The organism is Bradyrhizobium sp. HKCCYLRH3097 (genome assembly GCF_051167875.1).
Lineage (GTDB): Bacteria > Pseudomonadota > Alphaproteobacteria > Rhizobiales > Xanthobacteraceae > Bradyrhizobium.
Window position 1 is genome coordinate 1 of the sequence record NZ_JBNPTX010000002.1, and the last position, 57,671, is coordinate 57,671.

Consider the following 57,671-nt stretch of genomic DNA (forward strand, 5'->3'; position numbering starts at 1 on the left):
GAGCGCCATCCGTCGAGTGCCCGCTGGACATCGGGAAGATCACGGTAGCGCCTGAAGGCAAACACCTCGGCCTTCAGACTACGGTGGAAGCGTTCGTTCTTGCCGCGGCTCTGAGGATGGTAGGGCCGGCTGTGGATCGTTCGAACGCCGAGCTTCAGAAGCCAGACCGTCAACGCGGTCCAGGGGTCTTCGAGGGTAAATCCCCAGGGGCCACCATTGTCGACGAACATCGCATCCGGCAGTCCATAACGGCGGAACGTCGTCTCCAAATGTCCTTTGACCGTAGAGCCGCGCTCGTTGTCACAAGCCGCCAGGCACAACGAGAAGCGGGAGTGATCGTCCAACGCTGTCAGCGGATGACAGGACACACCGTTCTCCAGCGCACTGTGCCCCTTGAAGTCCATCTGCCACAGCTGATTGGGCGCATCCTTCTCGAACCGCGTGTAGGGCTGTCCGGGCGCGCCTGCAGGCTCGACCACTCGATCGTAGCGGCGCAGGATGGTGTGCACGGTGGATATCGCCGGGACAGCTTGACCATCACGCTCAAGACACCGTGCGAGCTTGCGCGCGCCCCAGGCCGGGTGAGCATCGCGCAATGCGACAATCTGCTGCTCGGTCGCAGCCGCGGTGCGCTCCGGACTTCGATGAGGCCGCCGCGACCGATCCGCCAGCGCCGTGTCCCCAGCGTCATGCCGCTGGATCCATTTGTAGCCCGTCTGAGGGCTGATGCCGAACCGCCGACACAGCTCCCGCCGGTTCGCCCCTTCCTGCTTGGCAAGCATCACAAACTCTCGTCGCTGGTCCATGACAGACACCTCTCGCCACGGCATCGCTCGCCCCTCTGCTTGACGAATCGAGCCGATTTTGAAGTATCAACCATCTCCCCGAACACCCGTCAGCTATGTCACCGGGCTGAACAGAAGCGAAGCAATCCAGGATCCCACGAGGACTCTGGATCGCTTCGTCGCTTTGCTCCTCGCGATGACGGAGAGACATGACTTCGCGTTCTCGCCGTGCCAGGTGCACCCGAGCTTTGACGTTCATTCCGCCCTCCTCAGTGAGAGGGCGCAGGGAAGGCCGGGTGCAGGCCGCACCCATGGCCCGCCTGCGAAAAAAAATGCAGGCGGCAGGAACCACAGGATTGGCCGAACAACCGGCCTTCCCTGCGCGACGGTTTCTACCGGCTTATACGCGCTCTCCTCGGTGCGCCGGGCCTTCTGGCCACCGTCATCGGCGCGACGCCTTGAAGGCATCGACACCCACTTGACCTCAGCGTCGGGAGGTCAGGACCACACGATTTCGCCGTCCGCCACAAAACCCGTCGTCTGCGCAAAAGCGCCGGGCCCGTGACGTCCATCGCATCCCGCCCTCCACGCCCGTGACGACCGCGAAGCGCCCCTCTCGTGAGGACAGGACGCATGCAGGAAAACAGAAATTCCGAAATGGCGAAACAGGAATATTTTTCACGGCAGGACTGGACAAGGGTGATGCCGCTGATCCCGTGCGCAAATTTAGGTTTTGCGCGCATGGCCGTTTTGGTGTCAAAACGGCCGCGTCGTGGCTCGGCCATGTGCGCGCCGTGCCCGTCGGGCGACTCGGAACGTGACAGGAGCGAAGGAAGAGGGGCTGCATGCCGGAGCAGATCGGTCGCCACGACAAGCTCGAACAGGCGCTCCTGGCCCTGGATGATCGCGCCATGGTGCTGGAGGAGCTCGACGGCTTCATCGCCGGCCTGCTCGTGCTCCCTGAGCCGATTCCGCCGGGCGAATGGTTCGCGGCGGCCTTCGGGCTCGGCAAGGGCCGTCGCTCCGTGTTCACCGGCATCGACCATGCCAACGAGGTGCTCGGGCTGGTCATGGACTATCACCGGGAGATCGCGCTGACGCTCGCGCATCATCCGGAGCAGTACCAGCCGCGCTTTCCGATCGACGGCTTCAACGGCGAGGTCGTCTGGGAGCTGTGGATCGACGGCTTCGCGGCGGCCACGAACCTGCGTCGTGACAGGTTCGATGCGTATGAGCGGGTGGGCGGCGAAGTCGCCATGGCTGCGGTCGGTCTGATGATGATGATCGGTGCAACTCTCGACGAGAACCCGGATCCCGTCGAATATCGAAATCTCAGTCGCAACGCGCCCCAGAATATCCGCGAGGCGGTGCTGACGCTGCATCAATACCGGCAGAGCGGGGCTCCGCTGCCCGCGTCCACCAGCTTCGCCCGGCAGCCCAATCCCTTCGCGTCGTTCGGCAAGGTCGGCCGCAACGACCCCTGTCCCTGCGGTTCCGGCCAGAAATACAAGCGCTGCTGCGGCGCGAATTGATCGGCCACGACACGGTCTTTTTTGTTGCAACAATCGGGAGCGGTGCAAAGATGCGCCGCCGTGCGCCGGATGCGCCGGCCAATGAGAGTGACTGAGGAAACGACATGAGGATGGTGTTCGGCAAGGCGCTGGCCGTGACGGCGGCGCTCGCGATCGCAACGACGGCCCTGACCACAGCGGATGCGCATGGTCCGACCCGGCGCAAGGTGCAGGAGCACGTCGAGATCAACGCCGCGCCCGCCAAGGTGTGGGCCGTGATCGGCAACTTCCAGGACATGAGCTGGCTCGGCGTGGTCGACAAGACCGCGGGCGACAAGGGCAACGAGATTGGCGCCACGCGCAAGCTGACCCTGAAGGGCGGCGCTACCGTCGACGAGGAGCTCTACAAATACGACGCCGAGAAGATGAGCTATTCGTACCGCATCACCGCCGTCGACGTGAAGGTGCTGCCGGTGACGAACTACTCGTCGACCATCGCGGTGACGCCGAGCGCGGACGGCAAGGGTAGCGTGGTCGAATGGACCGGCGCGTTCTACCGCGGCTTCCCCAACAACGATCCGCCACCGGAGCTGAACGACGAGGCCGCGGTCAATGCGGTGACCGGCCTGTACAAGGGCGGGCTCGAAGGACTGAAGAAGAAGGTGGAAAGCGGGAGCTGATTGGATACGACCATGTCGCCAAGTCAGCGCTGCGCTCCCTCTCTCCGTTCTTACGGGGAAAGGGTTGGGGTAAGGGGCTGCCGAACGGGTGGTGTGGGTGGTGGGACCTGTGCCCCCTCACCCGGATTGCATCTGGCGATGCAATCCGACCTCTCAGCGCGAGCGAAGCTCGTCGCGGCCCCGCATCCGCCTTCGCTCTGCGAGCTACGGCGGACAAGAGCGGGGCGAGGTGGGTACAAGGCAAGGCGCTGCACCACTCATCGTCTCCCAGATCCTATTCGAGCGTTTCTGCTCGCAGCCTTGCTCGTCTGCTGCGCCAGTGCCCATGCCGAGGAGGCCTTCGTCACCAACCAGCTCAGCGACGATCTGACGATCGTCGACCTCGCGACCTCGAAGCCGGTGGCGACGATCCCGATCGGCGGCAAGCCGGCCGGCGTCGCGGTGGCTGCCGACGGACGCTTCGCCTATGTGGCGAGCCCGGACGACAAGAGCGTGAGCGTCGTCGACGCTGTCGCGCGAAAGGTGGTTGGACGGGTCGAGGTCGGTGGCGGGCCGCTCGGCATTGCCGTGACGCCGGACGGTTCGACGGTCTACGTCGCAGACTGGTACAACGCCGCAATCCGCGTGATCGATGCGAAGACCCGGACCGTGACCGGCAGCATCGCGGTCGGCGCCTCGCCGTCGGGGCTTGCGGTGACACAAGACGGCAAGCTGCTGCTCTCCGCCGACCGCGATGACGACATGGTCTCGGTGATCGACACGGCGACGCGCCAGCGCCTTGCGACCATCAAGGTCGGCACGCGGCCGTTCGGTGTCACCATCGACGCCGAGGGCAAGCGCGCCTACACGGCAAATGTCGCCTCCAACGACGTCTCGGTGATCGACCTCGCCGAGCGCCGCGAGATCGGCCGGGTCAAGACCGGTTTGCGGCCCTATGCGGTGGCGCTGGCGCAGGGCAGGGGCTTCGCCACCGACCAGTATGACGGCACGGTCAGCGTGTTCGACCTGGCGAGCCTGCAGCCGCTCAAGCGCATTAGCGTCGGCGACTATCCGGAGGGCATCGAGGCGACCGCCGACGGCCAGCGCGTCATCGTCGCCAATTGGGAGAGCAACATTCTGAGCGTCATCGACGTGGCCGCGCTGAAGGTCACCGGAGAGATCAAGGTCGGCGACGGTCCGCGCGCATTCGGCGCGTTCCTGCGGCGGTGAGCAGGTCCGCCGGTGGCGGAAATGGAGTTGCATCTGCAGCCTCCGTCACTGCGAGCGCAGCGGCGCAGCGAAGCAATCGAGGCCGCGCGAAGACTCTGGACTGCTTCGCTGCGCTCGCAATGACGCGGTGAGGTTATCGAGGCTCGTCACTATCCCTGCATGTCGCCGGCGGCGCTGATGCAGGCTACGAATCTCGTCTGGCGGGCACCACCAACCGCTCCACGATCTCGTCCATCCGGGTGAACAGCATCTCCGGCTGGTGGTCGCGCAGCGCCTGCTCCGCGGCATAGCCCCATGTCACCGCGCCGAAGGCGATGCCGGCGGCACGCGCCGCCTCGATGTCGCGGGTCTCGTCGCCGATCGCGATGGCCTCTGCCGGGTCGACGCGCAGCCGCTTCAGCACCCGGCGAAACTTCCGTGCCTTGCCGAACACCGAGGCCGAGCAATCGAAATCGGCGAACAGCCCGGCGCGCGATCCGAGCTTCTGCCGCGCGTTGGCCTCGCTGTCCGACGAGACCAATGCGAGCATGGTGCCGTTCGCGGCAAGGGTGTCGAGCATGATGTCGACGCCTGCGAACAGCGGGATGCTCGCTGCATGCGCCGTCTTCAGTTGGCGCACGTGGCGCGCGATGAAGGGCAGCTTCCAGCGCGGCACCTGAAGGAAATCGAGGATCTCACGGGTCAAGGCATGGCGGAGCCCGTCGATGTCCTCGTCCTTCACCTGACGAAAGCCGAAGCGCTGCGCGACGACGTTCACGTGGGTGCGAAACCACGGGAAGCTGTCGGCGAGCGTGCCGTCGAGATCAAAGATGACGAGAGAGTAGGGCATCGCGCGAGGTGAGCGTGGCGAGGAGTTGATGATCGTCGAGGCGTGTCGTCCTGCGACAGCCCTGCGCCATAGCAATGGGAGGGGCGGCGCGCAATGAGATGCGATCATTGCGTGTCGCAGCTCCACGGTGACGTTCGATGATCAGGGGTTGAACATGTTGTGATGTGCACCTGGAGATAACGCGGTCTATCATCCCGGTGGGCCGGCGGATCATGGTCTGCCTGCCCGATTTGATCGAAATTGTTTTCATCATTCAAGCCAGAGAGATTTCACATGGCCCTCAACAAGGTTGCTGCAGCGTATCTGTCCTACTTCGCCTATATCGACGACGCGCTCGATGTGGTTCAGCCGAGCGATTTCGTGGCGATGCTGAAGTCCGTCCCGTCGGGTGCGGCGAACGGTCCGTGGTCGCTATGCTGGGGCCCGGCGGTCAACAACGGCGTGCTCGCCTATGTCGCGCAAGGCAGCGACGGCAGCTACGCGGTGGCGTTCCGCGGCACCGATGTCGATGGCTCGGTCGCCGGCGCGTTCGAGAACGTGCTCGCCGATGCCGATGCTGTCTTCCAGGTGCCGTGGCTCTATCCGCAGCAGGCCGGAGCGCCGCTGCAGATCAGCGCCGGAATCAACGACGCGCTGGCGCTGGTCATCGCGCTCACCGATCCCACGACGGACCTGTCGCTGCTGGACTATCTGCGCGGCCTTGCGTCCAAGCAGAACCTGCAACTGATGGTGACCGGGCACAGTCTCGGCGGCGCGCTCGCCGTGGTGGCGACGGCGTGGCTGCAGGACCAGTTGCCGAAGCTGAACTCGTCGCTGACGTTCACGCTGTGGCCGCACACCTTCGCGGCTCCGACGATGTGGAACGCGGGCTTCGCGACGACCTTCGCAAAGAGCTACACCTATTACGCGGCGGTCAACAGCAACGACATCGTGCCGATGGCCTGGGCCAACCTGAACGGAATTCTCGGTACCTATCCGCCGCCGGCGCCGGTCCTGAAGGACACCAACTACTACTCGATCTACAAACCGCTCGAGTGGCTCAGCGCAGCGATCCCGACCTATACGTCGATTGCGCCGAGCAATCCGGATCTGTTCACGATTACGCCGATCGTCGAGGCGAACGACTCCTGGACCGCGGAAGCCGGCTACATGCATTCCATGCAGCTGCAGTATTTCCCGCATGCGACCGGCACGAAGGCGCCGCTGCTGCCGGGAGTCACCAAGACCGGCGTGGCGCGGCCACGGGCGGTCGCCGTCGCGGCCTGAGCGCCGCAGGGCAGCTCTTGCAGGGCTGGGTTCGCTCAGTCCTGCAAGGGGGGCTCGGTGCGTCGGCCAATCAACCTTTCATCACGTTTTTTGTGAGTGTGCGCTGCAGGAACGCCTTGCGCCGTGCGGTGGTTGACCCGCACAGAAGCAAGGAGAGAGACATGCAACGCACGATCAAGATGGCCGCGCTGGCCGGAGCCACGCTGGTGATCGGCACCGCCGCGGCGTCCGCGCAGGGCTATGCCCGTTTCGGCGACTCGATGGCCTGGGTGCCGCCGGCGCAGACCTCCGATTCCGAGCCGGTGTATGGCGCCGCGCCGGCGCCGGCCTACGCGCCGGGTCCGGTGGCTGGCCCAGTGGCCTGGGGCCACGGCTACAACGGCACCAACCATCCGACCCCTGGCTCGACCCAGGGCGACGTCGGTCCGTCCGGCAACAACAACGGCACGCTGACCGGCGCCTACCGGCAGTGGTAGTTGCCATCTCGCGCTGAAGTGAGTCGATCAAGCCCGCCGCTCCGACAAGAGCGGCGGGTTTGTCGTCCGAGAGGGCGCCCAGTCGCTTGCGAGGTGATGCGACCAGCATTCCGGATCATCTGATCGCGGCAACGTGAGCGCCACGTTGTGTCGCACACATGTTGTGGCGGGTGGCGGAACTGCCGGGGCATGACGATGGTTTGTTCCTCGATGAATTGGGAACAACGGAGCAAGTTCATGACACGCACGTTTGGATTGGCAGCGCTCACCGCCGTCACGCTGGTCGCCGGCACGATCGGCGCCTCGGCCGGCGAATACGGGCCGGGCGGCTACGGCTATGGCGGCCAGGTCACCAGCACCTATGCCTACCGCGACTCCTTCGCCTGGGCGCCAGGGCCGGTCTATGAGGAAGGCTACGTCGCCGTCGCGCCGGGCCCGTATGACGGCCCGGGCTGGGGCGCCGGCTACAACGGCACCAACCACCCGACCCCGAGCTCGACCCAGGGCGACGTCGGCCCGCGCGGCAACAACAACGGCACGCGGAGCGGGTATTACCGTCAGTGGTAATCTGAGTTCGTTGCAGAAACATCGAGCCCGCCGCTCTGCAGGGCGCGGCGGGCTTTGCTGTGATGAACCGGTATCGACCACATGCGTCATTGCGAGGAGCGCAGCGACGAAGCAATCCAGAGTCGCGTACGCGGCCCTGGATTGCTTCGCTTCGCTCGCAATGACGATCGATACAAGGGAATTGAGGGCAACTACTCCGCAGCCTCGCTCGCCGCGCCGCGGCCGCGCTTCTTCGGCTTGGCCGACTTCTCCAGCACCGGCTTGAGGAACTGCCCGGTGTAGCTGCGCGGCGCCTTGACGATATCTTCCGGCGGGCCCCAGGCGACGATCTCGCCGCCGCCGTCGCCGCCTTCGGGGCCGAGGTCGATGACCCAGTCGGCGGTCTTGATGACCTCGAGATTGTGCTCGATCACGACCACCGTGTTGCCCTGCGCGACCAACTCGTGCAGCACCTCCAGCAGCTTCTTGACGTCGTGGAAGTGCAGGCCCGTCGTCGGCTCGTCCAGGATGTAGAGCGTGCGGCCGGTGGCGCGCTTGGACAGCTCCTTGGCGAGCTTGACGCGCTGGGCCTCACCACCGGACAGCGTGGTGGCCTGCTGGCCGACGTGGATGTAGTCGAGGCCGACGCGGCGCAGGGTCTCGAAGGTGTCGCGCACCCGCGGCACCGCCTTGAAGAACTCCGCGGCCTCCTCGACGGTCATGTCGAGCACGTCGGCGATCGACTTGCCCTTGAACAGGACGTCGAGCGTCTCGCGGTTGTAGCGCTTGCCCTTGCAGACGTCGCAGGTGACGTAGACGTCGGGCAAAAAGTGCATCTCGATCTTGATGACGCCGTCGCCCTGGCACGCCTCGCAGCGGCCGCCCTTGACGTTGAAGGAGAAGCGGCCGGGCTCGTAGCCGCGCGCCTTGGATTCGGGAAGGCCGGCGAACCATTCGCGGATCGGCGTGAACGCGCCGGTATAGGTCGCGGGGTTGGAGCGCGGCGTGCGGCCGATCGGCGACTGGTCGATGTCGATGATCTTGTCGATATGCTCCAGCCCCTCGATGCGGTCGTGCGGCGCGGCGGCCTCGTTGGCGCCGTTGAGCTTGCGTGCGATCGACTTGTAGAGCGTGTCGATGAGAAGCGTCGACTTGCCGCCGCCGGACACGCCTGTGATCGCGGTGAACAGGCCGAGCGGGATCTCGGCCGAGACGTTCTTCAGATTGTTGCCGCGGGCATTGACGACCTTGATGGTGCGGCGATGGTTCGGCGGCCGCCGCTCCGGCACCTCGACCTCGAGCTCGCCGGTGAGATATTTGCCGGTCAGCGACGCCGGATTGCGCATGATCTCGGTCGGCGTACCCTCGGCGACGATGTGGCCGCCATGGGTGCCGGCGCCGGGACCGATGTCGAGCACATAGTCGGCGAGCCGAATCGCGTCCTCGTCATGTTCGACGACGATGACGGTGTTGCCGAGGTCGCGCAGCCGCTTCAGCGTGTCGAGCAGGCGGGCATTGTCGCGCTGGTGCAGGCCGATCGACGGCTCGTCGAGCACGTAGAGCACGCCCGTCAGCCCCGAGCCGATCTGCGACGCCAGGCGGATGCGCTGGCTCTCGCCGCCGGACAGCGTGCCGGAGGAGCGCGCCAGGGTCAGGTAGTTCAGGCCGACGTCGAGCAGGAAGGTGAGGCGGTCGCGGATCTCCTTCAGGATGCGGGTGGCGATCTCGGTCTGCTGCGCATTGAGCTGCTTCGGCACCTCGGCGAACCACTCGCCGGCCGCCTTGACGGAGAGGTCGCTGATCTCGCCGATGTGCTTGCCGCCGACCTTGACGCACAGCGCCTCGGGCTTCAGCCGAAAACCCTTGCAGCCGGCGCAGGGCACGTCGTTGAAGTATTTGCCGAGCTCCTCGCGCGCCCATTCGCTCTCGGTCTCGCGGAAGCGGCGCTCGATGTTGGTGATGACGCCCTCGAACGGCTTCTTGGTGTCGTAGGCGCGGACGCCGTCCTCATAGGTGAACTTGATCTCGTCGTCGCCGGAGCCGTGCAGCAGCGCGTTCTGCGTCTTCTTCGGCAGATCCTTCCACTTGGTGTCCAGCGTGAACTTGTAGAACTTGCCGAGCGCGGTCAGGGTCTGCAGGTAATAGGGCGACGACGACTTGGCCCAGGGCGCGATCGCGCCCTTGCGCAGGGTGACGTCCTTGTCGGGAATGACGAGGTCGGCATCGACGTGCTGCTCGACCCCCAGGCCGCCGCATTCCGGGCAGGCGCCGTAGGGGTTGTTGAACGAGAACAGCCGCGGCTCGATCTCGGGGATCGTGAAGCCGGAGACCGGGCAGGCGAACTTCTCCGAGAACAGGATGCGCTCGGGCCCGCTCTTGTCGTGGATCTTTGCGGTTTTCTTTTTTTCCTTCTCCTCCGCCGGCGCGGCCGAGGCGGGAGCGTCTGCGAACTCGATGACGGCCAGGCCTTCGGCGAGCTTCAGCGCAGTCTCGAAGCTTTCTGCGAGACGCTGGCCGATGTCGGGGCGCACGACGATGCGGTCGACGACGACGTCGATATCGTGCGGGAACTTCTTGTCGAGCGTCGGCGCCTCGGCGAGCTCATGGAAGGTGCCGTCGATCTTGACGCGCTGAAAGCCCTTCTTGAGATATTCGGCGAGCTCCTTCTTGTACTCGCCCTTGCGGCCGCGCACGACCGGCGCCAGCAGATAGAGGCGGGTGCCCTCGGGCATCGCCAGCACGCGGTCGACCATCTGCGAGACGGTCTGGCTTTCGATCGGCAGGCCGGTCGCCGGGGAGTAGGGCACGCCGACGCGCGCCCACAGCAGGCGCATGTAGTCGTAGATCTCGGTGACGGTGCCGACTGTCGAGCGCGGGTTCTTCGAGGTCGTCTTCTGCTCGATCGAGATCGCCGGCGACAGGCCGTCGATCTGGTCGACGTCCGGCTTCTGCATCATCTCCAGGAACTGGCGGGCATAGGCCGACAGCGATTCGACGTAGCGGCGCTGACCCTCGGCGTAGATCGTATCGAAAGCGAGCGAGGACTTGCCGGAGCCGGACAGCCCGGTGAACACGACGAGCCTGTCGCGCGGGATCTCGACGTCGATGTTTTTCAGATTGTGCTCGCGGGCGCCGCGGATGGTGATGGCCCGCAGGCTCGACTGGTTGGCTTGCGCGCGCTGCTTGGCCTTGAGCACTTCATCCATGACGATCGTCCCACGGCGCAGAGTCGCGCCATCGTTGCAGGCGCGTTTCGCCGGAAGCCGGCCATCGGACGCCAGGGGGAAAAGGTATGGTCGGAACGTAGGAAGAACGGAGCTGGATTTCCAGTGCCGTCAGCGAATCATCAACAATGCGCTCAGGGAATGGCAGCGACTGGCAGGAGGCTGCCGGTTCCGTCCTGGTTTGTGCACGATCCCACAAAGAAAAAGCCTCCGCTCTGGCAGAGCGGAGGCTGTGTGCGTTGGCCCGGAGGCAAAAACTTAGAAGTGGTAGTTGATGCCGACCTGACCGGAATGCACGTTGAGGGTGCCGGTCGTGAGCGTGCCAAGGCCGGTGAAGGTGTAGTTCTCGCCACCGAAGCTCTTGTAGAGGTACTCGCCCTTCAGCGACCAGTTCGGGGCGAACATGTACTCGACGCCAGCGCCGACGGTCCAGCCGGAGTGGATCTTGCTGTCGGCAGCGGCGAAGCCGGGGGCCGTCAGCGAGATGCGGTTGTCGGCCCAGGCGTAACCACCGGTCGCGTACAGCAGGGTCGGGCCGAAGGCGTAGCCGATGCGGCCGCGGACAGTGCCCCAGTCGCGGATCTTGGACTCGGCGTTGACACCGAGCGCGCCGACGTTTGCGTTGATGTCGGCCCAAGCGGCGTCGGCCTCGAGGCCGAACACGACAGCACCCTGCTGCCAGTTGTAGCCGACGGTGCCGCCGGCGAAGCCGCCCTTCATAGCCGCGAAGTCAGCGTTCTCGTTGGCGTAGCCGCCCATGGCACCGATGTAGAAGCCGGTCCAGGTCAGCACCGGCGCAGCAACCGGGGCCTTGGTGTAGGTCGGGCGCGCGGCAAGATCAGCGGCGGCAGCGGGAGCGGCCAGGGCGGCCAAGGCCACGGTCGCGAGCAGGATCTTCTTCATTCCAGTCTCCAGTTTATTTTTATTCCTCGAAGTCCGCATCGCACCGATAAGCTTACGCACGAAACAGACTCACCCGTTCAAGTTGACGAGGTTCCTATAGCCCGGTTCCGTACGGATTACCGTCACCCTGAAGACACACTCGCGCCCAAACCGCGTTTTTACGGCCAAGTTCCAGAAAGCCTATGTCACTCAATTACTTGGTTCCGGGTGTGGCGAGCCGGCAAGGTGGCATCAGGGCAACAAAAAAGGCCGGCTTTCGCCGGCCCTTCTCGGAACCTGTCGGTTTGCAGGCATCAGTACTTTGCGATGACCGGGCCGCCGAAGTGGTAGCTGAGGCCGGCCTTGACCGTGTGAACGGTGTCCTTCCACTCGGAGCGGTTGAGCGCCGCAGCGCTGTACTGGATCGTGCTCTTGCCGAAGTCGAGATAGTTGTACTCGAGCTTGGCCGACCAGTTCGGCGCGAACATGTATTCGGCGCCGGCGCCGACCGTATAGCCCCAGCGGGTGGTGTTCTGGCTGAAGACGTTGCCGGGCACGCCGTCATAGCGATGCTGCAACTGGCCCACCGCGGCGCCGCCACTGACGAAGAACAGGGCGGGACCGGCGGCATAGCCGAGGCGGCCCTTGATGTCGCCGAAGCTGGTCAGCTTGGTGAAGAAAGTGTCGCCGACGCCGGCATTGACCACGGCGGAGCGGCCGTTGATGTCGGCCCAGTGATAGTCGCCTTCGAGGCCGAACACGACGTTGTCGACCTGCCAGTTGTAGCCGACCACGCCGCCGACGAAGCCGCCATTGGTGTTGTAGTTCTGGGTGCCCAGGAAGCCCGGCGCATTGAAGCGGCCGAGGAAGGTCTCCTTGCTGGTGCCCCAGCCGCCGCCGCCCTGGATGCCGGCGTAGAGGCCCGACCAGCTCAGGATCTGCGCGACCATCGGCGGCGCCTTGGTGTACGGGCGGGCCGCCATGTCGGCCGCCGACGCGGATGTGGCGGATGCGATGCCGACGAGCGCCGTCGTGATCACAAGCAACTTCTTCATCAAATTCTCCCCCGGGAGGTTGGAATGACAAGCGATGGGCAAGTCATACACAGGGCATCCCGGAGAGGCTGTAACGCGCCCGCCACAGAAATTAAAAAGCGTTATATATCATATATTTAGCACAAAAACGCCGCGACGCTGCCGGGCTGTTGACACGAAAAAGGCCGGCGCGACGGCCGGCCTTTCCGAATGCGTGCGAGCGGCGGCTTTTTTCAGTAGCGCGTGCCCATCGGCGCCCCGAATCGATAGTTCACGCGGACGGTCGCCATGTCGATGTCCTGCTTGATGGTATCGACGCGCGACAGCACGGTTGCGGTGGCCGGGAAGCTGATGTCGCGCGAGCCCATGAACAGGTGGTCGTACTCGACGGCGACCGACCAGTTCGGCGCGAAGCCGAACTCGACGCCGGTACCGACGGTGCCGCCCCAGCGGGTCTCACTGGCGGAATCCAGCAGCGTGCCGACCGGGAAGGGCGCGGCCGCATTCGCCGTGCCGGTGTATTTGTTGTGGGTGACGGCGGCGCCGCCCTTCACGTACCAGAGCACGTTGCCCCAGGCGTAGCCGACCTGGCCGGTGAACAGGCCGATCGCATCGGTCTTGGTGGTGTTGGTGATGCCCGCGGCCAGCGCAGCCGTGCTCGCATTGGACGACTTCAGGTCGGTCCAGTTGCCCTGGGCCTCGACGCCGAACACCCAGCTCGCCGCCTGCCAGCGATAGCCGACCTGGCCGCCGATGAGGCCGCTCGAGGCGTTGTGGCAGCCTTCGGACTGGGTCGGCACGACCGCCACGCCGCCGACGCGGTTGAGCGTCCAGCAATTGTGGCTCCAGTCGGCGCCGCCATTGACGCCGAGGTAGAACCCGGCCCAGCTCGGCAGCGGCGTGACATAGGCCGGCGGCGGCGCCTTGCTGTAAGGGCGCGTCGCGAAGTCGGCCGCCGAGGCCGGCGCCAGTCCCAGCGCCGCGGCGCTTGCGGTCAAGATCAAGGTCGTCTTCTGCATTCGTCTCTCCCCAGTCCCAATACACCACGCTCCGGATCCCTCCGATCCGGGCCCACGCGAAGGTGGCCTGTGGCTGGTTGTAAGGGAGACTGCTTTCCAAACTCGTGACCGGGACGAGCCGCGTGGCGGGATGTACCGATCGTGCTTAAGCGCGGGTAAAGACGGCGACTGCCAGTGCCGACGGGGGAGCTGTGTCACAGCGTGAGTGACGACAGGCCGGGCAAGCGCCGCCGCGTGAGATCCCGAGTGTCAGCCCTCGAGGGTCAGTGCTTGGAAACGACGGGACCGCCCCAGCGATAGTTCACGCGGACCGTCGCCATGTCGACGTCCTGGCCGACCGCATCGGTCCGGCCCGCGGCTCCAAGGGGAACACCCGAGAAGCCGAGGGTGCGGTTGCCCATGAACAGGTGCTCGTATTCGGCTGCGACCGACCAGTTCTTGGCGAAGCCGACCTCGACACCAGTCCCGACCGCAGCCCCCCAGCGCGTGGCGCTGGACACGTCGAGCACCACGCCCGTGGCCGTGGAGAGGCCGTTGTACTTCTCACCCGCGACCGCGGCGCCACCCTTCACGTACCAGAGCACGTTGTTCCAGGAATAGCCGATCTGGCCGGTGAACACGCCGATGCCGTTGATCTTGGTCTGGTTGGTCACGGCCGGGGCGAACTGGCTGGTGTTGCTGCCCTTGAGGTTGGCCCAGTTGCCTTGACCTTCGATGCCGAACACCCAGCCGCCAGCCTGCCAGCGATAGCCGATCTGGCCGCCCGCCAGCGCGCCGGTCGCATCATGGCAGCCTTCCGCGTTGGTTGCGGCCACGCCGGCAAAGCTGACCTTGTTGGTCCAGCAGGTGCGGGCCGCTGCGCCACCGGCATTCAGGCCGATATAGAAGCCACTCCAATCATAGATCGTCGTGATCATCGCAGGCGCTTTGGTGAAGGTGCGCGCGGGCAGATCGGCAGCGATGGCCGGCGCAATCCCCAGCGCCAGCGAAGTTGTCGCCCCCAGCAACAGCCTTCTCATCGCATTCCCCAAACCACGTCCGACGCCCGCACGCACGCTCTCACCAACGCCCACCCGCCGGACGTTGATAGCTCCTTCCGCCGTAAAAAGCCGTCACCCAAAGGACACAACGGCTCGGCAAGTGCCGGTTCTGGCACACAAAAAAGGCCGGCGCGAGGCCGGCCTTTCGACATATTCGCTTTTTGCGTGCAATCAGTAGCGCGACACGATCGGGCCGCCGAAGTGATAGGAGACGCCCGCCTTGACGGTGTGCACGGTGTCGCTCCACTCGGAGCGATTGGCCGGAACCGCGCTGTACTGAATCGAGCTCTTGCCGAAGTCGAGATAGTTGTATTCGACCTTGGCCGACCAGTTCGGCGCGAACATGTACTCGGCGCCGGCGCCGATCGTCCAACCCCAGCGCCAGTTGTTCTGAGCGAAGCTATTCGCCGCGCCACCATTGAGCGCTGCGTCGTAGCGGTGTTGGAGATCGCCGACGGCAGCGCCGCCGCTGACAAAGAACAGCGCCGGACCCGCAGCCCAGCCGAGGCGGCCCTTGATGTCGCCGAAGCCGCGCAGCCTGGTGAAGTAGGTATCGCCGAGACCGGCGTTGACGACGCCCGACCGGCCGTTGATGTCGGCCCAGTGATAGTCGCCCTCGAGACCGAACACGATGTTGTCGACCTGCCAGTTGTAGCCGACCACACCGCCGACGAAGCCGCCGCTGGTGTCATAGTTCTGGGTGCCGGCAAAGATCGCCGTATTCGGCGCCCCGAAGAAGGTCTCGTTGCTGCGGCCCCAGCCGCCGCCGCCCTGCAGGCCGAGGTAGAAGCCGGCCCAGGTCGGAAGCGGCGCCGGCGCCATCACCGGGGCCTTCGTGTACGGGCGGGCGGCGAGATCGGCGGCTCCCGCCGGCGTCAGCGCCCCCAAAACCATCAAGCTGACAGCTCCGAGAAAAATTCGTTTCATCCCAAGTCTCCCGCGTTGGGCGTCTCCAAAATGGTCCCCGGAGACGCTCGTCTGTGAAGTTGGTGCGACCACGCTTGCGGCCCCAATCCATCCTCAAATATACGCGATTCAACCCTGGATACCGTCTCCCAAAAGCCACAGCCGAGGAGGAAGTGAGGCCGGCTAACTTAATGAAAGTTAATCCCTTTTTCGTGAATAAGGGAACTTTTTCCGGGTTCCATTGCGAGAACTTGCGGTTCCATCGAGTTCCGTGGAACTCGACGCACGGTTGTAGACATATGCGCGCGAACAAAACTGGAACAATGGCCTTCCGCCTGCTATATGTGGATAAGCAATGGACAGGGCGGGTGGACCGCGCGGCAACCGTATAGGGTCCGCCGCGAGAGGAAGGGTTAGCCACCGGACGCCGTGAGGCCGGTGTGGACGGCCGGTCCGATGATCGAGAACCGCGGGAGAGTGGTGATGGCGGGTAGTGTGAACAAGGTGATTCTGGTCGGCAACCTCGGCAAGGACCCCGAGATCCGGCGCACGCAGGATGGGCGGCCGATCGCCAATCTGAGCATTGCGACGTCGGAAACGTGGCGCGACAAGGCGACAGGCGAGCGCAAGGAAAAGACCGAGTGGCACCGCGTGGTGATCTTCAACGAGGGTCTTTGCAAGGTCGCCGAGCAGTATTTGAAGAAGGGCGCCAAGGTTTACATCGAGGGCGCGCTGCAGACCCGCAAATGGACCGATCAGAGCGGTGTCGAGAAGTACTCGACCGAGGTCGTGCTGCAGGGCTTCAACTCCACCCTGACGATGCTCGATGGCCGGGGCGGTGGTGGCGGCAGCTTCTCCGATGACATGGGTGGCGGTGATTTCGGCAGCAGCGGTCCGTCGATGGCGCCGCCGCGCCGCGCGGTTGCTTCGGCGGGCGGTGGCGGACGCAACAGCGACATGGACGACGACATTCCGTTCTGAGGCGCGCGCGGACGCTGCTGATGCGAGCCGGCTTGCCCGTGTCTGGACGGCAGGCCGGCGGTCATCCGAGGGGGCCGGCCGGGGTGCTGCAAGCGATCGTGCGAGGTTGGTACGATGATGGAGGCTGTGGCAAGGACCCTCGACTTCTATTGGCTCGCCGAGGGCCTGAAGCGCGAGTTGCGCCACAGCTGGCTGTCTGACGGGCGCCGCGAGAGCGTGGCCGAGCATAGCTGGAGCATGTCTCTGCTCGCGTTGCTCGTGCACCGTCATCTCGAAAGACCGGTCGAGATCGATCGCGTGCTGAAGATGATCATCGTCCACGACCTCGTCGAGGCGCTGGTCGGAGACGTCCCCTTCTTCGAGACCGGCAGCCGAAAGGATGCCAAGGTCGCCAAGGAGCGCGAGGCGATCGAAGTCATCCGGTCGCGCTTGCCCGGGGGAGGCGGGCAGGAGATATTCGACCTGTTCCATGAATTTGAGGCGAAGCTCACGGCGGAGGCCAAGTTCGCCGCGGCGCTCGATCACCTCGAGGTTCAGATGCAGCACAACCTTGCCGATCTTGGGACCTGGGAGCCCGTCGAGTACGATCTCGTCTACACCAAGATGGACGCGGTATGCGCCCATGACGCCATGCTCGTCGAACTGTGCGGGCTGGTGAAAGGCCAAGCCGAAGCCAAGATGCGTGCTGGCAGCGTGGATGTCGACGCAATCAAGGAACGTCTGCACGAGCTGCGGGCTGCGATCTAGCTCTGGGGGCTGCCATGAGCTTCGCGCCGCTGCTCGACGCCGAGCCCGCCGTCCAGCTGCACGCCGTCGCCGCGATGACGGCGTTCGCGCTCGGGCTCGTTCAGTTCGCCGCCCCGAAGGGGACCGTGCCGCATCGAACGGTCGGCTGGATCTGGGTCGCGCTCATGGTTGCCGTTGCAGCCAGTTCGTTCTGGATTCACACCATCCGGTTGGTCGGTCCATGGAGCCCGATCCACCTGCTGTCGATCTACACGCTGGCCGTGCTGCCGCTGGCGGTGTGGGCTGCGCACCGGCACCGGGTGGCGGCCCATCGCCGGGCCATGATCATGCTGTTTTCCGGCGCCCTGGTGATCGCCGGACTGTTCACGCTGCTGCCGGGACGTATCATGCACAAGGTCGTCTTCGGGCCGTAGCCGAAACGGTTCCCGGAGCCTGCCATGGGCGGCCGCGGCAGCCGGTTAAGTGACTGGAAAGGCGAGCAGAAAAAGCGCTCTTCGGATCGCCTTGGGGGTGGCCTGCGGCACGCTCCTGCGCTATATGATTCCAAGCGATTTTCGCGTGTCAAAACCGACCGGTATCCCCTTTGTCCGATAAAGAAGATGAGAAGCCCGGCGAGCCGGGCGGACCTTCCGACATTCGTCCCGTCTCCATCCTCGATGAGATGAAGCGCTCCTACCTCGATTACGCGATGAGCGTGATCGTGTCGCGAGCGCTGCCCGATGCGCGCGACGGCCTGAAGCCGGTGCATCGGCGCATCCTCTATTCGATGTACGAGCAGGGGCACACGCCCGACAAGAAATACGTCAAGTCCGCGCGCGTGGTCGGTGACGTCATCGGTAAATACCATCCGCATGGCGACCAGTCGATCTACGACGCCATGGTGCGCATGGCGCAGGACTTCTCGATGCGCGTGCCGCTGATCGACGGCCAGGGCAATTTCGGCTCCGTCGACGGCGATCCGCCGGCCGCCTACCGATACACCGAAGCGAAGCTCGCCAAGTCGGCGATCCCGCTGCTCGACGACATCGACAAGGACACCGTCGACTTCCAGCCGAACTACGACAATTCGGACAAGGAACCGTCGGTTCTTCCGGCCAAATATCCGAACCTGCTGGTCAATGGCGCCGGCGGCATCGCGGTCGGCATGGCCACCAACATCCCGCCGCACAATCTCGGCGAGGTGATCGATGCCTGCATCGCGCTGATCGACAATCCCGCGCTCACGATCGACGAGCTCATCAACATCATTCCGGGGCCGGATTTCCCGACCGGCGGCATCATTCTTGGACGCGCCGGCGTCCGCTCGGCCTATCATCTGGGCCGCGGCTCGATCATGATGCGCGGCAAGGTGACGATCGACACGATCCGCAAGGATCGCGAGGCGATCATCATCTCCGAGATTCCCTACCAGGTGAACAAGGCCACGATGGTCGAGCGCATCGCCGAATTGGTGCGCGAGAAGAAGGTCGAAGGCGTTGCCGACCTGCGCGACGAGAGCGACCGCGACGGCTACCGCGTCGTCGTCGAGCTGAAGCGCGACGCCGTGCCGGACGTCGTGCTCAACCAGCTCTACAAGTTCACGCCGCTGCAGACGAGCTTCGCCGCCAACATGCTGGCGCTCGACGGCGGCCGCCCGCAGACGATGACGTTGAAGGACCTGCTGACGATCTTCGTCGCGTTCCGCGAGCGTGTCGTCACGCGCAGGACCAAGTTCCTGCTCAACAAGGCGCGCGACCGCGCCCACATCCTGGTCGGCCTCGCCGTGGCCGTAGCCAATATCGACGAGGTCATCCGGGTCATCAGGACCTCGCCCGATCCTGCGTCCGCGCGCGAGGCGTTGATGTCGCGCGACTGGCCGGCGCGCGACGTCGAGGCCATCATCACGTTGATCGACGATCCGCGTCATCGCCTCGCCGAGGACGGTACCATCCGGCTGTCGTTCGAGCAGGCCAAGGCGATTCTCGACCTGCGTCTGCAGCGCCTGACCGCGCTCGGCCGTGAAGAGATTTCCGACGAACTCGACAAGCTCAAGGTCGAGATCAACGACTATCTCGACATCCTGCGCTCGCGGGCGCGGGTGCAGGGGATCATCAAGGACGAGCTCGCCGCGATCAAGGCGGAGTTCGGCACGCCGCGCCGCACCGTGATCGCCGAGCAGGAAGGCGAGGTCGAGGACGAGGACCTGATCCAGCGCGAGGACATGGTCGTGACCGTGTCGCATGCCGGCTACACCAAGCGCGTGCCGCTGTCGGCCTATCGGGCGCAGCGCCGCGGCGGCAAGGGCCGCTCGGGCATGCAGACGCGCGAGGAGGATTTCGTCAGCCGGCTGTTCGTGGCCTCCACGCACACGCCGGTGCTGTTCTTCTCGTCGCGCGGCCAGGTCTACAAGGAGAAGGTCTGGCGACTGCCGATCGCGGCGCCCAACGGGCGCGGCAAGGCGCTGATCAACATCCTGCCGCTGGAGCAGGGCGAGCGCATCACCACGATCATGCCGCTGCCGGAGGATGAGTCCTCCTGGGCCAATCTCGACGTGATGTTCGCCACCACCGGCGGCAACGTCCGCCGCAACAAGCTGTCGGATTTCGTCGACGTGCGCCGCTCCGGCATCATCGCGATGAAGCTCGACGAGGGCGAGGAGATCGTCAACGTGCAGATCTGCACCGAGCGTGACGACGTGCTGCTCACGGCGTCGGGCGGGCAGTGCATCCGATTCCCCGTCACCGACGTGCGCGTCTTCACCGGGCGGACCTCGATGGGCGTGCGCGGCATCGCGCTCGCCGGCGGCGACAAGGTGATTTCGCTGTCGATCCTGCGCCATGTCGAAACGACCTCGGACGAGCGTACGGCGTACTTGAAGATGCGCCGGGCGATGTCGGGCGATGCCGCCACCGAGGAGCCGGTCGAAACCGAGGGCGAGGAGGCGGCCGCTGGCGCGATCCAGTTGTCGCAGGAACGCTATGTCGAGATGTCGGCCCAGGAGCAGGTGGTGCTGACCGTCTCGGTCAACGGCTACGGCAAGCGCACCTCGTCCTACGAGTACCGCACCACCGGCCGCGGCGGCAAAGGCATCGTCGCGATGTCCGTCAACAACCGCAACGGCAAGCTCGTCGCCTCATTCCCGGTCGAGGATGGCGATCAGATCATGCTGGTGACGGACAAGGGGCAGTTGATCCGTTGCCCCGTCGACGGCATCCGCATCGCGGGACGCTCGACCCAGGGCGTCATCGTGTTCGACACCGCCGATGATGAGCATGTCGTGTCGGTGGAGCATATCGGCGAGGAGGCCGAGAACGGCAACGGGGCGAGCGAGCCGGCGAATGGCGAATAGGGAGTAGCGAATAGGGACGAATCAGGTTTCGGGCTATTCGCTATTCGCTATTCGCTATTCGCTATTCGCTATTCGCTATTCGCTCTCTCCTCACTGCGTCCGGTCGACTCCGATGATCCGCGCCTCACGAATGGTCCCCCGGGTTCCGGCGCTGCGCAGGCAGCCCGCTTCGAAGTTCGGCCAGGCCTGCTGCGAGCAGTCGCGGCCGATCGGTCGAATGTCCAGGCGGTCCGCCTTGGCGAGCGGACGCGGCACGCTGGCTTCGACCTGAGGAGCGAAGCCGGGCAGGAGGGTGATGCCGGCAGCCACCAAGCCGGCCGCTGCGACTGCAGATAGCGCTTTGATCATGACGGTCCCCTGTCTGGGCCGTTCGGCCCGTTGTTCGTTAAGGATTTGATAATCAGTTCGGGTTTCGAGACGTCTTCGCGGAACGGGCGAATTGGTTTCGTCTCGGCGCGAGCGTGTTTCGTGTCCCGAGTTCCGATGAAACAATCGCGGTAGCCGACCACAGTTCCGGCTCCCCGGTGTCGCAACCCATTTCGTTGCGGTGCGGTCTCTCGGCCGCTCTTTGCCCATCACAGCCACGCCAGCGGGCCTGACGGCGGCTTGCCGGCCTGTTCCGGGCGGTATAGGACGGGCGCATGCAACGCATTGCGCTCTATCCGGGCTCGTTCGATCCCGTCACCAACGGCCATCTCGATGTGGTCCGGCAGGCCGTTCATCTCTGCGATCGCCTGATCGTCGCGGTCGGCGTGCATCACGGCAAGAAGCCGCTGTTCTCGACCGAGGAGCGGCTGGCGATGGCGCACGAGATCTTCGGTCCCGTCGCAGCCGCGGCGGGCTGCGGCTTCGAGGCTTCGACCTACGACAATCTGACCGTCACCGCCGCGCAAAAGGCCGGTGCGATCATGATGATCCGGGGCCTGCGCGACGGTACCGATTTCGACTACGAGATGCAGTTGGCCGGCATGAACCAGACCATGGCACCGCAGGTCCAGACGGTGTTCGTTCCAGCCTCGGTGGGTGTCCGTCCGATCGCGGCCACGCTGGTTCGCCAGATCGCCGCCATGGGCGGCGAGATCTCGCATTTCGTGCCGCCGTCGGTGGCCGAAAGTCTCAAGGCCAAGTTCAAGTGATCCTTCGGGCACCGGCCGCTTCCGGCGGTGCCTTCCTCGCCTCATCGTCTCATGTCATCGGAGTTGCCATGATCCGCGCTCTCGCTTTCGTCTTTGCTCTCGTGTTCGCATTGCCGGCGCTGGCCCAGTCGCTGCCTGCCGGCCTCGACAAGCAGAATGCCCTGGTCATCGACACCACCAAGGGCCGCGTCATCATCAAGCTGCGCACCGATCTGGCGCCACAGCATGCCGAGCGACTGAAGACGCTGGCGCGCGAAGGCTTCTACAACAACGTGCCGTTCCACCGCGTCATGGACGGCTTCATGGCGCAGACCGGCGACGGCCAGAACTTCAATGGCACCGGCGGCTCGAAGTACCCGAACCTGAAGCAGGAGTTTTCGAGCACGCCGTTCAAGCGCGGCACCGTCGGCATGGCGCGTCGGGGCGATAGCGTCGATTCTGCCAACTCGCAGTTCTTCATCTGCTTCGGCGATGCGTCCTTCCTCAACGGCCAATACACCGTGATCGGCGAGGTCGTGCAGGGCATGGACGTCGTCGACAAGCTCAAGAAGGCGCCTCCGGGCTCGTCGGGCGGTGCCGTCACCGATCCGGACAAGATGGTGAAGGTTCAGGTCGCCTCGGACATCAAGTAGGCAGGCAGAGCGGGGGCATGCCCGGGTCTCGCGCCCGGGTTCCCCCGGGCCTTAAGGAACCTTTTGCCACGTCGCGGAGGCATGCCGATTCTGCCGCCCCGTCACATCGACAGGGCCGGTGGCTTCAGCTTTAAGCGCATTGGGTCTATTCTGGGCCAGCATCGCGGGCCTCGTCGTGCTCGGATTGCCGTCAGGAGGGGTGACGGCCGCACATGGGAAGGCGCCGCGACATTTCAGACCCAGGATTTGCTTTGTCCTGACCCCCGTCAATTCTACAAAAACCGAGAGACCAGAATGGCTGTGACCGAAAATACCTTGATCCTCGAGACCACTCAGGGCCCCGTCACGATCGAGATGCGTCCCGATCTCGCGCCCGGCCATGTCGCGCGCATCAAGGAGCTCGTTCGTGAGGGCTTCTACGACGGCATCGTCTTCCACCGCGTCATCGACGGCTTCATGGCGCAGACCGGCTGCCCGCAGGGCACTGGCACCGGCGGCTCCGGCAAGAAGCTGAAGGCCGAGTTCAACGCCGAGCCGCATGTTCGTGGCACCGCCTCGATGGCGCGTGCGGCCAATCCTGATTCTGGCGACAGCCAGTTCTTCATCTGCTTCGACGACGCCCGCTTCCTGGACAAGCAGTACACGGTCTGGGGCAAGGTCACCGAGGGCATGGAGAACGTCGACAAGATCAAGCGCGGCGAGCCGGTGCAGAACCCGGACAAGATCGTGAAGGCCTACATGGCCGCCGACGCGGCTTAGACTTTGCGATCCTCACGGTGAGGCGCGTGCGCAGCACGCGTCTCGCACCATGAGGCAGACAGTCGGGCCTTCATCCTTCGCGACGCGTGCTGTCGCACGCGTCCCGGGATGAAGGGCCGATGGTCGTCCCAGAACGACGATGCGCACCGACCTGTTCGATTTCCGTCTTCCCCCCGAAAACATCGCGCTCCGCCCGGCGAGCCCGCGCGAGTCCGCGCGCATGCTGGTGGTGCAAGGCGACGGTGTCCTACGCGACCGCACGGTCGCCGACCTGCCGGACTGGCTGGAGCCCGGTGATCAGCTCGTCGTCAACGACACCAAGGTGATCGCGGCGCAGCTGTCCGGTCGGCGCATCAGCCGCGAGACCGAGGCGAAGATCGAGGCGACCCTGATCAAGCGGCTCGACGGCTCGCGCTGGCAGGCTCTGGTGCGGCCCGCCAAGAAGCTCGCGCCAGGCGATACGATCCGGTTCGGCAACGAGGGCAAGGTCTGCCTGCTCGGGCATCTCGACGCCACCGTCGAGGCCAAGGGCGAGGAGGGCGAGCTGACGCTGTCCTTTGTGTTCCATGGGCCCGCGCTCGACCAAGCGATCGCCGATCTCGGCCGGCCGCCGCTGCCGCCCTACATCGCCGGCAAGCGGCCCGCAGACGAGCAGGACGCGACAGATTATCAGACAATGTTCGCGGCCAAAGAGGGCGCGGTGGCTGCGCCGACGGCTGGGCTGCATTTCACGCCGACGCTTGAGCAGCGGCTGCGCGAGCGTGGCGTCGGGCTGCAGCGTGTCACCCTGCATGTCGGCGCCGGCACGTTCCTGCCCGTGAAGGTCGATGACACCGAAGGCCACCGCATGCATGCGGAGTGGGGCAGTCTCACGCCGGACACGGCGGCCGCATTGAACGAGGCGCGCGCCAAGGGCGGCCGCATCGTCGCGGTCGGCACGACGTCGCTGCGGCTCGTGGAGAGCGCGGCGCAGCCCGACGGCACGATCGCGCCGTTCGAGGCGGAGACGTCGATCTTCATTACGCCCGGCTATCGCTTCCGCGCGGTCGATATCCTGATGACCAACTTCCATCTGCCGCGCTCGACGCTGTTCATGCTGGTCTCAGCCTTCGCCGGCTTGGAGACGATGCACGCGGCCTATGCGCATGCGATCCGCAGCGGCTATCGCTTCTATTCGTATGGCGATGCGTGCCTGTTGTTTCGTCAGCCAGACGAGCGCATCGTCGAGCCGTAGGGTGGGCAAAAGGCCCACCCTGCAAGTTCGCCCTGAGAGCTACGCCATCGCCCGCTCGGGCAGGAGCTCGGCGATCTGCACCGCATTGAGCGCAGCGCCCTTGAGCAGCTGATCGGCGGCAACGAACATCGCGATCGAGTGGCCTGACGGATCGGACAGATCCTTGCGGATGCGGCCGACCAGCACGTCGTCCTGGCCGGAGGCGTCGACGGGCATCGGGAAGTAGTTCTTGGCGCGGTCGTCGACCACGCGCACGCCGGGCGCGGTCGCCAGGATGCGGCGGACGTCGTCCTCCGAGATCGGCTTCTCGCATTCGAAGGTGATGGATTCACAATGGGCGCGCAGCACCGGCACGCGGACGCAGGTGACGCCGATGGCGATGCCTTCGTCCTCAAAGATCTTGCGGGTCTCGTTGATGACCTTGGTTTCCTCGTCGTTGTAGCCGGTCTCAGGATCGATGGCGGTGTTGTGGCTGAACAGGTTGAAGGCGAACGGATGCGGCATCACCTTGGGCGCATAGACCTGGCCGTTGAGGCTCGCGCGGGTCGACTGCACCAGCTCGTCCATCGCCGCCGCACCGGCGCCGCTGGCGGCCTGATAGGTCGAGATGATCACGCGCTTGATGCGATTCTTCTGATGGATCGGCCACAGCGGCACCAGCGCCGTGATGGCCGCGCAGTTTGGATTGGCGATGATGCCCTTGTGGTCGCGGATTCGGCGGGCGTTGATCTCCGGGATCACCAGCGGCACGTTCGGATCCATGCGGAAGGCCGAGGAATTGTCGACCACGACGGCGCCAGAGCGCACGGCGATGGGCGCGAACTTCTTGGAAATGCCGCTGCCGGCCGAGAACAGCGCGATGTCGACGCCCTCGAAGGAGCGTTCGGTCAGCTCCTCGATCACGATGGTCTGGCCGCGGAAGGTCAGGGTCTGGCCGGCCGAGCGGGCGCTCGCCAGCGCCTTGAGCTGGCCGACGCGGACGTTGCGGCGGTCCAGGGTGGCGATGAATTCGGCGCCGACGGCGCCGGTCACGCCGACGATGGCAATGGTGGGATCGTGGGACACGTCTCAAGTCTCCGGTTGAAATTCGGGCAATAAAAAAGCCCCGGACCTTCATCAGGCGGGGCTTCGGTTCGAAGATGGTCGCAATCGAGTTCGACTACGCGCGCACGCCTCCCGAGGCCCTCGTGGGCTTGGTCTTGGTGGTTTTCGTCGTGCGTTTGGTCGAGATCGACATGGCGCGGGACCATAGGGGCGGTCGGAACCGCCGTCAACGGCCGAAATGGACGAAAACGGCGCCATCGCGGTTGAATCGGGGGCCATCCTGACGCAATAAGCCGGCCATGAGCTCCTCGGCCAGCGACCTTCCCAACCATTTCGAACTGCTCGGCAATGACGGCGCGGCCCGCACCGGCCGGCTGACGACGCCGCATGGCGTGGTCCGCACCCCGGCCTTCATGCCGGTCGGCACCGCCGGCGCCATGAAGGGCATCCACTGGCGCGACGTCCGCGAGGCCGGCGCCGACATCGTGCTCGGCAACACCTATCACCTGATGCTGCGGCCCACGGCGGAGCGCATCGCCGCGCTCGGCGGCCTGCAGCGCTTCACCGGCTGGGGCGGGCCGATGCTGACCGATTCCGGCGGCTTCCAGGTGATGTCGCTGTCGGGTTTACGCAAGGTGACCGAGCAGGCGGTGACGTTCCGCTCGCACATCGACGGCGCGAAAATCGAGCTGTCACCGGAGCGCGCCATCGAGGTGCAGCGCCTGCTCAACTCCGACATCGCGATGCAGCTCGACGAATGCGTGCGGCTGCCGGCCGAGCGCGACGATATCGAGCGCGCGATGCGGCTGTCGCTGCGCTGGGCCGAACGCTGCCGCCGCGCGTTCGAGAGTGCGCCGGCAGGCTACATGCTGTTCGGCATCGTGCAGGGCGGCGATGTGCCCGCACTGCGCGTCGCCAGCGCGCAGGCGCTGGTCGACATCGGCTTCCACGGCTATGCGATCGGCGGCCTGGCCGTCGGCGAGCCGCAGGCGGTCATGCTCGAGATGATCGAGGCGACCGCGCCGGTGCTGCCGGCCGACCGTCCGCGCTACCTGATGGGCGTCGGCACGCCTGACGATCTCCTGGAGTCGGTCCGGCGCGGCATCGACATGTTCGACTGCGTGCTGCCGACCCGCAACGGCCGCCACGGCGTCGCCTACACACGCTTCGGGCCGGTGAACCTGCGCAATGCGCGTCATGCCGATGATGACAGGCCGCTGGATGAGGAGAGCCCGTGGCCGGCGGCGCGCAGCTATGCCCGCGCCTATCTGCATCATCTGATCAAGGCCGGCGAGGCGCTCGGCGCCACGCTGCTGTCGGAAATCAACATTGCCTACTTCCAGCAATTGATGGCCGGGATGCGCGCGGCGATCGCACAAGGGCGCTTCACGGAATTCTACGAGCGCACCAAGGCCGATTGGGCGCGCGGCGACATCGCCCCGCGCGCCGGCTGACGGCCGCTTCAGGTGAAGGCCGCCAGCTCGTTGTGAGCCCGGCCCTATGCGCCGGCCCTCTTGAAATTGTGCTGATCATGCATTGCCGACCTGCCCGACGGTCGCGTTATCCTCAGCGACGGAACGGCCGCGACATCACGTCGCGGAACTCTCTCGCCCTGGCGCCGTTCAGTTGCAGACCGTTCAGTTGCACACGAAGCGGCTTTTCACGGAGTGCTTGGTGACGAAGCCATAGCCGCAGGTGTCGCAGGTCCAGAGATAGCTGATCGCATTGTCAGCCAAATATGCCGACGCCTCCGCGGCAATCATGGAGTCGGAGCAGACCGGGCATGTCGGCAGATCGCAGCCGCGAGGATTCGGGCGTGCGGTTGCGGTCGACACGAGATCAGCGAGTGCTGACATATTGACCTCCTGGACGATCTCTTTGTTGGCGATCTCTGCTTGAACGACGTCAATTTCGAAAAGGGTCGATTTCGAACGAGTCGCGTTCGAACGGGTCTATTCCGACGAGTCCAACTTTCGCGGATATCAAGTCCGTCACACAAAGAGTTTGTTTGGGTGGTCTGTTCTTATGTCTATTCTACAACGGTGCTGTCGTTTGGCACGAACGCCCCGATTGTATCACTCCGAAGATGACATCTTGCTGATGTCCGCCCGGGTTGCAGTCGACCTGCACCGTGAATCTTCGTCCGGCTGAAATCAAGCATACACCGAGTTTATTGACCTTGTCGCAACACAAATGCGTTGGTTTTTCGCAATTTAGCCACGACTTGTTGTGCGCCGCGATCGTCCTAAGATCGCGCAAACGTGCTTGCGCAGCGCAACAGGCTCGCTGAAGATGGTCGGAAGCGTTGTCGACGTCGCGCGGGGCGCGCAGAGGAGTGATTTCATGGAGTCGTCAGCACAGCGTCCCGGACGCGGGCGCGTATTTGATTCAATTGTCGACGCGTTCGGCAATACGCCGATTGTGCGGTTGCGAAAGCTGCCGGAGCAACATGGCGTCAAGGCGACCATCCTCGCCAAGCTGGAATACTTCAATCCCGCCGCGAGCGTGAAGGATCGGATCGGCGTCGGCATGATCCTGGCGATGGAGCAGGCCGGCGTGATCAAGCCCGACACCGTGCTGATCGAGCCGACCTCGGGCAATACCGGCATCGCGCTGGCCTTCGTTGCTGCGGCGCGCGGCTACAAGCTGAAGCTGGTGATGCCGGAGTCGATGTCGGTGGAGCGGCGCAAGATGCTCGCGTTCCTCGGCGCCGAGATCGTGCTGACGCCGGCGTCGCAGGGCATGAAAGGCGCCATCGCCACCGCCGAGGAGCTGTTGCGGACGACGCCGAACTCGGTGATGCCGCAGCAGTTCAAGAACCTCGCAAACCCGGACATCCATCGCCGCACCACCGCCGAGGAGATCTGGAACGACACGGCGGGCAATATCGACGTGTTCGTCGCGGGCGTCGGCACCGGCGGCACCATCACCGGCGTGGGCCAGGTGCTGAAGTCGCGCAAGCCCGGCATCAAGGTGGTCGCGGTCGAGCCGGAGGAGAGCCCGGTGCTGTCGGGCGGCCAGCACTCGCCGCACAAGATCCAGGGCATCGGCGCCGGCTTCGTGCCCGACATTCTCGACCGGTCCGTGATCGACGAGATCGTCAAGATCAACAGCACCACCGCCATCGAGACCTCGCGCGCGCTGGCCCGCAACGAGGGCATTCCCGGCGGTATCTCCTCGGGCGCGGCGATTGCGGCCGCGATCGAGATCGGCAAGCGACCGGAAAGCGCGGGCAAGACGATCCTGGCGATCGTGCCCTCGTTCTCCGAACGTTATCTGTCCACCGCACTGTTCGAGGGGATCTGACCATGGCCGACCAGCCGCGGCGGCCCCGCACGCTCGCTGACGCCCGTACCGAGGCCGAGGCCGCGTTCAAGAAGGTGACCACCAAGCCGGTGGAGGCGCCGCCGAAGAAGGCGGCGGTTCCGGGCGTGCGCGAGCAGGTGACGTTGCGGATCGACCAGGACGTTCTCGAGCACTTTCAGTCCGAAGGGCCGGGCTGGCAGGACCGCATCAATGCGGCGCTGCGCAAGGCGGCAGGGCTCTGAGGGCCGGCTGCATTCTAACGAACAAGCCCGGAGCTCGTGCTCCGGGCTTTTTTTACGCGGGAAAGACGAAGACGTTTACCGGCGGAGCGCGCTGCCGAGCACACCGCCCATCATGCCACCGATGAAGGCGGCGCCGGCGGCGTTGCCCGCGTTGTCCTGCGGCGGCGGATTGCGATAGACCGGCGCACCCTGCGGCGGCGGGCCGCCGGCCGCGACGTTGCCCGCCGGCTTGGCGCGGCGCGGCCTGGCCTCATCGCCGACTGCGGCGGTCGCCGGCGCCGGCTGCGGCTCTGCCAGCAGCGCCTTGTGCTGCAGCTTGGTCAGGAATCCGGTCGACGGATAGCCTCGGGCCGCCTGCCAGCGCTTCATGACGCCGCGGGTCTGGTCGTCGAACACGCCCGTCATCTTGGTGTCGAAGCCAAGACCGGTCAGCCGCCGCTGCACGTCGCGGCGCTTGGTCTTGTCGAGGCCGATCTGATCCTCGCTGACCTGAGTGCCTTCCTCGGTATAGGTGGCGGGATCGACGCCCTTGGCGACGTTGCGGGTGGCGGTGTTGATGGCCCCGCTCTCGATCGCGGCGATGCGCGCCATCGCCAGCGACTTGAACTGCCCGTTCGGGTAGGTCGAGAGATAGGCGTTGAGCTCTTCCGGCTTGTTGGAGTCCTTCACCGAGCGCCAGAATTCGAGCTCGGCTTCGCCTGCGGTCACGGTGGCCGTCGCGACGGCCGGCGTCGTGCCGGCCGTGGCGGCCGTTGCAGCGGGGGCAGCCGCCGGGTTGAGGTAGACCGCGCCGATCAGGTTGGTATGCCCCCAGGGCAATTGGCCCTTGCTGGTCTCCTCATTGACCTGGGCGCGCACGGCGGTCATGGCCTGCTGAATCTCGACGCCGGGCTGGGCGATGTGCGAGATCAGCGCGCGGGTAAACGGGCTGTTGGCGCCGGCCTCGCCGTCGAGGGCGGTCTGGCCCGGGCCGGTGGCGAACGCGATCAGCGTGCCCTCGCCGGACTTCATCTCGGCCAGACCGGTCTGCACCGACACGCTGCGGGTTGGCGAGTTCGACTTGATCTTGGCGGCGAACGGATTGTCGCGGCAGGCATCGAGGAACACCAGCTTGACCTTGGCGTCCCCCATCGTCTGGTCGAGCGTCACGTCGATATTGATGGCCGAGCCCAGTTTGACGTCCATTTCCGACTTCAGGTCGGCGTCGACCGGCAGCAGGTAGTTGGTGCCCGCAATGGCGATGCCGTGCCCGGCGTAATAGAACACCGCGATGTCGGCGCCCTGCGCCTTGCGACCGAAATCGAGCAGCTTCTCGGTCATCTTGTCGCGCGTGAGATTGGTGCCCTCGACGACGTCGAAGCCGACGTTGCGCAGGGTGGCCGCCATGGCCTTGGCGTCGACCGGCGGGTTCGGCAGTTGAGCCACGCTCTTATAGGCGCCGTTTCCGACGACGAAGGCGACGCGGCGGTCGGCCTTGGCGGCTTCAGCGGTCAGCGCCATGCAGAGCAGGGACAGGGCGACGGTGAGATAGCGCATCAGGAGATCCCCCAACGATCAAGCGAAGCGTTCACTGCAGCATTTGTCGCGGATCGGCGCGAAAAGTCTTGTTCCCAGGCAAAAAATCACGCTTCCGCCACAAACCAGTTCGCGGGTGTTGCGCCCGATCCACGACGATCGCGTGTAGCGCGCCGGTTCCGTGATCCGGGTCACGCCGCTTGAGGGCTCCCCGGCGCCTCAGGTCCCAGCCGAACTGCCCATCGGCACGGCCCGAGGCTGCGGCGGACGCAGGTTCAGTAGGTTTCCGGCGAGAATCAACGCAGCGCCAACCACGGTCAATCCGTCGAGACGCTCCGCATAGACCAGCCAGCCGACGGTGGCGGTCAGCGGAACGCGGAGAAAATCCATGGGCACCACGATGGTGGCGTCGGCGTAGAGCAGCGCCCGCGTCATGCAGAAATGCGAGAAGGTCCCACAGAAGGCGACGAGGAGGATCCAGCCCCAGGTCGCGGCCGAGGGCGGCGTCCAGAATACGAGCGAAGGGATCAGGCCGGCGATGGATTGCACGACCAGCATCCAGAAGATGATCGACACGGTGGGCTCGGTGCGCGTCAGCAGCTTGACCAGCGCGATCGAGATACCGAAGCCGACCGCGGCGGCCAGCGCGATGAGCTGTCCCGGATTGATCGCCCCGGTATCCGGGCGGACGATCACGACGACGCCGACGAGGCCGAGCCCGATCGCCGCCAGCTTGAACAGGGTGATGCGCTCGCCGAGGAAGGCCGCCGCCAGCAGTGCCGTCCAGATCGGCATCGTGAACTCGATCGCCACCACCTGGCCGATCGGGATCAAGGTGAGCGCGAAGAACCAGCCGAGCTGCGCGCCGTAATGGACGAGGTTGCGCGCCGCGTGCTGCTTGAGGCGCGAGGTGCGCAGCCTGGCAAAGCCGCCGCTCAATGCGATGACCGGCGACAGCATCACCAGGCCGATCAGGCAGCGCAGCTCCATCAGCTCGAACACGTTGAGCTCGCGCATGGCTTCGCGTCCGGCCACCGCCATCACCAGCATCAGGCTGAGCCAGCCCGTCATCCACAGTGCGGCGATCAGTTTCGAAGCGGGACGATTCATGAGGTGGCGGGGAGAGGGAGGAGGGCGGCGAAGGCGGGCTGTATCACCTCGCGTGCAGAGCAATGCAAATGAAATCAACGGTGCAGTGCACCAACGCCGCTGCAGGCTTTGCCCGCGACGGACGCGTGTCATCGAGAAAAACGTGGAGTGTGGCTGTGTTTCGTCCTAAAGCGACCGCCGCGATACAGCCCAAGGCAGCCAGAGACACGACATGACCGAACGCGCCGCTTCAGCCGACTTCGTGACCGCCTTTGCCACCGGCTGGCCGGAGCGGGAGCCTCATCTCATGGTGCTGTCGCTGACCACCCATAAAGGTGTGCAGGACTTCGCCATGACGCGGGAGCAGGCGCTGCTGGTCGCCAAGACCATCAAGCGCACCGCCGCGCAGCTTGCTCCGGCGCCCTCTGCAGGTGCAATCCCCGGCGCCAAGCGTGGCGGTTGATCGAGATCACCGCGACAGTGAAATGTTGGCTGCGCGGAACTGGCTGTCGGCCCGGATCGACACGGACTGCCTCTTGCCGCGGGTGGCGAGCGCGATGTTGGCGTTGAAGCCGGCGGTGGTCGCGAGCAGCTGGAAGTTGCCGCCGCCGCCACGGCCCTGCAGCACGCCATTGATGCCGCGGCTGGTCTCACTCCAGGTCCCCGAGATGGCCGAGCCCTCAGCGATCACCTCGGCCTGCAGCCCGAACTTGTAGGCATCGCTGGCGCAGGTCAGGACGAGCGTCATCCGCGATCCCGAGACGCCGTAATTGGCCCGGCACCGGATACGCTCGGTTGAGCCGTCCTCAAGGGCAACCGTGCCGCTGCCGCCCCACGTTCCGGCCATGCCGGTGAAGGGGCCCGGATCGGCGTGTCCCGGCGAAGCGGTCATACCCGCTGTCAAAACGACGGCGGCGGCCGCGGCCCGCCGCACCATCTTCAGGAGCGTGTGCGCGCCGTTACAGGCGCGAAGCCTGCCAGCGGCCGCTACAGGGGATGCCGGCCGAGGCGCCGTTCCACTTGCCCGAGCCAGAATTGCCGTTGAGCTGCCCATTCGCATATGCGCCATTGATGGAGACCTTGACGAGGCCTTCGCGTCCAATCGAACCCGACACATTGGCGCCAGCCGCAGAAATCTTACCGTCTGCGACGATCAAGGTCGAGCTGGCCGTGGGCTCGCAGCTGCCACTGTTGGTGACAATCGTCACCTGCCACTGACCGTCATAGGGCGACTGGGCGAATGCGGGGGCGGCCGAGCTACCCACCAGGATCGACGCGGCGAAAGCCATTCCAATGCGGTCGAGACGCATGAATCGTTGTCCCTCAATGTCGTTTGATTGGTACCTTATTTGGAGGAATTGTGACGAAAATTTGCCGCAGCGCCGCAACGAATTTTTATCGAGCAACTTCAGTCCATTAACGATTAATGCGGAACCCGGCTTTGAGCCATTCGGGCGGCATTGTGCGCAAACTGCGCTTTCGCCCACCCCATGAGCGGACGACCGCCCACATCCTTCCGCTGACCGCCCATGCTGCCGTTCGCAGGGCACCGCGAAGGCGCCAGCGGGGAGGATGTCCACAACTTATCGGGGCGATGCGATCAGATGTTCAGTGCGGGGTGAGGCTGGGCGCGTTGGTCGCGAACTGCTCGTCCTGCGGCTTGGCCGGAATCGTGCCGGTCGCCTTGGCCGATTCGACGACATCGCCGAGCAACTTGAGCCCGAGCGGTGCGAGAGCGCGCTCCCACAGCTCGCGCGCGGTCTCGCCCTTCTTGACGAAGCACCATTCCTGGGCGGCGATGGCGCCGGCATCCATGCGGTCGGCGAGGTGGTAGATGGTGCCGCCCGCGATCGGATCGCCCTCCTTGATGGTCCACTCCACTGCGGCGATGCCCCGGTGGCGCGGCAGCAGCGAGGGATGGTAGCCGATGCCGCCGAGCCGGGCGGCTGCGACGGCCTCGTGGGTGACGCGGGCGTGGCTATGTGCCGTGACGATCAGGTCCGTGTCGGGGGCGATCTCACCGGCGGGCACGACCTTCGGATTGGCCTGGACCACGACCTCGATCCCGGCTGCTCGCGCCGCGGCTGCGAGCCGGTCCTCGCCATCATGAACGACGACCCGCGCGATCTCGATTCCTCTCTCGCGCAGCATGTTCAGTGTGGCGACACCGAAATGGCGGGAGCCGACGAGAGTGATGCGCATGGTCAGGGATCTTCCACGGTTGGGGGCTGGATCCGGTCGGGCTCTGACCGGATGAAACGGGTCAAACCAAGCCTTGGCCTCCAGGTCAAGCGCCTGCTGGGCCGTCGTCACAGTCTGGCTTCGTCCGGCCGGTGGAGGCGCTGGGGGGATTCAAACGGGAAAGGAGAAAGCTGCTGCGAGCCAGAGTTGGGCGGGCGCTTCAACCTCGCCGAATGCCGTGGGGCGCCATCAAGGTGCAGGCCGAGATGACCGTGGCGGATGACACACCCTCGTTGGGACCGGCGGCAGCGTCAGATGGACCGCGAGGCAGGACCGATGCCCGAAACTCGCCTAAAGGTTGTGTCCAGACCGGTGCCGCATCGCGGCATGCCCGTCGACGGGCCTCAAACCCACAGGAGCGAACTATCAATTGAACTGATAAGGACAACCGAAGGTGCTATCCTGGTGACTCATGGGTTCGATCTGGCCGGTCTGCGAACGCAATTCGCCTCAGCCAATGGCTGAGTGGATAGATAAACCTTTGATTGTGTAATTAGTTGTCGGTCTGCGTATTAAAACTGACGCTTCTGCATATGACGAAGATAATTTCTTAAAGGCCACGGAGCACAATGCTCCGGCCGCTCCGCCGCGCGGCCGGATAGCCGGGTGCCGCGCCTGTCACCAATCCCTGGGCAACAGCACCCGGTTATTTGCCGGCGGTCATGTGGATTCCGGCGGCGGAAGGTCGATGCCGAGGGCTTCGCAAAGCGGTCCGAGATGTTTCTCGTAGCGGCGCCAGCTTCCGATCGACCGGCGGTAGATCGGCTCGCGCACCTGCATCAGGCTCGCCGTGCGCACCATGCGCTCGGTGCGATGGAAGTCGAGGCAGGCATCCTCCCAGTCGAGGCCGCAATGATCGAGCACGCGGCGCGACACGCCCTCGAGGTCGTCGACCAGATCCTCGTATCGAACGTCCATCAGGACGCCGGGCGGCAGCACCTGGTGCCAGTGTTCCATCACGCCCTCATAGCCCCGGTAGTAGTGGCCGAGCTCGGTCAGGTCGTAAGCAAAGGGCTGTGAGCCGGTGAACAGCAGCGAGTAGCAGGAAACGCAATTGTCGAGCGGGTCGCGCCGCGTGTTGATGATCCTGGCGCGCGGGAACGCCGCATGGATCATCCCGACGAACAGGAAGTTCAGCGGCATCTTGTCGACGATGCGCTCGGCCTCGGGCGCCAGCGTCCGAACGCGGGCGGTGTACTCCTGACCGATCTTCGTCATCTCCTCGGGTGGCAGCAGCGTGATCAGATCGGGATACGCCGGAACGACCTTCTGGCGGTTGGCGCATTCGCCGACGAGATCCTTGAAGGTCTCGAGCTCGCCCGCGCCGAAGACCTTGGAATGGCTGGCCAGCACCTGCTCCATCAGGGTGGTTCCGGAGCGCGGCATGCCGACGATGAAGATCGGGGCCCAGGAGTCGTCGCCGTGCCCTGCAACCATGCGAAAGAACTCGGGCGTGAAGCGCGCCGCGACATTTTTCATCATGCCGAGCCGCTGCTCGGAGTCGTAGTCGAAGGTCTTGCGCTTGAGGGTGTTCGCCTTGTGCAGATGCGAGAAGGCCTGGTCGTAGTCCTTCAGGTCGGACAACGCCTTGCCCATCGCGAAATGGGCTGCGATTTGCTTCTCCTGATCGAGACGGTCGACGCGTTCGAGGAGCTGCCGCAGACCAGGAAGCCGGCTGTCGTCCGGCTTGAACTTCGACATGTTCGCGAGATTGAGATGGATCGGCGCGTCGTCCGGCGCCAGCTCCAAGGCCTTCTGGAACGCCGCCGTCGCCTCGTCGAAGCGGCCGAGCGCCTGGTAGGCGACGCCGAGATTGTTGTAGGAGCCGAAGCGTTCCGGCTTGATCTTGATGGCCAGCAGGTTCTGCTCGATCGATTCCTCGAGCCGGTTGAGCTCAAGGAAGGCATTGCCGAGATTGCCATAGGCGTCGGCATAGTCGGGCCGGCTCGCGATCGCCCGCTTGTAGTGCTCGATGGCGCGCTCGCGATGGCCCTGGCGCAGCAGCACGTTGGCGATGTTGTTGTGGGTCTCGGCGTGTTCAGGACTGAAGTCGAGAACCTTGAGATAGTGCTTCGCCGCCTCGATATCCTTGCCCGCCGTATAGAGCAGGTTGCCGAGCGCAAAATGCGCATCGAGGTGCTGCGGCTTGTTGTCGATCGCCCGCCGGAGCAGGGCCATCGCCTCGTCGATCAGCCCCTGGTTCTGGCGCACCATGGCGAAGGCATAGAGGATGCCGGCGTGGCCCGGCGCCAGCGCAAGTGCCGTCTCGTAGTGCTGGACGGCCGTCTCATAATGGCCGGCGGAGGCCTCGACGGCTCCGATGCTGCCATGGGCCTCGGCGGACTTGTCGTTCACCGCGACCGCGCGCCGGAAGAACTCCTTGGCCTCGTCGAGCCGGTTGGCGGTGGTGCAGACCATGCCGAGCCCGACCAGCGCGTCGAACTGGTTCGGCTGCCCCGCGAGGATCAGCTTGAAGATCGTCTCGGCATCCTTGAAGTCACCGCGGCCTTGCAGCTTCTTTGCCACGGCGGCGGCGCCTTCGGCCAGAGTCTGCAGCGATCCGGCCTGCTGCGAAGCGAAGGAAAGCGATGCTGTCGTCGGCGTCACCACGGGCGGAGCGACGTTCACCGGCTGGGGCGGCTTGGCGCCCGCGATCGCCTCGGCAATCGTCGGCCGCACGGCCTCGCTGCCGAGCGCATCGAGCAGCGGCTTGAGCCGGTCGCCATACATGCGCCAGCGGCCGACCGATCCGGAGAACAGCGGCTTACGGACCTGGACCAGGCTGGCGGTGTTCACCGGACGCTCGTTCTCGTGGAACGACAGGCAGGCATCATCCCAATCGAGCCCGCAATGCGCAACGATCTTGCGGGCATGCGCATCGAAGTCGCGCACCATGTCCTCATACGTCACCTCCAGCATGACGCCCTCTGGCAGCACCGAGCGCCAATGGCTCATCAAGGCGTCGTAGGCCCGGTAGTAGCGGCCGAGCTCGGCCAGATCGTAGGCGAAGGGCTGCGGCTCGGCGAACAGTTGGGTGTAGCAGGACAGGCAGGTGTCGATCGGATTGCGCCGGACGTGAATGATCCGGGCATTCGGCAGCGCGAGATGGATCAGCCCGGCGAACAGGAAGTTCGACGGCATCTTGTCGACGATGCGCTTGGTGTCCGCCGGCAGGTCCGTGAACCGGTCGAGATAGGCGTGCGCGAGGGTCGTGATGTCGGCGTCGGACAGCTTGGCGAGCATCTCCGGATAGTCACCGCGGTCACGATCGGTGAACAGCCCCGCGGCGGCCGCGAAATAGTTGACCTCGCCGGCGCCATGCACGGCGGAATGGCTGGCGAGGAGCTGCTCGACCAGGCTGGTGCCGGACCGGGGCATGCCGATGACGAACACCGGCGCGTGCGATGGATCGCCATGGCCTGCGCGCGCCTGTAGCATGTCCCTGGAGAACACCGCGCGGATGCGCTCGATCTGGCGCAGCGTCTGGTTCTCGTCATAGTTGATGCGGCGGCGCTCGAGAGCATTGCCGGCGTTGAGGTGCACTAGCGACCGTTCGCCGTCCTTGATGTCGGCATAAGCCCGCCCGAGGGTGAAGTGCAGGGCGATGCGCGCATCCTCGGTGAGTGTCTCCGATCTCGCGGCCAGATCCTGCAGAGGTGCCCAGCGCGCGTCGTCGACCGCGAACGGCTTGACCACGCCGTAATTGAGGTGCGTGCCGATACTGCGCGGGTTGACAGCCAGGGCCGATTCATACGCGAGCGCCGCCTCGTCGAGCCGCCCCAGGATCATCAGCACGCCAGCGAGATGGTTCATCGTCGTGGCATCGCGGGGATCGTGGGCGAGGGCGGTTCGATAGCTCGCGACGGCGTCCTCGTAGCGCTGGATGTCGCGCAGCGCATCGCCGCGGTTGCGGTGGGCGACGGCATAGTCGGGGCGCCGGCGTACCGCCTCGTCGTAATGCGCGAGCGCCAGGTCGTGCTTGCCGCGCGATCGCAGCGCATTGGCGAGGTTGTTATGGGCCTCCGGGAAGTCCGGCCGCGCGGCGATGGCACGCTCGTAATGGAAGATGGCGGCAGGGCCGCTCTTCATCTCCAGGTGCAGATTGCCGAGATTGTAGTGCGCCTCTGCGAGCCGGGGGTTCAGGGCAAGGGCCTGCTGATAGGTGTGGATCGCGGCGTCGAGCTGACCGGTGGCCTGCTGACAGCCGCCGATGTTGAGCAGCACGACCGGCGCGTTGGGCTGGATCGCGAGCGCGCGCGAGTAGTGGACAATGGCTTCCGAGTGCCGCCCAAGCATGCGGCAGGCGTCGCCAAGGCTGGCGGCGGCTGCGGCGAAATCCGGCCGCGCGTCGAGTGCGGCCTCGTGATGCGCGAGCGCGCGCTCGTACTGGTCGAGGCGCTGCAAGGCAAAGCCGAGCGCCTGGTGCGCATCGGCGCTGCCCGCGTCCGCAGCCAGCAACAGCTCCAGATGCCGAACCGCGCCGGCAGGATCGCCGAGGCTGGTGAGCGCGCTGCCGAGCAGAAGCCTGGCCTCGGTCGAGGTCTCGTCGAGCGCGACGGCGCGCTGCAGATGCGCGCTCGCTTTGGCGAGGTCGCCGAGGCCTGCGAAGGACTTGCCGAGCGACAGGTGCAGATCCGCGGCGTCACCGGCTTCCTCTGCGGCCTGGTCGAGCAGGTCGCGTGCCTCATGTGTGTCGCCGAGCTGCAGGCGGACCATGGCGAGGCTGCACAGGGTGCGGAAATGACGGGGCTGAAGCGAAAGAACCTTCCGGTAGGCCTGCTCGGCGATGCGCAAGGCTTGATCATTGAGCGCGGCCGCCGACGGCTGTCTGCCGTCGGACGCTGCGGGGACGAGGCGGGGACGGAAGGCGACGGCGAGCTCGTTCATGATGGCAACTTGCTGAATGTTCGACGAATGCCGTTGTCGAGGCGGATTGAAGCGAAACGGAGGCTTAGGTGAGGCCGATCGCAAACGGTCGGCTAGAACCCTTCGAGCAGCGGATGGAGCTTGTCCGGCCCCGTGCAGCGTCGATGGCCGGTGCTGCCACCACGCAACGAGCCGGCGTAGACCCAAGGGATCTGCGCCGGCCAATGTTGGTCAGGTTGCTGAAGGCGTCAGCCCCACATGTGGTGCATCGCGTGGTGGTGGGACATGTCCGGACCGCTCGAGGCTGCTGCCGCCGTTGCGGCCGTGGCCGCGGCTGCCGCCGTGTGGTGGCTGCTATGATGGCTGTGGTGGCCGCCGCAGTGATGCGTCGTGGTGGTGTTGTTGCCGCCGGTGGTTCCTCCGCCGGCCGTTCCACCGCCCGTCGTGCCGCCACCGGTCGTCCCACCACCCGTGGTGCCGCCGCCCGCAGTGCCGCCTCCGGTGGTGCCACCACCGGTCGTGCCACCTCCGCCCATGCCGCCGCCGGGCGTGGTCGTGCTCGTAGGCGTTCCGCCCGTGCCGTTGGCGATGTTCGGATTGGCGCCCGCCGGCATGCCGGTGCCCTGGGCAATGCCATTGACCGCAGTCGCTGTCACGAAGCTCGTCGCTGAGGTCACGTAGGCCGATCCGCCGATCGCGATGTTGTTGCCCGCAATGTCTCCGGCATTGCCGATGTAGTTCGCGGCGGCAGCCTTCAACATCGCCTGATCGGTCGCCAGGGCAGCACCCGTGTCGCCGTTCATGATGCCCATCAATGCCTTGGTGGCCATGATGGTGTCAGACTGCAGAGCTCCGGCGGCGAGCTCGTCGTCGAACCGTCCCTTGAACACCGCCCCCTGCGCCGCATCGAACGCGGCGCCAAAGTTCTGGTAGTTCGTGATCTGGTCGATCAGGGCCTGTGACGCCGTACCTGTTCCATTTGCGACCGCAACCAACTTCGCACCCAGCGTATTGCCCTCGGCGAGGAACGACGCCCAGAAATTGGTCTGCGCCTGATTATCCTGGAACTTCGTGACGGTCCCGGTCAGGCCGCCGGGCATTTCGGAGAACCCGCCGATGTGACCAGGCGCGCCGGTGCCGCCCGCCGCTGCGTTGAGCGCCGCGTCGTTCTGAAACACGTCGATCATGTCGACGATGTTGTCGGCGGAGCCGCGCAGCGCCGTCGGATTGGCCATCGTCTCGGCGACATCGTATTTGTTCAGCTGAAGGTTTGCTTGGCTGAGCAGCGTCATCAGGTGAAGTGTCGTCGTTTGGGCCGCAACGGCGGTTTCACCGGCTTCAATCGCAGCGAGCTTCGCGGGGTCATTCAGGATCGCCTGAAGGCCCTGCGTCACGGCCGTAAAATCAGCCTGGATCTGGTTGATGTTGTTGGCGCTCATGCCGCCCAGCGAAAGGTCAGCGGCGGCATTGAACACCGTTCCGATGGCGGTCAGGTCGCCCGCGGCCGCTGCAGCGAGATTGGTGGCGCTGTCGTTGCCGGCGGGAAGGCTCTGGAACGCCACGTCCATGGCACCCGTGTTGGCCAGGAAGGGAACGTTGTTGAGCGCGGCCGAGAGATGCGCGTCACCCTGGATCTGCGCCAGGATCTGCATCTGCACGTTGTGGATGGTCTGGTCGGCCTCGGCGAGGGTCGCCGGGTTGGTCGTGTTGGGCGCGGCGTTGATCAGCGTCGTGATCTCGTTCGAGACCTGGGTGAGCACCGCGGTGTCGGTCGCGTTGAGCGTGAATGCCTTGCCGCCGATCGTGACATCTCCGGGATTGGCCAGCATCGCGTTGATGTCGTTCTGCACGGCATGCAGGTCTGTGGTGTAGCTGCCGAGGAACGGGTTGGAGTTGCCGCTGTTCTGGGGCGTCGAGAACAGACCGGTCGAGATGCGAACCGCGTCGTTGAACACGACGCCGGCCTGGACGAGGTCGGTCGACGGGTTGAGCGCAGAGGCGCGAACCAGCAGATTGGACGTGCCATTCGCCAGCGCCGTCGGGTTGAAGGTATTGGCTGCCATTGATCATCTCCCCAAGTTTCAACCCGGCGTCTGCTGCTTGGCGTATCGGCAGCACGCGGGCGTTGATCGGGCAGCGACGTCTCGTTCGCTCCTTCGCGGAACGGGCGAAATGTCGCAGCCTCAGAGCACCTGGGAATTATTTGCTCCAATGGGGCCAAAAGAAGCGCCGCGGAGTCCTCAAATATGATGTTGTTCGGGCAAATGGCTCCTGTCGCAGCCGGGTCACGGCGACGGTCGGAAGCTTACTAACTCGTTGATTTCTGTCGTGGCATCCCCGCAACATCGTCGCTCAGCGGCGCTTCGACGCACGGTCCAGACAAGAAGTTGCCCCGATCTTGCGACCGGTCACCGATCTCTCCTTAGAAAAGTTCCAGCGTGACGAGCCTCCGCGGTGCGGAACGGAACGTGCATCTTTGTTGATCTTCCGAGGCCTCCTTCTTCAACGCGTGTCGTCTCGCCCGGCTCATTGTCCTTCTCATTTCCCCCGGGAGCACTGCGCGAGTGGACCTCATCTGCTTGTGCTCCCGGGTATCCGTATCCCAGCCGCAGCGGCTGCTGCGGCTGCCTCGTCAACCCCACATGTGATGCATCGCGTGGAGATGCGACATGTCGGGCCCGGCAGCCGCGGCCTGGCTCATATGCGCGCCCTGGCTTTGATCGTGATGATGGTGATGATCGCTGTGATGCGTGGCGTTGCTGCCGTTGTTGGCCGTGGTACCCGTCGACGTGCCGCCAGCCGCCGTTCCGCCGGTCGACGTGCCTCCGTTCGCCGCGGTGCCACCGGCTGCAGCGCCACCGGCGGCGGTGGTTCCTGCCGCAGCAGTGCCGCCGGTGCCGTTGGCCAGGTTCGGTGTCGCGGTGACCGGAATGGTGCCGTGCGCGGTCCCCTTGATGGAGGTTGCCGCCGAGACCGTCGTGGCCGTCCCAACATAGGTGCCGCCATTGACCGGAATGTTGTTGCCGGAGACGTCCATGGCGTCGGCGGCAAAGCCCTGGCCGGCCGCGGCGACCATCGCCTTGTCTGCCGCAAGTGCTGCGCCGGTGTCGCCGTTGAGGATGCCTTGCAGGCCCTTGACCGCGTTGGCGGTGTCGGCTTCGAGCGTGCCGCTGAGCAGTTCGTTGTCGAACCGACCCTGGAACACGGCCCCCTGGGCGGCGTCGAAATTGGCGCCGAACTGCTGGTAGTTCTGGATCTGCGCGATCAGGGCCGCGCTCGCCTGCGCACCGCCGGTCGAGATTTTCTGCAGCGTGGCGTTGATGGTGTTGGCCTCGGCCAGGAATGCGGCCCAGAAATTCGTCTGTGCCTGGTTGTCCTGGAATTTGGTGACCGTCCCCTTGAGCCCGCCCGGATCCTCGGCAAAGCCGCCCGCATGGCCGGCGTTGCCGTTGCCACCTGCCGCCATGTTGAGGTTGGTGTCGCCCTGGATGATGTCGATGATGTCGAGCAGGTTGTCGGCCGTGCCGCGGAGAGCGGCCTGATTGCCGGTGGTCGCAGCCTGATCATACTTGCCCAGCTGCAGGTTGATCTGGCCGAGCGCTGTCTGCAGATGGATCGTCGTCAGCGCCGCGGCGTTGGCAGTCTCGCCAGCCTCGATCTGCGCGAGCTGGGTCTTGTTGTTGAGGATGGCCGTCAGTCCGTGCTGGACGGCGGTGAAGTCCGCGGTCACCTCGGCAAGGTTACCGGTGTTGATGCCGCCCGAGGCGACCTCGACGGCCTTGTTGAAGACCAGACCAACGTCCTTCAGGCTGTTGCCGGCGGTAGCGGCGGCAAGACTCGCCGGATCGTCCGCGCCCGCGGGCGACGTCTGGAAGGCGACGTCCTGGCCGCCGGTATTGGCGAGGAAGGGGACGTTGTTCAACGCGTTCGCCAGATGCGCGTCGTTGTGGATTTCGCCGAGGATTTCCTGCTGCAGCGCGTGGATCGTCTGGCTTGCCGCTGCCGATGTGCTGGCGTTGGCGAACTGTCCCGCCGCCTGCAGCAGTGTGCCCAGTTGCCCCTCGACATTGGTCAGCACCGCCGTGTCGGTCGCGTTCAGGGCGAAGGTCTTGCCGCCGAGCGTGACCTGACCAGGGTTGGCCAGCATCGCCGCAATATCGGTCTGCACCGCCGTGATGTCGGCCTGGTAGCTGGTGAGGAAGGCCGGCGAGTTGCCGCTGTTGGCGAGGCTGAAGAGGCCGAGCGAGGCGCGCACCGCGTCGTTGAAGACGACGCCAGCCTGCACCAGGTCGGTCGAATGCTGGATCGCCGTGGCACGGGTCAAAAGGTTCGAGGTGCCGTTGGCAAGCGCGGTCGGGCTGAAATTCACCGGCGTGGCGCCACCAGCCGGCGGCGTCGACGATGAGCCGCCGGTGCCGTTGGCAATGTTCGGGGTTGCCGTGACCGGGATCGTGCCCTGGGCGAGTCCGTGCACCGACGTGGCCGTCGAGACCGTGGTCGCCGAGCCGACATAGGTCGCGCCGCCGATCGCGATGTTGTTGCCGGAAACGTCCATGGCGTCGGCCGCGAAGCCCTGGCCGGCCGCGGCGAGCATCGCCTTGTCTGCGGCAAGCGCAGCGCCCGTATCGCCGTTCAGGATGCCTTGCAGGCCCTTCACCGCGGCCGCCGTGTCGGCTTCGAGCGTGCCGCTCAGAAGCTCGTTGTCGAAGCGGCCACGGAAGACGTTGCCTTGCGCGGCATCGAAATTGGCGCCAAATGCCTGATAGTTCTGGATCTGAGTGACCAGTGCGGCGCTGGCCTGCGCTCCGCCGGTTGCGATCTTCTGCAGGGTCGCGTTGATGGTGTTGCCTTCCGCCAAGAAGGCGGCCCAGAAATTCGTCTGCGCCTGGTTGTCCTGGAACTTGGTGACCGTGCCGGTCAACCCGCCCGGATCCTCCGCGAACCCGCCGGCATGGCCCGGCATGCCGTTGCCGCCCGCGGCCTTGTTCAGATTGGCGTCGTTCTGAATGATGTCGATGCTGTCGAGCAGATTGTCCGCCGTGCCGCGCAGCGCAGCCTGATTGCCGGTTGTTTCCGCCTTGGCATACTGGTTGAGCTCGAGATTGATCTGCCCGAGCACCGTTTGCAGATGGATGGTCGTGAGCGCGGCCGCGTTCGCCGTTTCGCCCTTCTCGATCTGCGCCAGCTGGGTCTTGTTGTTGAGGATGTTGGTCAGGCCCTGCGAGATTGCGGTGAGGTCGTTCGTTACCTCCTGCAGGTTCGCGGTGCTGATGCCGCCGGAGGCGAGGTCGACGACCTTGTTGAAGACGAGGCCGACATCCTTCAGCGTGTTGCCTGCGGTCGCTGCGGCCAAGGTCGCCGCATCATCGGCACCGGCCGGCGTGTTCTGGAAGCCGACGTCCTGGCCGCCGGTGTTGGCGAGGAAGTTGACCTTGTTGAGCGCGCCGGACAGATGCGCGTCGCCGTTGATCTCCTGCAGGATCTCCTGCTGGACCGCGTGCAGGGTCTGATCCGCGGCTGTGATCGTCGCAGCATTCGTGGTCTGCGGTGCGGCCGTGAGCAGCGTCGAGATCTGCGCCTGCACGTTGGTGAGAACGGCGGTGTCGGTCGCATTCAGCGTGAAGGCCTGGCCGCCCAGGGTCACCTGGCCGGGATTTGCGAGCATCGCGGCGATGTCGTTCTGTACGGCGTGGAGATCGGTCGTGTAGCTGCCGAGGAACGGGTTCGAGTTGCCGCTGCCTGCCTGCGTGAACAGGCCGAGCGAGGCGCGCACCGCATCGTTGAACACCACGCCGGCTTGGACGAGGTCGGTCGACATCTTGAGCGCTGAGGCGCGCACCAGCAGGTTCGACGTTCCGTTGGCCAGCGCCGTCGGGTTGAAGGTGTTATTCGCCATAGATCATCTCTCCCCAAGTTCATCCGACGCCCGGCAGGGCCCCGTACCGAAACTGGCCGGACGATGCGGAAGCGCATCGGCCCTGCGTCGGACGTGCTGCGCCGCGCCTCACGCCCGTGCGCCGCTGTGTCGCGCGCTTTTCTGACGCGCGCTACTTTGTCGCACCTCGCTATATGCTCGGAGCAATCGGGCCAAAAAAGGCGTGGGGGAGTCCGCAAATATGTTGTTCTCGGGACATCGCGGATCTGTGACAGATGCGCCGCGATCGCGTGCCAAGTGATTGATTTCTGGCGGCAAGCAGCAAATGCGGGGTGCGGCGATCGGGCGCGAATTGCATGTTGTCGTCAAGATGCTGCCTGCATCTCGCCGGTGAGTGGCCGGTCTCCGGAGATGAGACGCAGGGTTGGTCTGATGCGCCTAAGGCTGCCCAGCGACGAGGGCGCGCGGCATTGTCGCAGCGCGATTGCTGGAAAAACGCCACGATGGATCGTCTGTCCGGGGGAGTGAGAGGCGAACGCGCCTGGGCGTATCGGCCGACCTCGCCGTGCGCCGTTCAGGACGGCGGCGCGGCCTGACGCTGTGCCAGGAGCGCAGTCCTGATCTTCTGCAGCAGTGTAGTGTAGATCTGATTCCAGGCCGGGTCATTCTGCCCGTTCGCGTCCAGCCCTTGCTTGGTCAGGCCCAGGCTGATCCGGTAGACGGCGAGCGCGCCGTCGATGTTGCCGAGTGGAATGAAGGCATCGCCCAGACTCTGGTAGGAATTTGCAAGCGCCTGCTGCAGCGACGGATCGTTGGCGACCGTGTTGGCGAGGTGGGTGATCAGCGCGGTATTGGCGCGACGCTGCTCGAAGGCTTCGGCATGGCGGCCCTGGGCGGCGAGCACGTCCGCCAGCAGAGCGTGGCACCACGCGAGGTCGCGCTCAAAGCTGAGATTGCCGCGGTGAGCTGCGGTCAGCTTCCGGATGATGGCGAGGCTGGCGGAATAGGCGGCATGCGCAGCCTCGAGGTTTCGCTGAACGAACAACACGGCGCCAATGCGGTTCAAGGCGACCGAGAGGTTGCGTTGAAACCCGGCGTCGTCCGGATTGGCTGCGGTCAGGTACCTGACGATGGCGATGCTCTGCTTGTAGTTCTGCAACGCGCCCATGAGATCGCTCGCGGTGGCTGCGTGATCGCCTTCCGCGATGCCGGCGGCAGCCTGATCCAGCAGCCTGCCGGCGGCGACCGTGACGCCGACTGCAAGGCCCCCGCGGGCAACGTCGCCGCACGGTCGCGCCAGCAGTGCTGCGAGCGCGACCGGTTCGTCGCTCTCCACGGATTCCGGCGCCGACTCTGCCCTCGAGGTTCGATGCCGATCAAAGGGCGCAGGCGCCGCCTGCTGCTGAGAGGTGCGCGGTTGCGGATGCAATCCCTGTCCGAAGCCGGGAATTCGGCGCAACATGCCCTCGACCTGCGCGGCCGTGATCAGGTGCGTGCATTCGAACTGTCGGGACGTGCCCTGCCATCGCGGGCACCACAGAAAGTCCTCATGGTCGAAGCGATGACTGGCATCATTCCAGCAACTGTTGCAGGCGTGATGGTTGATGACCCGATAGGGGGTCGCAAACTCGTTGGTCGGGTGGGTGAAGCCGCTGATCAGCACGACCGGAGTGCCGACCGCCCAGGCCAGCCATGACAACCCCGAGGAAAGCCCGATGAAGAATGCGGCATGCTTGAGCCAGCGGGCACGCTCGGGCAGCGGCCGGTCGCCGGTCTGATCCTCGGCTGCGGCGGGAATTTGCGTCCGGTAGGCGCCGTGGCTGCGCTCCGCGGTCTGATCGATGCAGATCACGCGATAGCCGGTCGCGCGGAGGAAGGCCACGATGCTCTGCCAGCCCTCGGGATTGTTCCAGTGCTTGCACGCGGTCGTTGCCTGCATGGCGATGCAGACATAGGGGTCGTCGATGGGACGGCTGTCTTCGCTCAACGCGACGCGAGGTGGACGCTCGGCCGGATCCACGCCGAGAATGTGAGCTGCGGTCCGATGCAGGCCGACCTGCCGGAAATCATAGGGCTGATGGACCAGCTCGGCATCGTCGAAGAACAGCCCGACCGAGTAGGTTGCGTAGTATCGCTCCGGCTGGACCGTCTCGTGGCTGAGGAATGCGATGTCAGGGTAGGCGTCGCGGAACAGCGGGATCAGCGGCTCGCCCATCGCACAGCTCAGGCGGCACCGATGCAGGTCCTTGAACTTCACTGCATAGCTCATCCAGCCGATGATGTCGCCGATCGTGCCGACCGGGAATTGGATCAGGACGTCGCGGTCGGTGGCGTCATAGTCGTGGCACAGCAGCAGCTCGGGCCCTGACCACACTTCGAGCCTGAACGGGACAAAGTAGCGTTTGCTGCTGTTGACGTGCCCAGAACGCAGGTCGATGTCGAACAGGACGTTGGCGGTCTCGAGATCGCTCAATCGGACGTGCCAGGCGTGTCCGGTGTCGGGCAGCATGACACGACAGCCGTCGTTGAAGTCGAAGCGCAGCCCCTGGGGACCCTCCTGGGTCGGCACGGCCGCTGGCGGCGGCAGTCGCGGCTTGCGTGCGTGATCAGACGCCTCGGTGCGGGCGCCGGGCTGGGCGGACGGTAACGCACTTGCCGGCACCATCGCCGGGTCTGAGGTGCGGGGAAAATTTGCAACGTTCATGTCGAGGTGCTGACGCGATCTGCGTTCATTCGTGAGCGATGACGCCGACCGCGGCCGTTCGGTCTTGTTACTCCACGAAGGCGCGGCGCCACTGATCGAGAACCGGCTTCATCAGATAGCTGAGCATCGTCCGGCTGCCGGTCTGAACGTAGACTTCGGCCTGCATGCCGGGCATCAGGTTGACGTTGCCGAGCCGCTTGCGCTCCTCGTCGGACAGCGTGATCCTGACCGTGTAGAAGGTGGAGCCGGTTCGTGGGTCATTGGTGATATCAGGCGACACGAACGAGACCTGGCCGCTCAATTTCGGCGTGGTGCGCTGGTTGAAGGCGTTGAAGTGGACCATCGCATCCTGCCCGGTGTGAACGTGATCGATATCCTTGGGCTGGACGTGCCCTTCGACCTGCAGTTCGTCCGAATCGGGGACCAGCTCCATGACGGTCTCACCCGGCTTGATGACGCCGCCGATGGTGTGGATCGCGAGCTGGTGGATGGTGCCGGAGTTCGGCGCGCGCATCTCGATGCGATCGAGCTGGTCGCGCGCGGCGACGCCCTTCTCGACCAGATCGCCTTCCTTGGCCTGGGACTCGCTGAGGTCCTTGACCACCTCGCTGCGGAAATCCTGATCGATCTTGACGGTCTGGAGCTCGGCTTCGCTGATCTTGGACCTCGTCTCCGCCACGCTGGACACCAGCTGGCCGCGTTCACCGTCGATCCGAGCGGCTTCCCGCTGCAGCGTGGTCAGTCGCGTCAGCGGAACGAGCCGCTTGTCATAGAGCTCCTGCACGCCGGCCAACTCGCCCTTGATCAGCTCGATCTGCTTGTTCTTGGATTCGAGCTGAGACTCCATGCCGCTGATTTCGTTGTTCAGCTGGACGATGCGGCCCTGCAGCAGCTCTTTCTGGCTCTTGCGGGTCGTGGCACGGGCCTTGAACAGCGCGTTCTCCGACGCGATCACGGTGCGGACGTTCGGATCGTCCTGACGTGAGGTCAGAGTGGACGGATAGTCCGGCTGATCGAGACCGTCACGCTCGGCCGAGAGCCGCGCAATCTTGGCGCGCTGCTCGTTCAATTGCTTGGTGATCGCCTGGAGCTGGGCCTGGCTCTGCGTAGCGTCGAGCCGCACGAGCAGATCGCCCGCCGCGACGCGCTTGCCGTTGTCGACCTTGATTTCCGCGACAATGCCGCCGGTCGGATGCTGAATGGCCTTCACGTTGGATTGCACCACGAGATTGCCGGGAACCACGATCGCGCCGGCGAGCGGCACGAGGGTCAGCCAGCCGCCGCCGAGAACGCCGGCGACAAGCAGCACCCGCAAGCCGAGACGCAACTCGTTCTCGAACATGCGGCTGACGCGCGGCACCAGCGATTCGTCCGAACCGTCGTCGAGATCGGCCGCCGTTCCTTGCGTCGCAATGAAGGTCATGCCGGTGGTCAAGGCCGTACCGGCGGTACCGACCAGGCGGCCGACACGGGTTTGCGGAACGGCAGGCGCATGCGCCAGACGGGCGGGAAGGTTCTGCTGCCCGACCGCGCGCGGCGCGCCGACGCCGAAATTGCCGTCGCGTCGTGCATCCTGCAGGTCGAGCAGGGGCGCCGAATTGCTGCCCGCCATGCGCGCGGGCGGATGGCGCGGCGGCGGCGACAGCTCCGGCTCGTTGCCGCGCATCGGTGCGGGCTGCTGCCAGTCCATCTCGCGGATGCCTTCACCCCGGCGTGTCCGGGGCGCCTGGGCGCCGAGACCGAACAGCGACAGCGACGCACCGAGGGCGCGGCCCATGGTGCTGCCCTTCTTCTTCGAACGCGGCTTTGGCCTGCCTGGCGACGGTGGCGGACGCCGTCGCTTCTTGCCGCCGTCCCGTGTGCCGTGGCGCTGCCGCGGGTCCTCGTCGGAGCCGTCGTCGAATGCGCCCTGCAGCCGCTGCAGCTCGAGAATCAATGCATCGCCCTGCGGACCGACCGCGCGAGTCTTCGGTCGCACATAATCGTCGTCGTCGAACGGCCTGAAGTCGTTGATGTGTTTCATTGATCAAGCGCTTTCTGCTGGGGCGGCGCGACGAAGCGAGCGGGCGTTCGGATTTGGCGCCGCTGCGGGAGCAGCTACCCTGGGCGGAGCGGGGGCATGCGCGACGGCGGGTCCCGCGGCCTTGTTGGCTCCGGCGACGCGGGCAAAGATCTCCTGGCAGGGACCGAATGCGATCGCCTTGCCCTCGTACAGCACCAGCGCCATGTTGAGCGCATTCAGCGCGCTGGGACGGTGCGAAATCACGATCACGATGCTCTGGTTCTGCTGCCGCATGATCTGAATGGCGCGGCTGAGCGCGTTCTCGCCGTCGGTGTCCAGATTGGCATTCGGCTCGTCGAGGACGATGAGAAAGGGATCGCCATACACCGCGCGGGCCAGACCCACGCGCTGCCGCTGACCGGCCGACAGCGACATGCCGCCTTGGCCGATTCGCGTCGAATAGCCTTCCGGCAGCCGGAGGATGATGTCGTGCACGCCGGCGATCTGCGCCGCCTTCAGAATCGCATCCGAGCTCGCATTCTCGTCGAAGCGGCAGATGTTGTCGGCGATGCTGCCGTCGAACAGGGCAACGTCCTGCGGCAGGTAGCCGATGTGGCGGCCAAGATCCTCGTTGCTCCATTGGTCGAGCGCTGCGCCGTCGAGGCGGACGGATCCATGCTGTGCAGGCCAGATGCCGACCAGCGCCTTCGAGAGCGAGGTCTTGCCGGAGGCACTCGCGCCGAGCAGTGCCAGACCCGTGCCTGCCTTGATCGAGAACGACACGTTTTGAACAATCGGCCGATCGGTGCCCGGCGCGGTGACCGTCAGCTCCTGTACGGTCAGCTCGCGGAACGGGCGGGGCAACGCGACCGGCGGCGCTTCCGGCCTGGCGGTGGCCTTGCAGATATCGCGCAGACGCGCGATGCCCTGGCGCGCGGCGACCAGCTGTTTCCAGCTGCCAAGTGCGATCTCGATCGGGGCGAGCGCGCGGCCCATCAGGATCGACGAGGCCATCATCACGCCGCCGGAGGCCTGCTCGGAGACGACGAGCGCCGCGCCGATGCCGAGCATGCCCGACTGCAGGATGAAGCGCAGCACTTTCGCGGCGGCCCCGAGATTGGCGTAGACATCGCTCGCGCGAATGTTGTCCTTCAGATAGCGCTCGTTGACGGCGTTCCAGCGTGCCGAGAAGCGATCCAGCATTCCGAGCGCGCGAATCACCTCGGCATTGCGCTGGGTGGCATCGGCGAGAACCTGCCGCGCGGCGCTCGTATCGCTGGCGGATTTGCTCGCCTGACGCGACAACCGGTCGGTCACCAGCGTCATCGAGATGATTCCGGCCGTGCCGATGACGGCCGTGATGCCGATCAGCGGATGAAACAGAAACATGCCGATCAGGAAGATTGGTATCCATGGCATGTCGAGAAAGGCGGTTGGTCCCATGCTCGACATAAAGGCGCGCAGCTGGTCGAGATCGCGCAGCGGCTGCTGCATCAGCATCGGCTTGGTGCCGCGCAGGGGCAGGGTGGCCAGAGCGTGATGAATCGCGTCCTGCAAGCTCGCGTCGAACACGGTCGCCACCCGGCACAGCATGCGGGTGCGCAACGCGTCGAAATAACCCTGAATCAGATAGACGGCTAGAATCATCACCGACAGGCCGACGAGCGTGGCGAGATTCTTGCTCGGAACGACGCGATCATTGACCTGCATCATATAAACCGAGCCCGAGAGCATCAGGATGTTGATGACGCCGCTGAACACGCCGATGCCGGCCATGCGTTTGACAGCCTGGCGCAACCCGCGCGTCACCGGATCGTCGCTTCCCGAGAGAAGGTCGTTGAGGGCAGCCGCGGCTTTCGTTCTCGGGCGGTCTTGAGCCAGACTCATCCAGGCGCGTCTCCCAAACACAGTGCTTCACTCCGCGCTATTGACAGTCGATACCGACGATTTTCCGGCAACAATTGGACAAGTGGGCAATTCCGTCGCAGCGTCGCGGGCAAACGACCGGCACGAGGCGCAATGCGCCGGGGCGGCTCTGAAAAAGTGTGGCATCGTTCAGCGCGATCGGGTCCGTGCGAAATCCGTCCGCGATCGTCGATAGTTGCAGCGTGATAGCAGCCATCGGCTCGCGACGCGTGTCACACATTCGTCCGTCTATCACCTTGGTTCCGTACTCATTGGTCGCGGTCCGGGCCGAATGACGCCACGAAGCCGAATAAATCTTCCTGCGGTGCAACGCACAGGCGTTGTCATCTCGATCATGCGGTATTCGATGATGGTGCGGAGAACGATCATGATGGCGGCGGCAACACAAGGACATGCGGCTCCGCGCACCAATCCAAGACGTGCAGTCAGCTCAGCCGGGCATGGCGGCCGACGATGTGTTCTATCATCGAACGTGCGGCCGCTGTGCAACCGGTGACCCGCCAAGCATCGGGCGCACGAGATCAACATCAACTCCAGGGAGGACGAAGCAGACCAGTCCGCGTGCGATCCGAGCAACTCGTCACCGGCTCGGGCCACGGCAGCTGATCAACCATAGGCGTGATCCAACCGATCACGCTCAAGCGTAGCGGGGCAACGATTGGGTGCAGAACGGCGCCGTAACGCCGAAGTCGGACGAAGTTGCTCACTTAGTAAAGCGTATCCGGGGGACGACAAAGTTGCTGGACGACATCACCATCGAGACGCGTGATGCGGGAATGGATTCGGGTCGAGGGGCGGCCCGCAGGGTTGAATACTTGATCATCCTGCGCCGGATCGGTCCGCTGAGACGAAATACGGTCGCCAGGTCGGCGGTGAATCGCGCCGATCGCGTGCGCGCAGCTCTGGAGGCGCACGCATGAAGATCCGCAAGACCGACTATGGAACGATCATCCTGCACTGGACCCTGGTTGGGGCCACGGTGATCGCGTTCCTGACGGGGCTTCGCATGGCGACCGAAGCGCCTGGACACGCATGGATCGCCAACAATCTCGACTGGCTGCTGCCCCGGCACCGGACCTGGACCTGGCACATGCCGGCTGGGGTCGTGCTCGCGAGCGTCGCCGTCGCCTACATGATCTATATCTCGAAGTCAGGGCTCGGCCGTCGCGTCACCATCGACAAGATGCGCTTCAAGGGCTTGCTCGGCCGCCGGCCGGCGCGGCTGGGCTCGATCAGCGTGATGCTGCATTGGGTGCTTTTCATCTCCATGGCGATCCTGATCGTCACCGGAGGCATGCTCTTCTTCGGCGTAGCCTCCGGCTACGTCACCATGATGATCCACTGGTACGCGACCTGGGTGATCCCGGCCTTCGTGGTGCTGCACGTCCTGGTTCACTTCAGCATCGGCGGAAAGATGCAGCTCTATCGCGTGTTCCGGCCGGCGCCCTTGCCGCCGCCGCCGCCGAAGCTCGATCCCGTCGAACTCCTCACGATGCTGGTCGAGCAGTCGGAAAAGCTGGAGGAAGCGGAGGCGCCTCCGAGGAGGCCGGCGCCAGCTGCGCGGCCTGCAGCGCGTGAGCCGATGCCGGCGCCGCGGCGCATGGAGGAGCCGATGCGGGCCCGGTCCGAGCCGCGTGTGCCGCCGGGTCGCATGCGTCCGCCGCCGACACCTGCCAAGGGCAATTCCCGCCGCCGCAATCCGAGCTTCCAATCCAACCCGTTCATGGTCGCGATCGCCGCAGCCATCGTGATCGGTTCGGCGATGTTCGCCGCCGACTACTACGCCGAGGACACCGTCACGGTGTATCGAATCGCGACATCGGATGCGCCGACGCTTGACGGCGATTCGTCGGATCGTGTCTGGCGCAACATCCAGCCGCACATGGTGACGACCAACCAGGGCGACAATTTCGACGGTACCGGCGAATCGCGCGTCTGGATCAAGGCGGCGCATGACGGCACGTGGGTCTACTTCCTCGTCATCTGGGAGGATCCGACGCGATCGTTGAAGCAGCTGCCGCTGATCAAGAAGGCGGATGGCTGGCATCTCCTGCAGAATGGATTCGACAAGGGCGACGAGAACGATTTCAACGAGGACAAGTTCTCGCTGTTGTTCACGACGCTGCCGATCACCTTGGCCGCGGACCGAACGTTTCACATGAGCTCGCAGCCGATGCCGGACAAGCCGCCGACGCTGTCGGGTCGCGGCATCCACTACACGCCGGCGCCGAATCTCTATGCCGACGCCTGGCTGTGGAAGGCGACGAGCGGCGGCCCGACCGGATGGATGGACGATGATCATTTCGGTCCGCCTGCGGAGCCGACACCGGATCAGGTCAAGGGACTCACGCCCTACAAGGGCGGGTTTGCACCGGATCCGGGGACTGCGAACTATTCGGACAATTTCGTGATCGACAGGGAGGCCGCAAGACTGGGAAATCGGGGCGTGAGACCGAAGCGCCTGCCGAAGGACGTCGCCGCGATGACCGCGGCGATGGGCGAGATCAATCTCGATCCCAACATCGGCGAGAGTGAAGGCTCACGCTGGTTCATGACAGAGGCCGAATCGGTGCCATATTCGGCCGAGGCGGATGCCCAGACGCCGATCGGGACCGTGGTGCCCGGTGTTCTCGTCAGCGGCGAGTTCACCGGTGATCGCGCGGACATCCGTTGCGCTGCGCGTTGGGCCGCGGGCCACTGGACGCTCGAAATTGCCCGCAAAATGGACACGAAAAGCAAGTACGACGTTCCGATCAAGAATGGCGTGTTCATGCGTGTCGCAGCGTTCGACCATACCCAGATCAGACATACCAGGCAGATCCGGCCGATGCGACTTGAGGTGCAGTAATGGGTAAGATTTGCAAGATCCAGTACAACAGGGAAACGTTCTACGCGAATGTGGGCGATATCCTGCTCGACGGCGCCATCAACAGTGGCGTGGATCTGCCCCATGACTGCCGCAGCGGAATCTGCGGCTCCTGCAAAGTGACGGTCATCGACGGCAAGCTGTTCGGCGGCATGGAAGGCGACATGGCGCATGCGTGCCAGGCGCGTGTCGTGTCCGACCTCAAGATCATCACGGAGCCCGTGCCGGATACGGTGACGATGAACTGCGAGGTGGGCGATCTCGTGCGGCTCGCGCCCGACGTCGTCGGTGTCACCCTCGAGATGCCGAAGCCGCTGCGATTCTTCCCCGGACAATACGCCAAGGTCCAGTACCGCGGTTTTCCGACACGCTGCTACAGCCCGACCTATCCGATGGTCGGCGCACCCGATAGCCATCTGCTGTATCTGCACATCCGCATCCTGAAGGATGGCCTGGTGTCCTCGGCGCTCGGCCGTGACATCCAGGTCGGCCATCGCGTCAAGCTGACGGCTCCGCTCGGCACCGCGTTCTTCCGTCAGAAGCATCGCGGCCGGATCATCCTAGTGGCGAGCGGCACCGGCTTCGCGCCGATGTGGGCGATCGCGGTCGCCGCCATCACGGAGAATCCGAAGCGCGAGATCGTCTTCATCGTCGTGTCACGCACCTTGCAGTCGTTCTACATGCATCAGGCGCTGTGCCGCTTGGCGCGCTTCCCGAACGTGAAGATCATCCCGATCGTGTCGGAGCCGCAGAACGTCTCGCCGGCGATTCGCAGCGGCCGGCCGACCGAACACATGCCGGAGCTCACGCCCAACGACGTCGTCTACACCTGCGGCGCGCCGGCTATGACGGAGGCGGTCGCGAAGATGTCGCGCGCGGCCGGAGCGAAGTGTCATTGCGATCCGTTCGTCTCGTCGGCGCAGCCCTCCGAGTCGAGCGGCGGACTCATGGATCGACTGGTCGGGTGGCTCGACAGCCAGCGAGGCCGGCCGGCCATGTTCCAGCCGGCGGAATGAGATCGTTGCGGCCGCGACGCGCGCGGCCGCAGTCCGGCGCTCAGCCGGCCATGAAAGCGAGCAGAGTGCCGGTGGCCGACGCGGGCGGAACGATCAGGCTCGCGCCACTGCGGACCGCTGCCGCGCCCAGAGCCTTTTCGGTGGCGGTCAGATCGTGTGAGGCCAGCACCAGGCCTGCGCCGCCTCGCTCCGGCAGGCCGGCAAGCGACACACCCGGATAGCGCGCTGCGAGCTGGTCCCTGGTCAGGAATACGAAATCGGCGCGGTCACCGCCCGAGGTGACGGTCACGGCGCCGTCGGCTTCGTCCCGGCCGTCGCGATCGATCAGGCGCGACAGGTGAGCCGCGTCCTTGGCCGGGTCCGGCGTCACGATCAGCGCCTGCTTCAGTTGCTTGGCGGCGTTGGCATGGCGCATCAGTTCCGGGATCCACACCGTCTCGCGCGTCTTGTGCTGGCAGGCGAAGATGCGCAGGCCGCCCGGAGCCTCCGCGACGGGCCATTGAAACACGCGGAATTTCGCTGCCGAGATGCTGCCGTCGGGCAGGGGCACCGGGCGCTCGAAATCGATGGGACCAATCGGCTCAAAACCTTTCGCGCGGATTTCCTCGGCGCCGGCCGCGGAATCGGTCGCCGTGAAGGCGATGCGCTCGATGCCTTCGCCGCGCTGGGCAAGGAAATTGCGGGTTGGAACGTTGTGATCGGTCTCGGCGAGGATGCCGAGCAACTCGATGTAGTCAGGATCGAGCATGATGGTGTAGTTGCCGGATCCCATCTTGGCACTGTGCGTGCCGCGCGGAGACAGCGTAAAACCCAGCCGCTTCCATGTCTCCGCCGCGGCGTCGAGATCCTTCACCACGACGACCGCGTGATCGATACCGATGACATTCTTGAGGGCCACGCGTTTGTCTCCTTGCAGCGAACTTGGCATATTGGCGGCCGAACTATGCCCAATCGACCCATGCGCCGCAACCGGCGCTGCAGGGCGCTGGGCGCAAGGCAAGATCGATCTCCGGCAGGGCGGTCGACCAGCAAGAATGAGCTGTCCGCGATGAGCACCACCACAGATTCCGTTCAATGGCCGCCATCCCTTTGGGCGGCGCAGACCCCGCCTGGACCCGACCTGTCCGAGCTTCAGGGCAGTGTGCAGGCCGACGTGGTCATCATCGGCGGCGGCTTCACCGGGCTGTCGACGGCGCTGCATCTGCGCGAAGCTGGGACGGACGTCGCCATCGTCGAGGCGATGGAGCCCGGCTGGGGCGCATCCGGCCGGAACAACGGTCAGGTCATTCCGACGCTGTCACGTCCCGATCCGGATGACCTCGTCGCGCGTCATGGCGCCGCGGGCGAGCGCTTCGTGGCGATGTTGCGCGACAGCGCGTCCAATCTGTTCGATACCGTGAGACGGTACAACATCGACGCCGAGCATGAACAGGCCGGCTGGGTCCAGCCGGTGCATACGCCCGGCCGCATCAAGATCGCCGAGCGCAGGTTCAAGCAGTGGTCGAAGTTCGGTGCGCCGGTCGAGCTGCTGTCGCGCGATCAGGCGCGAGACATGCTCGGCTCGGACGCCTGGCATGGCGGTTTCTGGAACAAGACCGGCGGCCACATCAATCCGCTCGCGCTGGCGCGTGGCTTGGCGCGGACGGTGCTGAGCCTGGGCGGCCGGATCTACGCGCGCTCACCGGTCATCGACTTCGCCCGGCGGGGGGATCGCTGGATCGTGCGCACCGCACGGGGGGAGCTGTCGGCGCGCGCGCTGGTGCTGGCGAGCAATGCCTATAGCGGCGAGTTCTCCAAGGCGCTCGCACCGGATATCGCGCACGAGGTGATGCCCGTGCTGTCGTGGCAGATGGCGACGCAGCCGCTGTCGGACAATGTCCGCAAGACCGTCATCCCGGCGCGGCAGGCGATGTCCGATACCCATGGCGAACTCTATTTTGCGCGCTACGACGCCCGCAACCGACTGGTCACCGGCGGCGCCGTGATCGGCCCCGGCAACAAGGCCGAGCGGCTGAAGGCGCGGGTCGCCGAACGCCTGCAGCGCCTGTGGCCGCAGATCGGCGAGGTCAGGTTCGACTATGTCTGGAACGGCTATGTCGGCATGACCACGGACTACATGCCGCGGATTCATCGCCTCGGTCCTGATGCCTATGGCTGGACCGGCTGCAACGGCCGCGCGGTCGCGCTCACGATCCCCCTCGGTGCGGAGCTTGCGAAAGCGGTGCGCGGCGTGTCGGCGAACGAGCTGGCGCTGCCGTTCACGGAACCGGTCACCATTCCCGCGCACGCCCTGCTGCGTCCGTTCGCGCCGCTGATGCTGCTCTTGTACCGATATCGCGACGCGCGTGAGATCGGCTAAGACGTGGGATGTTCGATCCGGGCGAAGTCGCCGCCCGGAATGGCCTCGAGCAGAGCCTGCGTATACGGATGCTGCGGGTTGTCGAACACGTCGTGCGTGGGTCCATGCTCGACGACCACGCCGTCCTTCATGACCGCGACCAGATCGCAGATCTGGGCTGCGACGCGCAGGTCGTGCGTGATGAAGATGATCGACAGGTCGAGGCGCTCGCGCAGGCTGATCAGCAGCTTCAACACCTGCGCCTGAACGGAGACGTCGAGCGCGGACACCGGTTCGTCCGCGACCAGCACCTTGGGCTTCAGTGCCAGCGCGCGCGCCAGCCCGATGCGCTGACGCTGACCTCCGGAGAACTCATGCGGGAAGCGATCGGCGGCCGACGGGTCGAGCCCCACCAGG

General features: G+C 65.2%; 46 protein-coding genes (1 of these 46 running past the window's edge). 22 read left to right on the forward strand and 24 right to left on the reverse strand.

The genetic code is table 11. The features are described from left to right. Positions 1 to 830: IS481 family transposase (locus ACQR0U_RS05705; protein ID WP_434872100.1), on the reverse strand; the 830-nt coding region annotated here is incomplete at its 3' end. A gap of 800 nt (positions 831 to 1,630) precedes the next feature. On the opposite strand from ACQR0U_RS05705, the gene ACQR0U_RS05710 reads away from it, so the two are divergent. The 3 genes from ACQR0U_RS05710 (at position 1,631) to ACQR0U_RS05720 (ending at position 4,185) form a co-directional block, all read left to right on the forward strand. Continuing rightward, complete coding sequence (locus tag ACQR0U_RS05710) at positions 1,631 to 2,317, forward strand: UPF0149 family protein (protein ID WP_434843082.1); 687 nt, start codon at positions 1,631 to 1,633, stop codon at positions 2,315 to 2,317. 104 nt (positions 2,318 to 2,421) lie between these two features. Beyond that, positions 2,422 to 2,976, forward strand: a complete 555-nt coding sequence (locus tag ACQR0U_RS05715) for an SRPBCC family protein (RefSeq protein ID WP_315711749.1) — start codon at positions 2,422 to 2,424, stop codon at positions 2,974 to 2,976. Positions 2,977 to 3,252: 276 nt separating this feature from the next. After that, a complete protein-coding gene (locus tag ACQR0U_RS05720) occupies positions 3,253 to 4,185 on the forward strand; it encodes a cytochrome D1 domain-containing protein (protein WP_315712611.1) in 933 nt (310 codons plus the stop codon). A 184-nt stretch (positions 4,186 to 4,369) separates the two neighbouring features. Here ACQR0U_RS05720 and ACQR0U_RS05725 read toward each other — a convergent pair whose 3' ends face one another. Then, positions 4,370 to 5,014, reverse strand: coding sequence for an HAD hydrolase-like protein (locus ACQR0U_RS05725; protein ID WP_434843081.1), 645 nt, complete (start codon positions 5,012 to 5,014; stop codon positions 4,370 to 4,372). Between the two features lie 273 nt (positions 5,015 to 5,287). Here ACQR0U_RS05725 and ACQR0U_RS05730 point away from each other — a divergent pair, with 273 nt between their 5' ends. From ACQR0U_RS05730 to ACQR0U_RS05740, 3 genes are all read left to right on the forward strand, one after another. After that, complete coding sequence (locus ACQR0U_RS05730; RefSeq protein WP_434843080.1) at positions 5,288 to 6,280, forward strand: lipase family protein; 993 nt, start codon at positions 5,288 to 5,290, stop codon at positions 6,278 to 6,280. A 161-nt stretch (positions 6,281 to 6,441) separates the two neighbouring features. Beyond that, entirely contained in the window at positions 6,442 to 6,756 is a 315-nt protein-coding gene (locus ACQR0U_RS05735; protein ID WP_315751035.1) for a hypothetical protein, read from the forward strand. A 237-nt stretch (positions 6,757 to 6,993) separates the two neighbouring features. Next, entirely contained in the window at positions 6,994 to 7,323 is a 330-nt protein-coding gene (locus ACQR0U_RS05740; RefSeq protein WP_315751036.1) for a hypothetical protein, read from the forward strand. Positions 7,324 to 7,514: 191 nt separating this feature from the next. Here ACQR0U_RS05740 and uvrA read toward each other — a convergent pair whose 3' ends face one another. From uvrA to ACQR0U_RS05770, 6 genes are all read right to left on the reverse strand, one after another. Continuing rightward, entirely contained in the window at positions 7,515 to 10,508 is a 2,994-nt protein-coding gene (gene uvrA, locus ACQR0U_RS05745; RefSeq protein WP_434843079.1) for an excinuclease ABC subunit UvrA, read from the reverse strand. A 276-nt stretch (positions 10,509 to 10,784) separates the two neighbouring features. Continuing rightward, a complete protein-coding gene (locus ACQR0U_RS05750) occupies positions 10,785 to 11,429 on the reverse strand; it encodes an outer membrane protein (protein WP_434843078.1) in 645 nt (214 codons plus the stop codon). A 293-nt stretch (positions 11,430 to 11,722) separates the two neighbouring features. Continuing rightward, a complete protein-coding gene (locus ACQR0U_RS05755) occupies positions 11,723 to 12,463 on the reverse strand; it encodes an outer membrane protein (RefSeq protein WP_315827542.1) in 741 nt (246 codons plus the stop codon). A 212-nt stretch (positions 12,464 to 12,675) separates the two neighbouring features. Then, positions 12,676 to 13,461: an outer membrane protein gene (locus ACQR0U_RS05760; RefSeq protein ID WP_315827543.1), complete on the reverse strand. Its 786-nt coding sequence runs from the start codon at positions 13,459 to 13,461 to the stop codon at positions 12,676 to 12,678. A 263-nt stretch (positions 13,462 to 13,724) separates the two neighbouring features. Next, positions 13,725 to 14,480: an outer membrane protein gene (locus ACQR0U_RS05765; protein ID WP_315827544.1), complete on the reverse strand. Its 756-nt coding sequence runs from the start codon at positions 14,478 to 14,480 to the stop codon at positions 13,725 to 13,727. 192 nt (positions 14,481 to 14,672) lie between these two features. Next, positions 14,673 to 15,428, reverse strand: coding sequence for an outer membrane protein (locus tag ACQR0U_RS05770; RefSeq protein WP_315827545.1), 756 nt, complete (start codon positions 15,426 to 15,428; stop codon positions 14,673 to 14,675). Positions 15,429 to 15,890: 462 nt separating this feature from the next. On the opposite strand from ACQR0U_RS05770, the gene ACQR0U_RS05775 reads away from it, so the two are divergent. The 4 genes from ACQR0U_RS05775 (at position 15,891) to gyrA (ending at position 20,463) form a co-directional block, all read left to right on the forward strand. Then, positions 15,891 to 16,388 (forward strand): single-stranded DNA-binding protein, encoded by a 498-nt coding sequence (locus ACQR0U_RS05775; RefSeq protein WP_315711764.1) that lies wholly within the window; start codon positions 15,891 to 15,893, stop codon positions 16,386 to 16,388. A gap of 114 nt (positions 16,389 to 16,502) precedes the next feature. Next, positions 16,503 to 17,135 (forward strand): HD domain-containing protein, encoded by a 633-nt coding sequence (locus ACQR0U_RS05780; protein WP_434843077.1) that lies wholly within the window; start codon positions 16,503 to 16,505, stop codon positions 17,133 to 17,135. Between the two features lie 14 nt (positions 17,136 to 17,149). Beyond that, a complete protein-coding gene (locus tag ACQR0U_RS05785) occupies positions 17,150 to 17,548 on the forward strand; it encodes a DUF2306 domain-containing protein (RefSeq protein ID WP_315827547.1) in 399 nt (132 codons plus the stop codon). A gap of 170 nt (positions 17,549 to 17,718) precedes the next feature. Then, positions 17,719 to 20,463, forward strand: a complete 2,745-nt coding sequence (gene gyrA, locus ACQR0U_RS05790) for a DNA gyrase subunit A (protein ID WP_316188292.1) — start codon at positions 17,719 to 17,721, stop codon at positions 20,461 to 20,463. A 90-nt stretch (positions 20,464 to 20,553) separates the two neighbouring features. Here gyrA and ACQR0U_RS05795 read toward each other — a convergent pair whose 3' ends face one another. Further along, positions 20,554 to 20,811: a hypothetical protein gene (locus ACQR0U_RS05795; protein WP_316165348.1), complete on the reverse strand. Its 258-nt coding sequence runs from the start codon at positions 20,809 to 20,811 to the stop codon at positions 20,554 to 20,556. 293 nt (positions 20,812 to 21,104) lie between these two features. On the opposite strand from ACQR0U_RS05795, the gene coaD reads away from it, so the two are divergent. From coaD to queA, 4 genes are all read left to right on the forward strand, one after another. Beyond that, on the forward strand, positions 21,105 to 21,599 hold the full coding sequence (gene coaD, locus ACQR0U_RS05800) for a pantetheine-phosphate adenylyltransferase (RefSeq protein ID WP_315827550.1): 495 nt from the start codon (positions 21,105 to 21,107) through the stop codon (positions 21,597 to 21,599). A 68-nt stretch (positions 21,600 to 21,667) separates the two neighbouring features. Continuing rightward, positions 21,668 to 22,231: a peptidylprolyl isomerase gene (locus tag ACQR0U_RS05805; RefSeq protein ID WP_315827551.1), complete on the forward strand. Its 564-nt coding sequence runs from the start codon at positions 21,668 to 21,670 to the stop codon at positions 22,229 to 22,231. 294 nt (positions 22,232 to 22,525) lie between these two features. Continuing rightward, positions 22,526 to 22,990: a peptidylprolyl isomerase gene (locus ACQR0U_RS05810; protein WP_315799860.1), complete on the forward strand. Its 465-nt coding sequence runs from the start codon at positions 22,526 to 22,528 to the stop codon at positions 22,988 to 22,990. 139 nt (positions 22,991 to 23,129) lie between these two features. Further along, positions 23,130 to 24,224, forward strand: a complete 1,095-nt coding sequence (gene queA, locus ACQR0U_RS05815; RefSeq protein ID WP_315751039.1) for a tRNA preQ1(34) S-adenosylmethionine ribosyltransferase-isomerase QueA — start codon at positions 23,130 to 23,132, stop codon at positions 24,222 to 24,224. A gap of 39 nt (positions 24,225 to 24,263) precedes the next feature. Here queA and ACQR0U_RS05820 read toward each other — a convergent pair whose 3' ends face one another. Then, positions 24,264 to 25,289, reverse strand: coding sequence for an aspartate-semialdehyde dehydrogenase (locus ACQR0U_RS05820; protein WP_315827552.1), 1,026 nt, complete (start codon positions 25,287 to 25,289; stop codon positions 24,264 to 24,266). 278 nt (positions 25,290 to 25,567) lie between these two features. Between ACQR0U_RS05820 and tgt the strand changes: the two genes are divergently transcribed. Beyond that, positions 25,568 to 26,722, forward strand: coding sequence for a tRNA guanosine(34) transglycosylase Tgt (gene tgt, locus ACQR0U_RS05825; RefSeq protein ID WP_315711780.1), 1,155 nt, complete (start codon positions 25,568 to 25,570; stop codon positions 26,720 to 26,722). Between the two features lie 183 nt (positions 26,723 to 26,905). On the opposite strand, the gene ACQR0U_RS05830 is transcribed toward tgt, so the two are convergent. Beyond that, positions 26,906 to 27,124, reverse strand: a complete 219-nt coding sequence (locus ACQR0U_RS05830; RefSeq protein ID WP_315751042.1) for a hypothetical protein — start codon at positions 27,122 to 27,124, stop codon at positions 26,906 to 26,908. Positions 27,125 to 27,611: 487 nt separating this feature from the next. On the opposite strand from ACQR0U_RS05830, the gene cysK reads away from it, so the two are divergent. Both cysK and ACQR0U_RS05840 read left to right on the forward strand, forming a co-directional pair. Then, positions 27,612 to 28,574: a cysteine synthase A gene (gene cysK, locus ACQR0U_RS05835; RefSeq protein WP_316186138.1), complete on the forward strand. Its 963-nt coding sequence runs from the start codon at positions 27,612 to 27,614 to the stop codon at positions 28,572 to 28,574. Between the two features lie 2 nt (positions 28,575 to 28,576). Continuing rightward, positions 28,577 to 28,816: a BrnA antitoxin family protein gene (locus ACQR0U_RS05840; RefSeq protein WP_315711784.1), complete on the forward strand. Its 240-nt coding sequence runs from the start codon at positions 28,577 to 28,579 to the stop codon at positions 28,814 to 28,816. 75 nt (positions 28,817 to 28,891) lie between these two features. Here ACQR0U_RS05840 and ACQR0U_RS05845 read toward each other — a convergent pair whose 3' ends face one another. Both ACQR0U_RS05845 and ACQR0U_RS05850 read right to left on the reverse strand, forming a co-directional pair. Next, on the reverse strand, positions 28,892 to 30,352 hold the full coding sequence (locus ACQR0U_RS05845) for a caspase family protein (RefSeq protein ID WP_316187132.1): 1,461 nt from the start codon (positions 30,350 to 30,352) through the stop codon (positions 28,892 to 28,894). 198 nt (positions 30,353 to 30,550) lie between these two features. Next, on the reverse strand, positions 30,551 to 31,441 hold the full coding sequence (locus ACQR0U_RS05850) for a DMT family transporter (protein ID WP_316170193.1): 891 nt from the start codon (positions 31,439 to 31,441) through the stop codon (positions 30,551 to 30,553). A gap of 211 nt (positions 31,442 to 31,652) precedes the next feature. Here ACQR0U_RS05850 and ACQR0U_RS05855 point away from each other — a divergent pair, with 211 nt between their 5' ends. Further along, the gene (locus ACQR0U_RS05855) at positions 31,653 to 31,883 is read left to right on the forward strand and encodes a hypothetical protein (RefSeq protein WP_315711788.1); all 231 of its coding nucleotides are present in this window, start codon (positions 31,653 to 31,655) and stop codon (positions 31,881 to 31,883) included. A 6-nt stretch (positions 31,884 to 31,889) separates the two neighbouring features. On the opposite strand, the gene ACQR0U_RS05860 is transcribed toward ACQR0U_RS05855, so the two are convergent. The 9 genes from ACQR0U_RS05860 to ACQR0U_RS05900 form a co-directional block, all read right to left on the reverse strand. Further along, positions 31,890 to 32,357 carry a hypothetical protein gene (locus ACQR0U_RS05860; protein WP_434843076.1) on the reverse strand — a complete coding sequence of 156 codons (468 nt, stop codon included), beginning with the start codon at positions 32,355 to 32,357 and terminating at the stop codon, positions 31,890 to 31,892. A 22-nt stretch (positions 32,358 to 32,379) separates the two neighbouring features. Continuing rightward, positions 32,380 to 32,730, reverse strand: a complete 351-nt coding sequence (locus ACQR0U_RS05865) for a hypothetical protein (protein WP_315751045.1) — start codon at positions 32,728 to 32,730, stop codon at positions 32,380 to 32,382. A gap of 298 nt (positions 32,731 to 33,028) precedes the next feature. Next, complete coding sequence (locus ACQR0U_RS05870; protein ID WP_315711792.1) at positions 33,029 to 33,622, reverse strand: formyltransferase family protein; 594 nt, start codon at positions 33,620 to 33,622, stop codon at positions 33,029 to 33,031. A gap of 699 nt (positions 33,623 to 34,321) precedes the next feature. Next, positions 34,322 to 38,548, reverse strand: coding sequence for a sulfotransferase (locus tag ACQR0U_RS05875; RefSeq protein ID WP_434843075.1), 4,227 nt, complete (start codon positions 38,546 to 38,548; stop codon positions 34,322 to 34,324). 227 nt (positions 38,549 to 38,775) lie between these two features. Next, complete coding sequence (locus ACQR0U_RS05880; RefSeq protein WP_315827555.1) at positions 38,776 to 40,590, reverse strand: hypothetical protein; 1,815 nt, start codon at positions 40,588 to 40,590, stop codon at positions 38,776 to 38,778. Positions 40,591 to 41,159: 569 nt separating this feature from the next. Next, positions 41,160 to 44,423 (reverse strand): beta strand repeat-containing protein, encoded by a 3,264-nt coding sequence (locus tag ACQR0U_RS05885; protein ID WP_434843074.1) that lies wholly within the window; start codon positions 44,421 to 44,423, stop codon positions 41,160 to 41,162. Between the two features lie 553 nt (positions 44,424 to 44,976). After that, a complete protein-coding gene (locus ACQR0U_RS05890) occupies positions 44,977 to 47,106 on the reverse strand; it encodes an autotransporter strand-loop-strand O-heptosyltransferase (RefSeq protein WP_434843073.1) in 2,130 nt (709 codons plus the stop codon). A 67-nt stretch (positions 47,107 to 47,173) separates the two neighbouring features. Next, positions 47,174 to 49,129: an HlyD family type I secretion periplasmic adaptor subunit gene (locus ACQR0U_RS05895; RefSeq protein ID WP_315711799.1), complete on the reverse strand. Its 1,956-nt coding sequence runs from the start codon at positions 49,127 to 49,129 to the stop codon at positions 47,174 to 47,176. 3 nt (positions 49,130 to 49,132) lie between these two features. Next, positions 49,133 to 50,995 carry a type I secretion system permease/ATPase gene (locus tag ACQR0U_RS05900; protein WP_315711800.1) on the reverse strand — a complete coding sequence of 621 codons (1,863 nt, stop codon included), beginning with the start codon at positions 50,993 to 50,995 and terminating at the stop codon, positions 49,133 to 49,135. A 776-nt stretch (positions 50,996 to 51,771) separates the two neighbouring features. Between ACQR0U_RS05900 and ACQR0U_RS05905 the strand changes: the two genes are divergently transcribed. Genes ACQR0U_RS05905 through ACQR0U_RS05915 form a run of 3 tightly spaced genes read left to right on the forward strand, consistent with a single transcriptional unit; the run spans position 51,772 to position 54,916 of the window. Further along, complete coding sequence (locus ACQR0U_RS05905) at positions 51,772 to 51,954, forward strand: hypothetical protein (RefSeq protein ID WP_315711801.1); 183 nt, start codon at positions 51,772 to 51,774, stop codon at positions 51,952 to 51,954. Beyond that, positions 51,951 to 53,882 carry an ethylbenzene dehydrogenase-related protein gene (locus ACQR0U_RS05910; RefSeq protein ID WP_315711803.1) on the forward strand — a complete coding sequence of 644 codons (1,932 nt, stop codon included), beginning with the start codon at positions 51,951 to 51,953 and terminating at the stop codon, positions 53,880 to 53,882. The genes ACQR0U_RS05905 and ACQR0U_RS05910 overlap by 4 nt, the downstream gene beginning before the upstream one ends. Then, a complete protein-coding gene (locus ACQR0U_RS05915; RefSeq protein ID WP_315711805.1) occupies positions 53,882 to 54,916 on the forward strand; it encodes a 2Fe-2S iron-sulfur cluster-binding protein in 1,035 nt (344 codons plus the stop codon). The genes ACQR0U_RS05910 and ACQR0U_RS05915 overlap by 1 nt, the downstream gene beginning before the upstream one ends. Positions 54,917 to 54,956: 40 nt before the next feature. On the opposite strand, the gene ACQR0U_RS05920 is transcribed toward ACQR0U_RS05915, so the two are convergent. Continuing rightward, positions 54,957 to 55,814 carry a VOC family protein gene (locus tag ACQR0U_RS05920; RefSeq protein ID WP_316165359.1) on the reverse strand — a complete coding sequence of 286 codons (858 nt, stop codon included), beginning with the start codon at positions 55,812 to 55,814 and terminating at the stop codon, positions 54,957 to 54,959. Between the two features lie 150 nt (positions 55,815 to 55,964). On the opposite strand from ACQR0U_RS05920, the gene ACQR0U_RS05925 reads away from it, so the two are divergent. After that, positions 55,965 to 57,275, forward strand: coding sequence for an NAD(P)/FAD-dependent oxidoreductase (locus tag ACQR0U_RS05925; protein WP_316165360.1), 1,311 nt, complete (start codon positions 55,965 to 55,967; stop codon positions 57,273 to 57,275). On the opposite strand, the gene ACQR0U_RS05930 is transcribed toward ACQR0U_RS05925, so the two are convergent. Further along, positions 57,272 to 57,671: the 3' portion of an ABC transporter ATP-binding protein gene (locus tag ACQR0U_RS05930; RefSeq protein WP_434843072.1), read on the reverse strand. 1,229 nt of this gene lie beyond the right edge of the window; the window shows 400 of its 1,629 coding nt (coding positions 1,230-1,629); its start codon lies beyond the right edge, outside the window; the stop codon is at positions 57,272 to 57,274. The genes ACQR0U_RS05925 and ACQR0U_RS05930 overlap by 4 nt on opposite strands.

What these genes read in the sequence shown, in the direction of transcription:
- ACQR0U_RS05770 (WP_315827545.1), bottom strand. Translation starts at nt 15,428, where the DNA reads ATGAAACGAATTTTTCTCGGAGCTGTCAGCTTGATGGTTTTGGGGGCG.
- ACQR0U_RS05760 (WP_315827543.1), bottom strand. Translation starts at nt 13,461, where the DNA reads ATGCAGAAGACGACCTTGATCTTGACCGCAAGCGCCGCGGCGCTGGGA.
- ACQR0U_RS05890 (WP_434843073.1), bottom strand. Translation starts at nt 47,106, where the DNA reads ATGAACGTTGCAAATTTTCCCCGCACCTCAGACCCGGCGATGGTGCCG.
- ACQR0U_RS05735 (WP_315751035.1), top strand. Translation starts at nt 6,442, where the DNA reads ATGCAACGCACGATCAAGATGGCCGCGCTGGCCGGAGCCACGCTGGTG.
- ACQR0U_RS05785 (WP_315827547.1), top strand. Translation starts at nt 17,150, where the DNA reads ATGAGCTTCGCGCCGCTGCTCGACGCCGAGCCCGCCGTCCAGCTGCAC.
- ACQR0U_RS05865 (WP_315751045.1), bottom strand. Translation starts at nt 32,730, where the DNA reads ATGCGTCTCGACCGCATTGGAATGGCTTTCGCCGCGTCGATCCTGGTG.
- queA (WP_315751039.1), top strand. Translation starts at nt 23,130, where the DNA reads ATGCGCACCGACCTGTTCGATTTCCGTCTTCCCCCCGAAAACATCGCG.
- coaD (WP_315827550.1), top strand. Translation starts at nt 21,105, where the DNA reads ATGCAACGCATTGCGCTCTATCCGGGCTCGTTCGATCCCGTCACCAAC.
- ACQR0U_RS05885 (WP_434843074.1), bottom strand. Translation starts at nt 44,423, where the DNA reads ATGGCGAATAACACCTTCAACCCGACGGCGCTGGCCAACGGAACGTCG.
- ACQR0U_RS05880 (WP_315827555.1), bottom strand. Translation starts at nt 40,590, where the DNA reads ATGGCAGCCAATACCTTCAACCCGACGGCGCTGGCGAATGGCACGTCC.
- cysK (WP_316186138.1), top strand. Translation starts at nt 27,612, where the DNA reads ATGGAGTCGTCAGCACAGCGTCCCGGACGCGGGCGCGTATTTGATTCA.
- ACQR0U_RS05810 (WP_315799860.1), top strand. Translation starts at nt 22,526, where the DNA reads ATGGCTGTGACCGAAAATACCTTGATCCTCGAGACCACTCAGGGCCCC.
- ACQR0U_RS05715 (WP_315711749.1), top strand. Translation starts at nt 2,422, where the DNA reads ATGAGGATGGTGTTCGGCAAGGCGCTGGCCGTGACGGCGGCGCTCGCG.
- tgt (WP_315711780.1), top strand. Translation starts at nt 25,568, where the DNA reads ATGAGCTCCTCGGCCAGCGACCTTCCCAACCATTTCGAACTGCTCGGC.
- ACQR0U_RS05895 (WP_315711799.1), bottom strand. Translation starts at nt 49,129, where the DNA reads ATGAAACACATCAACGACTTCAGGCCGTTCGACGACGACGATTATGTG.
- ACQR0U_RS05750 (WP_434843078.1), bottom strand. Translation starts at nt 11,429, where the DNA reads ATGAAGAAGATCCTGCTCGCGACCGTGGCCTTGGCCGCCCTGGCCGCT.
- ACQR0U_RS05755 (WP_315827542.1), bottom strand. Translation starts at nt 12,463, where the DNA reads ATGAAGAAGTTGCTTGTGATCACGACGGCGCTCGTCGGCATCGCATCC.
- ACQR0U_RS05780 (WP_434843077.1), top strand. Translation starts at nt 16,503, where the DNA reads ATGATGGAGGCTGTGGCAAGGACCCTCGACTTCTATTGGCTCGCCGAG.
- ACQR0U_RS05925 (WP_316165360.1), top strand. Translation starts at nt 55,965, where the DNA reads ATGAGCACCACCACAGATTCCGTTCAATGGCCGCCATCCCTTTGGGCG.
- ACQR0U_RS05910 (WP_315711803.1), top strand. Translation starts at nt 51,951, where the DNA reads ATGAAGATCCGCAAGACCGACTATGGAACGATCATCCTGCACTGGACC.
- ACQR0U_RS05830 (WP_315751042.1), bottom strand. Translation starts at nt 27,124, where the DNA reads ATGTCAGCACTCGCTGATCTCGTGTCGACCGCAACCGCACGCCCGAAT.
- ACQR0U_RS05775 (WP_315711764.1), top strand. Translation starts at nt 15,891, where the DNA reads ATGGCGGGTAGTGTGAACAAGGTGATTCTGGTCGGCAACCTCGGCAAG.
- ACQR0U_RS05875 (WP_434843075.1), bottom strand. Translation starts at nt 38,548, where the DNA reads ATGAACGAGCTCGCCGTCGCCTTCCGTCCCCGCCTCGTCCCCGCAGCG.
- ACQR0U_RS05765 (WP_315827544.1), bottom strand. Translation starts at nt 14,480, where the DNA reads ATGAGAAGGCTGTTGCTGGGGGCGACAACTTCGCTGGCGCTGGGGATT.
- ACQR0U_RS05725 (WP_434843081.1), bottom strand. Translation starts at nt 5,014, where the DNA reads ATGCCCTACTCTCTCGTCATCTTTGATCTCGACGGCACGCTCGCCGAC.
- ACQR0U_RS05740 (WP_315751036.1), top strand. Translation starts at nt 6,994, where the DNA reads ATGACACGCACGTTTGGATTGGCAGCGCTCACCGCCGTCACGCTGGTC.
- ACQR0U_RS05855 (WP_315711788.1), top strand. Translation starts at nt 31,653, where the DNA reads ATGACCGAACGCGCCGCTTCAGCCGACTTCGTGACCGCCTTTGCCACC.
- ACQR0U_RS05915 (WP_315711805.1), top strand. Translation starts at nt 53,882, where the DNA reads ATGGGTAAGATTTGCAAGATCCAGTACAACAGGGAAACGTTCTACGCG.
- ACQR0U_RS05900 (WP_315711800.1), bottom strand. Translation starts at nt 50,995, where the DNA reads ATGAGTCTGGCTCAAGACCGCCCGAGAACGAAAGCCGCGGCTGCCCTC.
- ACQR0U_RS05795 (WP_316165348.1), bottom strand. Translation starts at nt 20,811, where the DNA reads ATGATCAAAGCGCTATCTGCAGTCGCAGCGGCCGGCTTGGTGGCTGCC.
- ACQR0U_RS05840 (WP_315711784.1), top strand. Translation starts at nt 28,577, where the DNA reads ATGGCCGACCAGCCGCGGCGGCCCCGCACGCTCGCTGACGCCCGTACC.
- ACQR0U_RS05805 (WP_315827551.1), top strand. Translation starts at nt 21,668, where the DNA reads ATGATCCGCGCTCTCGCTTTCGTCTTTGCTCTCGTGTTCGCATTGCCG.
- ACQR0U_RS05710 (WP_434843082.1), top strand. Translation starts at nt 1,631, where the DNA reads ATGCCGGAGCAGATCGGTCGCCACGACAAGCTCGAACAGGCGCTCCTG.
- ACQR0U_RS05730 (WP_434843080.1), top strand. Translation starts at nt 5,288, where the DNA reads ATGGCCCTCAACAAGGTTGCTGCAGCGTATCTGTCCTACTTCGCCTAT.
- ACQR0U_RS05860 (WP_434843076.1), bottom strand. Translation starts at nt 32,357, where the DNA reads ATGGTGCGGCGGGCCGCGGCCGCCGCCGTCGTTTTGACAGCGGGTATG.
- ACQR0U_RS05870 (WP_315711792.1), bottom strand. Translation starts at nt 33,622, where the DNA reads ATGCGCATCACTCTCGTCGGCTCCCGCCATTTCGGTGTCGCCACACTG.
- ACQR0U_RS05845 (WP_316187132.1), bottom strand. Translation starts at nt 30,352, where the DNA reads ATGCGCTATCTCACCGTCGCCCTGTCCCTGCTCTGCATGGCGCTGACC.
- ACQR0U_RS05850 (WP_316170193.1), bottom strand. Translation starts at nt 31,441, where the DNA reads ATGAATCGTCCCGCTTCGAAACTGATCGCCGCACTGTGGATGACGGGC.
- uvrA (WP_434843079.1), bottom strand. Translation starts at nt 10,508, where the DNA reads ATGGATGAAGTGCTCAAGGCCAAGCAGCGCGCGCAAGCCAACCAGTCG.